54 protein-coding genes and 1 pseudogene (2 of these 55 cut by a window edge) are annotated in these 57671 nt (G+C 60.2%); 29 read left to right on the top strand and 26 right to left on the bottom strand.

All coding sequences use genetic code 11. The features are described from left to right. A protein-coding gene (locus tag J9870_RS12455; RefSeq protein WP_210644422.1) for an ABC transporter substrate-binding protein crosses the window boundary here: on the bottom strand, positions 1–461 show its start. It extends 541 nt beyond the left edge of the window; the window shows 461 of its 1002 coding nt (coding positions 1–461); its start codon is at positions 459–461; the stop codon falls past the left edge of the window. Further along, complete coding sequence (locus tag J9870_RS12450; protein ID WP_210644420.1) at positions 458–1297, bottom strand: ABC transporter ATP-binding protein; 840 nt, start codon at positions 1295–1297, stop codon at positions 458–460. The genes J9870_RS12455 and J9870_RS12450 overlap by 4 nt, the downstream gene beginning before the upstream one ends. Positions 1298–1431: 134 nt before the next feature. Between J9870_RS12450 and J9870_RS12445 the strand changes: the two genes are divergently transcribed. The 7 genes from J9870_RS12445 (at position 1432) to J9870_RS12415 (ending at position 9284) form a co-directional block, all read left to right on the top strand. Further along, a complete protein-coding gene (locus J9870_RS12445; protein WP_210644417.1) occupies positions 1432–2175 on the top strand; it encodes a GntR family transcriptional regulator in 744 nt (247 codons plus the stop codon). Positions 2176–2535: 360 nt separating this feature from the next. Further along, complete coding sequence (locus J9870_RS12440) at positions 2536–3294, top strand: transporter substrate-binding domain-containing protein (protein ID WP_210644415.1); 759 nt, start codon at positions 2536–2538, stop codon at positions 3292–3294. Position 3295: 1 nt separating this feature from the next. Beyond that, complete coding sequence (locus J9870_RS12435; protein WP_210644413.1) at positions 3296–4639, top strand: diguanylate cyclase; 1344 nt, start codon at positions 3296–3298, stop codon at positions 4637–4639. A 24-nt stretch (positions 4640–4663) separates the two neighbouring features. After that, positions 4664–5398, top strand: a complete 735-nt coding sequence (locus J9870_RS12430; RefSeq protein WP_210644412.1) for a transporter substrate-binding domain-containing protein — start codon at positions 4664–4666, stop codon at positions 5396–5398. 189 nt (positions 5399–5587) lie between these two features. Then, entirely contained in the window at positions 5588–7450 is a 1863-nt protein-coding gene (locus tag J9870_RS12425) for an ATP-binding protein (RefSeq protein ID WP_210644410.1), read from the top strand. A gap of 164 nt (positions 7451–7614) precedes the next feature. Beyond that, a complete protein-coding gene (locus J9870_RS12420; protein WP_210644408.1) occupies positions 7615–8835 on the top strand; it encodes a hypothetical protein in 1221 nt (406 codons plus the stop codon). A gap of 11 nt (positions 8836–8846) precedes the next feature. Beyond that, positions 8847–9284 carry a substrate-binding domain-containing protein gene (locus tag J9870_RS12415; protein WP_210644406.1) on the top strand — a complete coding sequence of 146 codons (438 nt, stop codon included), beginning with the start codon at positions 8847–8849 and terminating at the stop codon, positions 9282–9284. Between the two features lie 31 nt (positions 9285–9315). Here the strand turns inward: J9870_RS12415 and J9870_RS12410 are convergent, their stop codons facing one another. Beyond that, complete coding sequence (locus tag J9870_RS12410) at positions 9316–11670, bottom strand: EAL domain-containing protein (RefSeq protein ID WP_210644404.1); 2355 nt, start codon at positions 11668–11670, stop codon at positions 9316–9318. Positions 11671–11929: 259 nt separating this feature from the next. Next, entirely contained in the window at positions 11930–12886 is a 957-nt protein-coding gene (locus J9870_RS12405; protein WP_210644402.1) for a threonine dehydratase, read from the bottom strand. A 102-nt stretch (positions 12887–12988) separates the two neighbouring features. On the opposite strand from J9870_RS12405, the gene J9870_RS12400 reads away from it, so the two are divergent. Then, positions 12989–13789 carry an AraC family transcriptional regulator gene (locus J9870_RS12400; RefSeq protein WP_210644400.1) on the top strand — a complete coding sequence of 267 codons (801 nt, stop codon included), beginning with the start codon at positions 12989–12991 and terminating at the stop codon, positions 13787–13789. Positions 13790–14011: 222 nt separating this feature from the next. Here J9870_RS12400 and J9870_RS12395 read toward each other — a convergent pair whose 3' ends face one another. Next, entirely contained in the window at positions 14012–14923 is a 912-nt protein-coding gene (locus J9870_RS12395) for a hypothetical protein (protein WP_246883112.1), read from the bottom strand. Between the two features lie 235 nt (positions 14924–15158). Between J9870_RS12395 and J9870_RS12390 the strand changes: the two genes are divergently transcribed. The 4 genes from J9870_RS12390 to phnE are packed head-to-tail and all read left to right on the top strand — an operon-like array spanning position 15159 to position 18389. Then, positions 15159–16010 carry a putative selenate ABC transporter substrate-binding protein gene (locus tag J9870_RS12390; RefSeq protein WP_210644398.1) on the top strand — a complete coding sequence of 284 codons (852 nt, stop codon included), beginning with the start codon at positions 15159–15161 and terminating at the stop codon, positions 16008–16010. Then, positions 16007–16804, top strand: a complete 798-nt coding sequence (locus J9870_RS12385; protein ID WP_210644396.1) for an ATP-binding cassette domain-containing protein — start codon at positions 16007–16009, stop codon at positions 16802–16804. The genes J9870_RS12390 and J9870_RS12385 overlap by 4 nt, the downstream gene beginning before the upstream one ends. Then, positions 16798–17625 carry an ABC transporter permease gene (locus J9870_RS12380; protein WP_210644394.1) on the top strand — a complete coding sequence of 276 codons (828 nt, stop codon included), beginning with the start codon at positions 16798–16800 and terminating at the stop codon, positions 17623–17625. The genes J9870_RS12385 and J9870_RS12380 overlap by 7 nt, the downstream gene beginning before the upstream one ends. Continuing rightward, on the top strand, positions 17622–18389 hold the full coding sequence (phnE, locus tag J9870_RS12375; RefSeq protein WP_210644392.1) for a phosphonate ABC transporter, permease protein PhnE: 768 nt from the start codon (positions 17622–17624) through the stop codon (positions 18387–18389). Before J9870_RS12380 ends, phnE begins: the two co-directional genes overlap by 4 nt. Here the strand turns inward: phnE and J9870_RS12370 are convergent. Further along, positions 18327–19055 carry an NAD(P)-binding domain-containing protein gene (locus J9870_RS12370; protein ID WP_246883111.1) on the bottom strand — a complete coding sequence of 243 codons (729 nt, stop codon included), beginning with the start codon at positions 19053–19055 and terminating at the stop codon, positions 18327–18329. The two genes, phnE and J9870_RS12370, sit on opposite strands and share 63 nt — an antisense overlap. Next, complete coding sequence (locus tag J9870_RS12365) at positions 19052–19810, bottom strand: SDR family oxidoreductase (RefSeq protein WP_210644389.1); 759 nt, start codon at positions 19808–19810, stop codon at positions 19052–19054. The genes J9870_RS12370 and J9870_RS12365 overlap by 4 nt, the downstream gene beginning before the upstream one ends. Positions 19811–19960: 150 nt before the next feature. Here J9870_RS12365 and J9870_RS12360 point away from each other — a divergent pair, with 150 nt between their 5' ends. Further along, positions 19961–20566, top strand: a complete 606-nt coding sequence (locus tag J9870_RS12360; RefSeq protein WP_210644387.1) for a TetR/AcrR family transcriptional regulator — start codon at positions 19961–19963, stop codon at positions 20564–20566. 63 nt (positions 20567–20629) lie between these two features. Here J9870_RS12360 and J9870_RS12355 read toward each other — a convergent pair whose 3' ends face one another. Then, positions 20630–21553: a LysR family transcriptional regulator gene (locus J9870_RS12355; protein ID WP_210644386.1), complete on the bottom strand. Its 924-nt coding sequence runs from the start codon at positions 21551–21553 to the stop codon at positions 20630–20632. 112 nt (positions 21554–21665) lie between these two features. Here J9870_RS12355 and J9870_RS12350 point away from each other — a divergent pair, with 112 nt between their 5' ends. From J9870_RS12350 to J9870_RS12340, 3 genes are all read left to right on the top strand, one after another. Then, the gene (locus J9870_RS12350; RefSeq protein ID WP_210644383.1) at positions 21666–22661 is read left to right on the top strand and encodes an aldo/keto reductase; all 996 of its coding nucleotides are present in this window, start codon (positions 21666–21668) and stop codon (positions 22659–22661) included. A 288-nt stretch (positions 22662–22949) separates the two neighbouring features. Further along, complete coding sequence (locus J9870_RS12345; protein ID WP_210644381.1) at positions 22950–24977, top strand: methyl-accepting chemotaxis protein; 2028 nt, start codon at positions 22950–22952, stop codon at positions 24975–24977. Between the two features lie 209 nt (positions 24978–25186). Further along, entirely contained in the window at positions 25187–25699 is a 513-nt protein-coding gene (locus tag J9870_RS12340; RefSeq protein WP_210644379.1) for a hypothetical protein, read from the top strand. A 72-nt stretch (positions 25700–25771) separates the two neighbouring features. Here J9870_RS12340 and J9870_RS12335 read toward each other — a convergent pair whose 3' ends face one another. Then, positions 25772–26464, bottom strand: coding sequence for a type 1 glutamine amidotransferase domain-containing protein (locus J9870_RS12335; RefSeq protein WP_210644377.1), 693 nt, complete (start codon positions 26462–26464; stop codon positions 25772–25774). A 201-nt stretch (positions 26465–26665) separates the two neighbouring features. Here J9870_RS12335 and glcD point away from each other — a divergent pair, with 201 nt between their 5' ends. From glcD to glcF, 3 genes are read left to right on the top strand one after another with little or no spacing between them, the layout of a single operon-like run. Beyond that, positions 26666–28165, top strand: a complete 1500-nt coding sequence (gene glcD / locus J9870_RS12330) for a glycolate oxidase subunit GlcD (protein WP_210644375.1) — start codon at positions 26666–26668, stop codon at positions 28163–28165. Next, a complete protein-coding gene (gene glcE / locus J9870_RS12325) occupies positions 28165–29217 on the top strand; it encodes a glycolate oxidase subunit GlcE (RefSeq protein ID WP_210644373.1) in 1053 nt (350 codons plus the stop codon). Before glcD ends, glcE begins: the two co-directional genes overlap by 1 nt. 9 nt (positions 29218–29226) lie before the next feature. Continuing rightward, positions 29227–30444: a glycolate oxidase subunit GlcF gene (glcF, locus tag J9870_RS12320; RefSeq protein ID WP_210644371.1), complete on the top strand. Its 1218-nt coding sequence runs from the start codon at positions 29227–29229 to the stop codon at positions 30442–30444. 30 nt (positions 30445–30474) lie between these two features. On the opposite strand, the gene J9870_RS12315 is transcribed toward glcF, so the two are convergent. From J9870_RS12315 to J9870_RS12305, 3 genes are all read right to left on the bottom strand, one after another. Then, a complete protein-coding gene (locus tag J9870_RS12315) occupies positions 30475–31170 on the bottom strand; it encodes a tRNA (adenine(22)-N(1))-methyltransferase TrmK (RefSeq protein ID WP_246883110.1) in 696 nt (231 codons plus the stop codon). 51 nt (positions 31171–31221) lie between these two features. Beyond that, positions 31222–31383: a DUF2986 domain-containing protein gene (locus tag J9870_RS12310; protein WP_210644368.1), complete on the bottom strand. Its 162-nt coding sequence runs from the start codon at positions 31381–31383 to the stop codon at positions 31222–31224. A 67-nt stretch (positions 31384–31450) separates the two neighbouring features. Then, a complete protein-coding gene (locus J9870_RS12305; protein ID WP_335944290.1) occupies positions 31451–31516 on the bottom strand; it encodes a hypothetical protein in 66 nt (21 codons plus the stop codon). Between the two features lie 315 nt (positions 31517–31831). Between J9870_RS12305 and J9870_RS12300 the strand changes: the two genes are divergently transcribed. The 4 genes and pseudogenes from J9870_RS12300 (at position 31832) to J9870_RS12290 (ending at position 35347) form a co-directional block, all read left to right on the top strand. After that, positions 31832–32791 (top strand): response regulator, encoded by a 960-nt coding sequence (locus J9870_RS12300; protein WP_246883108.1) that lies wholly within the window; start codon positions 31832–31834, stop codon positions 32789–32791. Positions 32792–32794: 3 nt separating this feature from the next. Then, positions 32795–33754, top strand: coding sequence for a diguanylate cyclase (locus J9870_RS12295; protein ID WP_210644365.1), 960 nt, complete (start codon positions 32795–32797; stop codon positions 33752–33754). Between the two features lie 7 nt (positions 33755–33761). Then, positions 33762–33976: pseudogene (locus J9870_RS29495) on the top strand (cupin); the annotation flags it as partial. A 144-nt stretch (positions 33977–34120) separates the two neighbouring features. Then, entirely contained in the window at positions 34121–35347 is a 1227-nt protein-coding gene (locus J9870_RS12290) for a zinc-dependent alcohol dehydrogenase (protein WP_210644363.1), read from the top strand. Positions 35348–35433: 86 nt separating this feature from the next. Here J9870_RS12290 and treA read toward each other — a convergent pair whose 3' ends face one another. After that, positions 35434–37059, bottom strand: coding sequence for an alpha,alpha-trehalase TreA (gene treA / locus J9870_RS12285; protein ID WP_210644361.1), 1626 nt, complete (start codon positions 37057–37059; stop codon positions 35434–35436). A 613-nt stretch (positions 37060–37672) separates the two neighbouring features. On the opposite strand from treA, the gene J9870_RS12280 reads away from it, so the two are divergent. From J9870_RS12280 to J9870_RS12270, 3 genes are all read left to right on the top strand, one after another. Next, the gene (locus J9870_RS12280; RefSeq protein ID WP_210644359.1) at positions 37673–38683 is read left to right on the top strand and encodes a zinc-binding alcohol dehydrogenase family protein; all 1011 of its coding nucleotides are present in this window, start codon (positions 37673–37675) and stop codon (positions 38681–38683) included. 13 nt (positions 38684–38696) lie between these two features. Then, positions 38697–40223, top strand: a complete 1527-nt coding sequence (locus J9870_RS12275; protein WP_210644358.1) for an altronate dehydratase family protein — start codon at positions 38697–38699, stop codon at positions 40221–40223. Positions 40224–40307: 84 nt separating this feature from the next. After that, positions 40308–41021 carry a FadR/GntR family transcriptional regulator gene (locus J9870_RS12270; protein WP_210645227.1) on the top strand — a complete coding sequence of 238 codons (714 nt, stop codon included), beginning with the start codon at positions 40308–40310 and terminating at the stop codon, positions 41019–41021. 156 nt (positions 41022–41177) lie between these two features. Here the strand turns inward: J9870_RS12270 and uxuA are convergent, their stop codons facing one another. From uxuA to J9870_RS12240, 6 genes are all read right to left on the bottom strand, one after another. Beyond that, positions 41178–42353 (bottom strand): mannonate dehydratase, encoded by a 1176-nt coding sequence (gene uxuA / locus J9870_RS12265; protein ID WP_210644356.1) that lies wholly within the window; start codon positions 42351–42353, stop codon positions 41178–41180. A gap of 16 nt (positions 42354–42369) precedes the next feature. Continuing rightward, positions 42370–43824 (bottom strand): mannitol dehydrogenase family protein, encoded by a 1455-nt coding sequence (locus tag J9870_RS12260; RefSeq protein ID WP_210644354.1) that lies wholly within the window; start codon positions 43822–43824, stop codon positions 42370–42372. Positions 43825–43841: 17 nt separating this feature from the next. Further along, positions 43842–45134 carry an MFS transporter gene (locus J9870_RS12255; protein WP_210644352.1) on the bottom strand — a complete coding sequence of 431 codons (1293 nt, stop codon included), beginning with the start codon at positions 45132–45134 and terminating at the stop codon, positions 43842–43844. A 78-nt stretch (positions 45135–45212) separates the two neighbouring features. Then, entirely contained in the window at positions 45213–46244 is a 1032-nt protein-coding gene (locus J9870_RS12250; protein ID WP_210644350.1) for a Zn-dependent oxidoreductase, read from the bottom strand. Between the two features lie 54 nt (positions 46245–46298). After that, positions 46299–47510: a D-mannonate dehydratase ManD gene (gene manD, locus J9870_RS12245; protein ID WP_210644349.1), complete on the bottom strand. Its 1212-nt coding sequence runs from the start codon at positions 47508–47510 to the stop codon at positions 46299–46301. Between the two features lie 4 nt (positions 47511–47514). Further along, a complete protein-coding gene (locus tag J9870_RS12240; RefSeq protein ID WP_210644347.1) occupies positions 47515–48516 on the bottom strand; it encodes a sugar kinase in 1002 nt (333 codons plus the stop codon). A gap of 155 nt (positions 48517–48671) precedes the next feature. Between J9870_RS12240 and kdgR the strand changes: the two genes are divergently transcribed. Then, entirely contained in the window at positions 48672–49454 is a 783-nt protein-coding gene (kdgR, locus tag J9870_RS12235; protein ID WP_210644345.1) for a DNA-binding transcriptional regulator KdgR, read from the top strand. Here kdgR and J9870_RS12230 read toward each other — a convergent pair. Genes J9870_RS12230 through J9870_RS12200 form a run of 7 tightly spaced genes read right to left on the bottom strand, consistent with a single transcriptional unit; the run spans position 49430 to position 55035 of the window. Then, entirely contained in the window at positions 49430–50035 is a 606-nt protein-coding gene (locus J9870_RS12230; protein WP_210644343.1) for an acyl-homoserine-lactone synthase, read from the bottom strand. The two genes, kdgR and J9870_RS12230, sit on opposite strands and share 25 nt — an antisense overlap. Further along, positions 50029–50931: an alpha/beta fold hydrolase gene (locus tag J9870_RS12225; protein WP_210644341.1), complete on the bottom strand. Its 903-nt coding sequence runs from the start codon at positions 50929–50931 to the stop codon at positions 50029–50031. Before J9870_RS12225 ends, J9870_RS12230 begins: the two co-directional genes overlap by 7 nt. Further along, the gene (locus J9870_RS12220) at positions 50918–51823 is read right to left on the bottom strand and encodes a DMT family transporter (RefSeq protein ID WP_210644339.1); all 906 of its coding nucleotides are present in this window, start codon (positions 51821–51823) and stop codon (positions 50918–50920) included. Before J9870_RS12220 ends, J9870_RS12225 begins: the two co-directional genes overlap by 14 nt. 5 nt (positions 51824–51828) lie before the next feature. Next, positions 51829–52440, bottom strand: a complete 612-nt coding sequence (locus tag J9870_RS12215; protein ID WP_210644337.1) for a flavodoxin family protein — start codon at positions 52438–52440, stop codon at positions 51829–51831. Between the two features lie 3 nt (positions 52441–52443). Then, complete coding sequence (locus tag J9870_RS12210) at positions 52444–53127, bottom strand: iron-containing redox enzyme family protein (RefSeq protein WP_210644335.1); 684 nt, start codon at positions 53125–53127, stop codon at positions 52444–52446. A 1-nt stretch (position 53128) separates the two neighbouring features. Next, positions 53129–53674 carry an acetyltransferase gene (locus tag J9870_RS12205; protein ID WP_210644333.1) on the bottom strand — a complete coding sequence of 182 codons (546 nt, stop codon included), beginning with the start codon at positions 53672–53674 and terminating at the stop codon, positions 53129–53131. An 8-nt stretch (positions 53675–53682) separates the two neighbouring features. After that, positions 53683–55035 (bottom strand): phenylacetate--CoA ligase family protein, encoded by a 1353-nt coding sequence (locus J9870_RS12200; RefSeq protein WP_210644331.1) that lies wholly within the window; start codon positions 55033–55035, stop codon positions 53683–53685. Between the two features lie 654 nt (positions 55036–55689). Between J9870_RS12200 and J9870_RS12195 the strand changes: the two genes are divergently transcribed. Next, positions 55690–57159, top strand: coding sequence for an anthranilate synthase component I family protein (locus J9870_RS12195; RefSeq protein WP_210644329.1), 1470 nt, complete (start codon positions 55690–55692; stop codon positions 57157–57159). Then, positions 57156–57671, top strand: partial view of an aminodeoxychorismate/anthranilate synthase component II gene (locus tag J9870_RS12190; RefSeq protein WP_210644328.1) — the 5' portion only. Its footprint extends 69 nt past the window's final position; only the first 516 of its 585 coding nucleotides appear in the window; the start codon lies at positions 57156–57158; its stop codon lies off the right edge, out of view. The genes J9870_RS12195 and J9870_RS12190 overlap by 4 nt, the downstream gene beginning before the upstream one ends.

The raw sequence follows: 57671 nt of genomic DNA, 5'->3' as shown, positions 1-57671 counted from the left end.
CCGGCCTTTTCCTTCAGGACATAACCGCGCAACAGCACATCCATGCCACTGCCCTTCTTGACCCCGGCCAGCTTTTTCCCCTTGAGTTCATCCAGGCGTGTGATCGGGCTTTTGGCGTCGACAATCACCGCGGCCTGACCGTAATTGACCTTCGCCAGGATCCGGCTTTGCAGCCCCCGGGAAAACCATTGATATACCGGCGGGGTCCCGACATAGGCCACATCCAGTTCACCGGCGGCCAATGCCTGCTGGATCACCGGGCCATCGCCCAACGCCTTGAGGTCGACATTCAAGCCTTGCTCGCGGTAGTAACCCTGTTTGTCAGCGATCAACGCAGGCGCGTTGGCCATGGCGAAGACATACCCCACACGCAGGGGGTTCTCCTCGCCCGCCACGGCGAATGCGCTGCCTGCCAAGGCGGCGACTGACAATGAAAAGGCAAGCAGAGAACGTTTGATCATGCTGTCAGCTCGAGTTGTGGGGTGAGGTAAGCAGTGGCTTGGGACGCGTCCATGACCTGGGAAATGCGCTCCATCAGCTCATTGCGGTAATCGAGAAAGGCCGGTAGACGACGGGTTTTCAAGTTGGAGCGGGGACGCGGCAGGTGGATCTCCAGTTCGCTGTGGATACCGCCCGGGGCGATGTTGAGCACAATGACCCGATCCGCCAGGAACACCGCTTCATCAATGTCATGGGTAATGAACAACACCGTCTGGCCCAACTCGGCCCAGATACGCAACGTCTCTTCATTCATGCTGTTACGGCTGATGGCATCCAGCGCGGCGAACGGTTCGTCCATCAGCAGTACGCTGGGCTCCAGGGCCAGGGTCCTGGCCAGGGACACGCGTTGTTGCATACCACCGGAAAGCTGGTGCGGCAGCCGTTGCGCCGCGCTCTCCAGGCCGACCAGGCGCAGGTATTGCAGCGCCTGGGCGCGCTGCTGCGATTCGTTGACTTGCGCGCTCATGCGCAGACCGAAACGAACGTTCTCCAGGGCACTCAACCAGGGAAACAATTGCGGTGCCTGGAACACATAACCCAACTCCGAACGCTCCGGCCGTACCGCGGTCTGGTTGATGGTGATGCGGCCACTTTGCGGTTGCGCGAAACCGGACAACAAATTCAACAAGGTGGTTTTCCCGCAGCCCGATGGCCCAAGGATCGCGACGAACTCGCCGGGCTTGGCGCTCAGGCTGAACGAGGAAAAAACCCGGTGCCCGTTGGGGTAGCTGAAGCTGATGTCATCGACCGTCAGTGCATCGGCTTGCTGCTGGGGGTAGGGAACGGTTTTGAGCATGGCAAGTGTCGTCAGGTCGTTTACAATGGGATTGCCTGACATAATACGTATTAATACAAGTAGTCCCAATAACCTATTTTTATAACCTTAGAAGTGAAGGTGCCTTGCCCCACTCAAGGTCATGGAAGCTCACAGTGTCCACATCCATTCTTCGCGACAGCACCACTTCGCTCTACGAACAGATTGCCCATCAGTTGCTAGAGGAAATTCAACGCGGCGACTACGAACCCAGCGGCAAGCTGCCGTCTGAAGCGGAGTTGGGCAAACGCTTTGGGGTAAGTCGTGTCACCGTGCGCCTGGCGGTGGGCAAGCTCAGCGATGACGGCGTCGTAGAGCGCAAACAAGGCAAGGGCACTTTCGTGGCCGCCAAGCAGGTACGCCACGGCCTGGATGCGTTGCGCAGCTTTCACGAAGCGTTGTTGCTGCAAGGGCTGCAACCGAGCATGCAGGTGATCAGCCATACCCTGCAGCCCGTTCCAGATGCATTGCGTGGTTTATTTGCAGAAACGCAAGATTGCCTGCTGCTGGAGCGGCTTCATTTCGTCGATGGCGAGCCTATCGCGCTAGGGCGCAGCCATTTACCGGCCGAGCTGGCGAACGTGACTTGGGCAGATGTCGAACATCAACCGATCTACTCCATTCTCGAGTCGATCACGGGGATGGCGGTCACCCGAGCCGACCTTGCCATCCGCGCACAAGAGGCCGACAAAATCCTGGCCAGCGCGCTGCATGTCAAACGCGGCGCCGCGTTGCTGGTGATGGAGCGCACGTCCTATTTTGCCGACGGCCGCTGCTGCGACCGCACGACCTTTTTTATCCGGCCGGAACGCTATGCCTTCATCCTCAGCGGGGTTTTCAAATCCAACCCGGTCAGTTAATGCCTTCCCACTCTGGGAGGCTAAAGCTTTCACTTCCGGCTGCGATCCTGCTGTCCGGGAGTCTGTATTGGTTGTTCACTCAGCTGTTCTGACCTGCTCCGCTCACGGTTGTCAGGGACGACAGCACTGAGCCACGACAAGGTCCAAGATGCTTGACCAGCCTGAGCCCCTCCCCTATTCCGTTGCCAGAACCGAAATCCCGCTCCTTTCTCCCCGCGCGCCGCAAACTCGCAAAATCATCCGCACCTCAAAAGCCAGCATGCCCGGCAAAACTCAAGCAGGCGCCAGCCCAGCCGATAACCCTATGAGCGACGGCTCATGTCCGCGCTGGGCTCTGCAGGTTACATAGGGTAATGATCGATGGGTTTGCCACTTAATCGCCTACTAATGGGTGGTGTTCTGATGTTCCTTGCTGCAGGTGCCTGCGCGGCAGAGCCTGCCCTGCGCATCGTTACCGAGGAGCTGCCGCCCTACAACATGACGGAAAATGGGCAAGTCACAGGCATGAGCACCGAAGTGGTCCAAGCCGTACTCAAGGAAGTCGGCGTCGAGGCGTCCATCCAGCCCATGCCTTGGGCGCGCGCTTATGAGTTGGCGCTCAATGAAAGTAACGTATTGATTTATTCAATCGTTCGTACACCTGCACGCGAGTCGCTTTTCCAGTGGATAGGTACGATCGGCCCCACCAAATGGTTCATGTATTCGCTGGCTGACCGTCCGGTAAAACTCAACTCGCTGGCCGATGCCCATGGTCATCAGATCGCCACCGTCAATCAGGACGTGGGCGAACAATATCTGGTCTCAAAGGGTTTTCGCATCGGCGAAGAATTGCAGTCCAGCACCAAGTACGAGCACAACTATCGCAAGCTCAAGGTCGATCACGTGGAGCTCTGGATTTCCAATGAGCTCAACGCGCTGTACCTGACCCGTCAGAACGGCGAGGACCCGGAAAAAGTGCTGATCCAGTCACTGCCGCTTCCCGAGCTGAGCAGTGAGGACGGCTTGAACATGGCGTTCAGCCGCAAGACGCCGCCCCAAACGGTTGAGAAATTCCGAGCTGGCCTGGAGGCTATCCGGCGCAATGGTGTCTACGACGCCATCGTGCGTAAGTGGTTGTGACATGACCGGCCATTTCCGGGCGGCGCCCCCTCGACAATCCAAGGCCAGGGTCTTCAGCTCACTGGGCCGCCGCCTGGTGCTCGCCACGTTGTTGTTCTGCCTGTTCTTTACCTTGGCCATGGTCACCTTGCGCACCTGGATGGCTTGGGAGCACAACCTGACGGAGATGAATTCGGAGCTTGTCCTGATCGATCAAGTGTTCCAAAACACCTTGGCCCACGCCATTTGGGAAATGGACCGTGAATCGTTGGACAAACAGCTCAGCAGCGTTGCGACGGCCGCGCCGGTGGGGCGCGTGGTGCTCAATATCCTGCGGCCTGGTCAGTCGCCTGAAATCATCGAACTCAATCGATACACCGTTGGCTCATCAGGGGTGGCGCCGGTGCTGCATCGCCAGCTCGTCGCGCAACCCTACATCGGTGCCAATGAAAAGGTCGGCGAGCTGACCATCGAAGGCGACAATCATCTGCTTTGGGAGCGTCTCTGGGACGAAGCGCGCAGCATCGTCATTACCCAGGTCATCCAATCGTTGTTGCTGGCCGGCCTGGTCATGACCATGTTCAACCGCCTGGTGACCGTACACGTGGTGCAGATCGCCCGCCATCTGAGCGGACTCGCTCCGCAAACACTCAAGCAGCACCTCAAGCTGCAGCGCTCAGTGCACGGCCAAGACGAGCTGAGCCTGCTGGAATTTCAAGTCAATGCCCTTCAAGACAATCTCCACGCTCACCTGGAGCGCCAGCACTCGGATGAACTGGCGCTCGCAGCCAGCCGCGATCAACTGGCCGAGCTGGTCGAGGCGCGCACCGCCGAACTCAAGGCGGCCAACCAGTCGCTCGAAGCCCTCTCACGTCACGATGCCTTGACCGGCCTGGCCAACCGTCGCTATTTCGATGAACTCAAGGAAGTCGAGTTTCGCCGTGCGATTCGCCACAAGACCCCACTGGCGGTGCTGATGTGCGATGTCGACTCTTTCAAAAGCTACAACGACACCTACGGCCACATACAGGGGGACCTGTGCTTGAAACAGATCGCCGAAACCCTGAGCAGCGTTTTCGGGCGCTCTGGTGAACTGACCGCTCGCCTGGGGGGCGAGGAGTTCGTCGTGGTGCTGCCGAACATCGACGCAAAGCAGGCTTATGACGCTGCCCAGCGGCTGCGTGAGAGCCTGGCCGAACGTGAACTGCCCCACAGCGGCTCGGCAGTGTCGCCCTTCGTCACCCTGAGCATCGGCGTCGCCGAGCTGGACCCCGAGACCATGGATCACTTCGATCAACTGTTGCAACGCGCTGACCAGGCCCTGTACCGGGCCAAACACCAAGGGCGCGATCGCGTCGTTATCTAAACCTTCGCGCGTAATGAGGTCTTTATGCACTATCGCCTGATGCTCTGTTCATGTTTGCTCCTGGCCTTGGTCAGCGTCAAAAGCCACGCCGAGACCATTGAAGTCGTGACCGAAGACTCTTTGTACGCTTACGCCCGTGATGGCCAACTCGTCGGACCGGGCATTCGCATCGCCGAAGAAACCCTCAAGCGCGCAGAACTCACTGACTACCGAATGTCGCTGTATCCATGGGCACGGGCTTACGAAAAGGCCTTGCACGAACCCAATGTGCTGATTTTCCCACTGGATCGTACTCCGGCCCGCGAAGAGCTATTCAAGTGGGTGGGCGAAATACACCGGGTGACAACCAAGTTCTACAAAATGCGCGGAGGCGAGGCGATCGTCATCCACAACCTTGAAGAGGCCAAACAGTACGACGTAGGTGTGGTGCGTAATGACGCCAAGCAGGTTTTCCTGCAACAAAAAGGGTTTACCCGACTGGTCGTGTCGGTCGATAACCACGATAACTTTCAGAAACTGCTGAATCATCAGATCCAGCTGCTGCCCATGCCTGAGAACACTGCACGGCTGATGAGCAAGGATGCCCGTGTGGATTTCACCTCCCTGGAAGAAGTCTATTCACTCGATGAGCAGCCCCATAGGGTCAACTTGGCTTTCAGCCTAAGTACTTCGGACGAAGTCGTCGCCAGGGCCCGACAGGCCTTCGAACAGCTCAAGGCTTCGGGCGAAGTGGCGCGGATCATGAGTGAAAAGCGTTAGGCAAGGGGCGTCCCTGCAGTTCTTCGTCACCAAGACGAGCAAGGCAATGGCAAGCACGGTTTGTAGTCTATAGTTCTTCCAGATCCGGCCCTCTTTTGCTCGAGCAATCAGGAGCGACAACCTCCTCGAGCCATTACCGCGTCGAATATCCGCAAGCCTTCAGTATTGAAACGATGCAGGGAGCACATCATGCTGATCCAACAGCCGAATACATTGAGGTCGGCCCCTGGCATCGCCAATTCCCCCGGCGCCAATTCCGGTACCACGACCAACCTGCTTCGACGCAGCTTCGACCAGACCAAGGAAGCCTACATCCTATTCCCGCTGCTGGCCGTTCTTCTGTTACTGGCGATCTGGACAGCCACGCTGTACCTGATCGAGGTTGAACATACCCGCGCGCAACAGAGCGCAGCAACCGCAAGCCTGGAAATCGGCGCCACGTATGAAGCACAAATGCTGCGCGCCGTTCATGAAATCGATCAAACCCTCAAGCTTGTCAAATACACCTATGAAGCGGAAGGTCAGCGCAACCCCCTCCCCAGGCTCAAAGAGCGGGCATTGTTACCGCCGCCACTGGTGTTTGACGTCAGCGTGGTCAACTCTGCCGGAGGGCTCGTGGCGAGCACGCGGGGCCACGAGCAGGCCAATATTCCCGACCCGGATGAACTGCAGGCACTGCAGCGCAACGACTCATTGCTGATCAGTCGCCCTTGGAAAAGCCCCGGCACAGGCGAATGGCGATTGCGTTTCAGTCGCCGGCTGGATGCGCCGGATGGCGGGTTTTCCGGGATCGCCAGGGTTGAGGTCGATGCAGCCTATTTCGTCAGCAGCTATGACGTCTCGAAACTCGGCGACCAGGGCGTACTCGGGTTACTGGGCACCGACGGCATCTTCCGGGTACGACGCAGCGCAGAGACGGTATCGGCCGGCGATGCAGTCGATTACGCAGTGGTGGTGCCAGACACGGAGAATACCGAAGCGGTCCTCGCGGTCAATGGATGGGACGGGGTGCGGCGTTACACTAGCGCCCGCCAACTCTACGATTTACCGCTGGCGGTGATTGTCGGGTTGTCCGAGGAGGAGCAACTGGCCGCGGTGACTCGACAAGCGCACACCTATCTGTGGCGTGCGGCGGGCGGCAGTCTCTTGCTGGTGGTGTTGGTGGGGGTGCTCGCCCGGATGAGCTGGCAACTGGCGCAAAGTCGTTTACGCACCGCCGAAACCCAGGCTCAACTCGCTGCTGTAGCCCGCCAGGCCGGCATGGCAGAAATCGCCACCAACGTACTGCACAACGTGGGCAACGTTCTCAATAGCGTGAACATCTCGGCAGAACTCGTCACCCGCAAGCTGCGTACCAGCAAGGCCTTGGGGCTTGGCAAGGCGGTGCAATTGATGAACCAGCATGCCGATGACCTGGGTGAATTCATGTCGCACGACGAGAAAGGCAAGCTCCTGCCAGGCTATCTGAACCAACTGGTGGACGCGCTTGCGCTCGAGCAACAAAGCATGACCGATGAGCTCGAACAACTGAGCAAGAGCGTTGATCACATCAAGGAAATCGTCTCCGCCCAACAATCCTATGCAGGCGCTTCCAGCATCGCCGAGGCCGTACAAATAAAGGAACTGATCGAGGACGCCCTGCGTATGAATGCTGGAATAATCGCCGCTCGCCAGATAACCGTGGTCCGAGACTATGCAGAAACACCCTTGCTACAGCTGGACAAACACCGGGTGCTGCTAATCCTGGTCAACCTGATAAAAAATGCCAGCAGTGCGATGGATGACAGACCGGATCGATATCCTCAGATCACCCTTCACAGTGCAGTCCAGCAAGGAAAGACCTTGACTATCAAGGTGATCGACAACGGCGAAGGCATTGCGCCAGAGAACCTGACACGGATTTTTGCCCATGGCTTTACCACGCGCAAAGACGGCCATGGGTTTGGTCTGCACAGCTGCGTGCTGGCAGCCATGGAGATGGGGGGCTCGCTGGAGGCGCATAGCGATGGGCCGGGAAAAGGGGCGATCTTTACCCTCAAACTGGCGATCTAGGCTACGCTTCGATTCGTGGTATCGCGCAGTTTCAGCCAACGTTACAAGGAATAAACGCATGGCGATCCCTCCTCATACCCCACTGGCCAATACCGAACAGCTCCCTGTCGTGGGTTCGCGCCTGCCCTCAAGGGTGCCTTCTCCAGTGAGGTCGCATTAAGCCCATGCTGCCAAAACTGAACACCCTGAGCTTGGCAGCAATGACGCTGTATGCCGGCGCCGTCAGCGCCGCCGAAGCTGACACGTCAATGTTTTCGCTGAGCAGTTTCGGCACGGTGGGGATCGTCCACTCCAGCGAGAAAAAAGCCGACTTCACCTCCAGTATCTTCAAGCCCAACGGTGCAGGCCACTCGCGCAACTGGAGCGCCGACGTCGACAGCCTGATCGGCGCCCAACTGATCGCCACGTTCACACCCCAGCTCTCAGCCGTGGTGCAGGTCATCTCGGAACAGCGTTACGACAACAGCTACAGGCCCTTCGTCGAGTGGGCCAACATCAAATATCAGTTCACGCCAGACTTCAGTGCGCGCGTCGGTCGCACCGTATTACCGGCTTTTTTGCTCTCCGATACCCGAAAAGTGGGATACACGCTGCCCTGGGTACGTCCGCCGATGGAAGTCTACAGCCTGATCCCCATCACCAGCAGCGACGGTGTAGACCTCAGCTATAGATTCCATATCGATGAAATCACCAATACCGTGCAGGGTAACTACGGCCAGCACGACAGCCGACAGCCCGACGGCGCCGGCCAGGCCACGGCGAGGGATCTTTGGGGCATTACCAATACCACCGAGTTCGGCGCCCTGACCACGCGCTTCAGCTACAGTCAAACCGAACTGACCGTGGAGCAATTCAACTCATTTTTCGATGCCTTCAGGGCGTTCGGCGCAGAAGGTGATGCCATTGCCGATCGTTACGACTCCAACAGCACGCCCGCTAGTTTTTTTGGAATAGGCGCCAGCTATGATCCGGGTGATTGGTTCGTCATGAGCGAGTGGGGACGTCTCAGGAGTCATTCAGCAATAGGCCGGACAAGCGCCTGGTATGTCAGCGGTGGCTACCGAGTTGACGCGTTCACCCCCTTCATCACCTACGCTCGCTCCAGGGCGGAGTCCGATACTTCCGCAACGGGTTTGACGGCGTCCACTTTACCCGCCATCGGCCTCAACAATGCCCTCAACACCATCCTGGGATCGAACGAAGGCCAGCAAACGCTTTCCCTTGGCGTGCGCTGGGATTTCACCAAAAACATGGACGCAAAATTACAGTACGATCACACCCGCTTTAAGGGCAACTCTATCGGTCCGCTAATCAATACCCAGCCGGACTTCGAGTCGGGTGGCTCGTTCAGTGTGATCAGTCTAGCCGTCGATTTTGTCTTCTGATGGAGCAGGTCATGTGGTTTGTGAGGCTCTTCGGGTTCGCTGTTGCGGGGCTCGTCGTGTGCTTGGCCTGCACTCCCGTCAAGGCCGATGTGGTCGTGGTCGTGGCCACTTCCAACCCGGTGAAAGCACTCGCACGCAATCAGGTGGCGGATATATTCCTGGGCAAGACCAGCCGTTTTCCCAGCGGTGGACCGGCGGTTCCGATTGATCAGACTGAAAGTTCGGCGACCCGCGATGAGTTCTACTCAACGTTCACTGGCAAATCTGCGTCCCAGCTCAAAGCGCACTGGTCGAAAATAATCTTTACCGGTAGAGGGCAGCCTCCGCAGGCGGTTTCAAATGGCGCCGAAGTCAAGAAACGTATCGCGGAGAATCCCGACAGCATTGGCTATATCGAGGCAAACGAGGTGGATGGCAGCGTCAGGGCGCTACCGCTCGAGCCGCAATGAGTACTCGGAGCTCAAGCCGTCGAGGCCTTGGCTATCGCGCCTGTGCTTGCAGCAACACTTTGAACTGATCGGCGGGTACCGGCCGGTTAAAGTAAAAACCCTGGAATTCGTCACAGGCATTTTCCCGGAGAAAATCGGCCTGCTCCTTGGTTTCCACGCCTTGGGCAACCACCGTCAGGCTGAGGGTTCGACCCATCGCGATGATGGCCTCGGTCAGGGCTTTGTCTTCTGACACGCTGGTGACATCACAGATAAATGAGCGGTCGATCTTGATGGCGTCGAGCGGAAACTGCTTGAGCGCAGTGAGCGAAGAATAACCGATACCGAAATCATCGATGGCGATCCGGACTTTCAGGAGTTTAAGCCCGGTCAACACGCTCAACGCTCTTTTGACATCCTGCATGAGTAGGCTTTCGGCAATCTCCAGTTCCAGCAGACTCGCCTCCATACCGGTTTCAGCCAGTATCGCAGCGAGGTCGGTGAGTAGATTCTCATCGGCAAACTGACGTGCTGTCAGGTTCACGGCCACCCCCAAATGCGGCAGGCCCTGTTGCTGCCAGGCAACGTTTTGCAGGCAGGCAGTCTTGAGCACCCATTTGCCGATCGGCACGATCAAACCGGTCTCTTCGGCAATCGGAATGAACTGCATTGGCGCGACGATTCCCAGGTCGGGGTGATCCCAGCGCAAAAGCGCTTCCATGCCCGTGATCTGGCCGCTGCGAATATCTCGCTTGGCCTGATAGTGCAGCTCGAACTCCTGGCGCTCCAGGGCATGGCGCAAGCTCAGTTCCAGGGTCATTCGCTCCAGAGAGCCCGCGTTCAGCTTCTCGGAATAAAATTGGAAGTTGTTCTTGCCTTGTTGCTTGGCCTGATACATGGCGATATCGGCGTTTTTCTTGAGTGTCTGCTCGTCTAGGCCATCGCGCGGAAAGAGGCTGATGCCGACACTGGCGGTCACACGGAACTCATGGTCCTGGAGGTTAAAAGGCCGGGCAATGGTGGACAGGATTTTCTGCGCGGTGATCGCCACGTACGAGTCCTCGGACAGCTCTGGCAGCAATATCACAAATTCGTCGCCGCCTAATCGGGCGACGGTATCGCTGTGGCGCAGACAGGCCCTGAGTCGCCCCGCGACTTCTTGCAACAGTTTGTCGCCGGCATCGTGCCCCAGGGTGTCATTGATTTGTTTGAAACGGTCCAGATCAAGGAACAGAACCGCCAGTTGCCGATGATAACGGCTTGCCTCGCTGATGCTCTGGCTCAACATCTTGCTGAACAGACTGCGATTGGGCAGCGACGTCAGGCCGTCGTGATAAGCGAGATACTCGACACGTTCGGCGTAGGCTATTTTCGCTTCGGCGGCCCGCAAACGACTTTGCACCAGCTGCCAGCTCATCCGGCTCAACAAACTGACCAACAACGCCAGCAATAGACTGCCGCCCGCCGCTCGCCAAAGATAGGTATGCGCCTGCCGCGTCACCGCGGCCAGTTGTTCCTCCTCGGACAAGCCGACAATCACTGCCAGTGGATAGTCGTAGAGTTGGCGGGCGCTGGTGTAGCGCCGTACACCGTCCCATTCATTGGTCGAGAGTACCGTTTCAGTGTTTTCAGTATCCGGCACCACTGCCGCGTAATCGACCGCATCACCGGCCAGTACCGCCTCCCCGGTGCGCCGGGCCCTGAAGATGCCGTCAGTCCCCAGTAGCCCCAGGGTGCCCTGGTTGCCGAGCTTCGAGGCATCGTAGCTGCTGACGAAATAGGCCGCATCGACCTCAACCATCGCAACCCCGGAGAACGCGCCACCAGTCGAATTGAGGGGGCGACTGAAACGCAGCTTCCACTCCCCCGTCACCGGACTTTTCCAAGGACGACTGATCGACAATGCATTGTCGCGCCGCAACGTTTTCGGCTCATCCTGAGCGACCCTAGTCCCTGCCTCGCTCGGCTGCGTACTCGCAACGACCCGGCCGTCAGCATCAACCACGCTGACATCAAACAAAAACGGGGGCGGCAATAACGCCCGCGCCTTGAGTTTGGGCAGCGGGTTTGTCTCGCCCTCGGACTCGTAGGTGTATTTGACGAGTTTGAGCGTCTGATCGATCTCACGCACAGCCCGTAGAATCTGCGCTTCGTACGTGGCGCCGATTTCCAGGCTTGCCGTGGCGGCGTCTTGCTGCGCACGAACCTGTTCGACCTTGATCAGGTACAGGGTGCCCAACCAGATGCTCAGCAGCAGGAAAGCGGCCAGCAGCGGAAATAAAATGTAGATTTCCTTGGCTTGCTCAAACCCGCGCCGAAACAGGCTATTGGCGGTAGCGGAAACGGGGTTTGCAGCATTGGCAATATCAGGGGCCGATCCCAATATATTCGACCGTTGGACCGGCATGATGTGCTCCCTGCATCGTTTCACTGCTGACGGCTTGCGGGTATCCGATGCGGTTACGGCTCGCGGAGTCAATTGCTCCTGATCGGCCACACGAAAGGATTCCGGGTCTGCTGAAAACTATAGACTACAAACGGCGTCTGTCAGTGCGGGGGCTTACTCGAGGTCAACGAGATCTATAGGTCGAGCAAGATGCCGTCGTAATGCCTGACATCTTGAAGTCGATGCTGAAAATGAGCTGAGCACAAAGACATGCCCTTATTCACTCAATCACTTTCGCATACACCGATCTATCGACATTCCCACCCGACAGGATTACCCCCACCCTCTTCCCTGCCATCGCTTCACGTTCCTGCATGAGCGCAGCCAGAGCGGCCGCGCCCGCTCCTTCGGCAAGGTTATGGGTATCGGTGTAATAGACGCGCATGGCTTCGGTAATTTCCTGGTCGCTGACCGACACGATCCGTGTCGCGGCGGCCCCGTAGATGGCGAAGGCTTCGGGAATTGGCCTACGCACGGCAAGGCCGTCAGCAAAGGTGTTGGCCGAGGCGGTTTCGCACAGCTCTCTCGTTTCAAACGATAACTTTGCCGCCATCGCCTCAGTGGACACCACACCCACCACCTGGGTTTTCAGACCCAGGGCATCACGGGCGGCGATCACCGCACAAATCCCCGAGCCACAGCCAATCGGCACGTAGACAGTGTCCAGGTCCGGCGCGGCCTTGAACAATTCAAAGGCATAAGTGGCCACGCCTTTGACCAATTCAATATGGAACGGTGGCACCAGGTAGAAGCCATGCACTTGCGCCAGGCGCACAGCTTCCTCACGGGCCTCATCGAAGTCGCGGCCGTACTCAACCACCTCGCCGCCAAAGCCGCGCGTGGCGTTGTTCTTTTCGACGGAATTACCCTCCGGCACCACGATCAATGCCCGCAAACCCTGTGCCGTTGCCGACAGCGCCAGGCTCTGGCCATGGTTACCACGAGTGGCGGTGACCACGCCTTTGACGCCTGGGTGGGTGCGTTTGAGCCAGTGCATGAAGGTGATACCACCGCGCACTTTGAAAGCACCGGTCGGGGTGTGGTTTTCGTGCTTGACCCACACCGTACAACCCAGCCGTTCAGCCAGCAACGGCCAGGCGTATTGGGCGGTTGCCGGCATGACTTGGTAGACATGATGAGCAGCTTGTTCAAGATCGTCGCGAGTCAGTGTGTACATGGGTGACCTCCAGGTTTTGCCCAGTCTAGACACGGGCACCGGACGGCGGCTTTCAGAAAACTGACCTGACTTTTGCTCTCACTCTTCTCTACTATAGTGTTCATGATCCATCGAAACCGCCTGCCGCCATCGCGTCCATCCGAACCGGTCCGTCGTATCGAGGCAGGCCCATGGGCGATTGAATTGTTACCCGGCTGCGCCTACGCCGCCCGCTATGTCGCGACCCAGGCAGCGATTGGCTTTGCCTTTGACAGCCAGCGAGGCTTGCATGCCATTGGCAGCGACCGCGTGCAGCCCTTCGAGGCCATGCCCAATGGCCTGGCGTTCGTCCCGGCCGAGTGTGACGTGTTCTCCGAATCACCGGGGGGCGGTGAGTACCTGCGGGTCATGCGTACAGACGGTTTTCCATTGGTAGGCGATCGGGCCTTCAACAATCGCATCGATCAGCAGGCCATTGCCCTCGCCCGACGAATGCGCGGGGCACTGTTGCGGGCCTCTATCGAAGACGACTGGGAGGCCTGGGCACTCGGACTGGCTGAGCGGACGATGGACAACCTGGCGTTGACGCCCGCGCCCGCAGGTTCTATCACCGGTAATCGCATGCGCCTGCTCGATGAGTTCATTGACGCTGGCCTCGACGGCCCGCTGAGTGTGCCGGCGATGGCGGGATTGCTCGGCTTGTCCGAAGGCTATTTCATGCGCGCCTTCAAGCATGCGACGGGCAAAAGCCCCCATAGCTACCTGATCGATCGACGTCTGGCCAGAGCCCGTGCCTTGATGCGTGATTCGACAGCCGGATTGGCGCAGATCGCCCACACCTGTGGCTTTAATTCCCAGGCGCATATGGCGACCGTCTTCAAGCAACGCCTTGGCGTCAGTCCGGGGCAGTTGCGCAGAGGTTGATATCTGGCAGGGCCCGGTGATCGACTGGTTTATGCAAAATTGTTTGTTGAACCGTCCTGCCCCTTGAACAACCGTCGGCCTGTTTATTTTTTGATCATCTGTTGAAACGCTCCAGCCACCGGGCTGTAACGCGGTTATCCACAGACATACTCACGGTTTTTCTGGATAACTTGGGCGAGCGCGGCGACGCAAGTACTTGAGCACTCACTGTTTCCGGGTAGATTAAACCACCGTCGGAATGCGTCGCTCCGGCCGGGGCCCGACGCTGGCTTGGGCTCTGTCCACCAGCCATTGCACCCACCTGGCGTCCTGGTCATTGACCACGGCATAACGGTTCGGTGGGAAAAAAGTCCAGTGATGAGCGACTTCGACAAGGCGCTTGAGTTCATCGGCAAACACCCAATACGGCGTCTGTATCAGCGGCAGCGGCGCACCGTCGAAACGCCGCCCCAGCGGCAGGTTGGTGCCGGGGGCGAAGGCGATCGTCAGGTGCTGCCGGGGTTGCATCTGCTTGTCCAGCGGGGGCATTTTCCCGATCCGTGCGTAGGTGAAGTCGCCCGGATATCCCTCCTTGAGCACGAGCCAGTGGCCCGCGGCAGTCTGGGCCAAGAGCCATTGCGACACGCCGGAGTCCTGTACGCACTCAAGCTTACCGTTGGTCCATTGCATGAGGGTGTTGCAATCCGGGTCATAGTCGCAAGACCACAGGCTGGTGCCAGAGATCAGGGTATGGCGTTCTAGCTCGACCAGTCCTCGATCCGGCATGGACTGCCAGTAGCGTTTGGTCGGGTCGCGGGTATCGCGCACGTAGTTGCGCAGCGCCCAAGCCGCCATGAACAGCAGCGTCACGAGCGCAAGCCAGCCAAGGGAGTCACCGACGATCCGGTCGACATCCAAGCCCGGGGCAATTAGCGCTTGATAGAGCCACAGGCTCAGTAAGAACGCGAGGCTCGGCAGCACCGGCCCCAGGCACAACGGCGGAACCAGCACCTCGATCCAGTCAAAGCGGTGCATGAGGGCGCGCTCACGCGCCCAGGCTTGCTCCTCAGCGAGCATCGGCGCCTGTTCCCGTGGGCCAATCTCGGGATCAGGGGTCTTGAAGCGCATGAATTGTGTGTAGACGTCATCACTCATGGATCGAATAGGCTCTTGAAGTCATCGTTCATCGGATCGTTGATCATGCTTGGATCAAGAACTGCTTGCATCATAGGCGTGGGCTTGTAGGATCCCGCCGGTACGATTAACAGAGATTCAACGGCTCGGCCAAAAACGGTCGAGAGGGCTCCTTTCGTCTACCCTCACAAAGCGCCTGCCATCAACCCATGCCTGGCGCTCAAACATTCTTGCGTTAATGTACCGGAGATCTTCCATGTTCAAGCGTTCCCTGGCACTGGCCGCAGGCTTGACCCTGTCTTTTTGCACCCTGCTGACGCAGGCCGCCGACACGCTCAAGGTCAGCGCGATTCCCGATGAAGCCCCTACCGAGCTGCTGCGCAAGTTCAAGCCACTTGGCGCTTACCTGGAGCAGCAAACCGGCATGAAAGTCGAGTTCGTGCCCGTGAGCGACTACCCGGCCGTGGTCGAAGCACTGGCCACCGACCGGATCGACATGGCCTGGCTGGGTGGTTTCACCTTCGTGCAGGCACGCCTGAAGACCGGTAACGCCATCCCGTTGGTACAGCGCGAACAGGATGCCCAATTCACCAGCAAATTCATCACTGCCGACCCCGCAGTCAAGTCCCTGGCCGACCTCAAGGGCAAAACCTTCGCATTCGGCTCGGTGTCTTCGACTTCCGGCAGTTTGATGCCGCGTTATTTCATGCTCCAGGACGGCATCAAGCCGGAAACTTACTTCAGCCGGGTCGGCTACTCGGGCGCCCATGACGCCACCGTCGCCTGGGTCCAGGCCGGCAAGGTCGATGCCGGGGTGCTGAATGCCAGTGTCTGGGAAAAACTGGTCGCCGCCGGCAAGGTCGACACCTCCAAGGTCAAGGTGTTTGCCACCACACCGGCCTACTTCGACTACAACTGGACGGTGCGCGGCACCCTCGACCCCGCCCTGGCCGCCAAGATAAAGGCCGCCTTCCTGGCGCTCGATCCAGCGAACCCGAAAGACAAGGAAATCCTCGACCTGCAGGCCGCCAGCCGCTTCATCGAAACCAAGCCTGAGAACTACAAGGGCATCGAGGAAGCCGCACGCGCCGCCGAACTGCTCAAATGACATTGCACCTGACCCAGGTCAGCCTCGTCCATGGCAACGGTGTCCAGGCACTGCGTGACGTGGACCTGCACATCGGCGCCAACGAACAGGTCGCCATCATCGGCCCGTCCGGCGCGGGTAAGTCGAGCCTGCTCAACGTGTTGGGCACCGCTCTGCGTCCGGGCAGCGGTGAAATGCAGGTGCTCGACGAACGGGCCTGGCAGCTGTCGGCGCGCCAGCGTCAACGTCTGCGCGCGCGTATCGGCCTGATCCATCAAGCGCCCCCGCTGCCGCCGCGCCAGCGCGTGGTCACTGCGGTTCTGGCCGGCAAGCTGGGCCAGTGGGGGATGGGCAAGAGCCTGCTGAACCTGCTGCATCCACTGGATATCCCGGGAGCTCGTGCGGCATTGGCCAGGCTTGACCTGGGCGACAAGTTGTTCGCGCAATGCCAGCAACTGTCCGGCGGCCAGCTCCAACGCGTTGGCATCGCCCGCGTGCTGTATCAAGCGCCGGAGGTGCTGCTGGCCGACGAGCCGGTATCGGCCATGGACCCGGTGTTGGCCGAACACACGCTGTCGGTGCTCTGCCGCCATGCCCGGGAGCACAACGTCACCCTGGTCGCCAGCCTGCATGCGGTGGAGCTGGCCCTGGCGCATTTCTCGCGGATCATTGGCCTGCGCGATGGACAGATCCTGTTCGACTTGCCAACCGAAGCGGTCGACCGTGCGCTGCTCGACAAGCTCTACGCCAATGAACAATTGCAATCCACGCCGATCCCGACACCGCCCTTGAGCGTACAGATTCCCCGATGCTGACACGCGATACCCGAGACCCCGCCGCCCGTCCTCGCCTGCTGCTCGGTTTGCTGGCGCTGGCCCTGCTGTGGCCGGGCATTCGCTTCAGCGAATTGGACCTCGGCGTGCTGGTAGCCAGTGACAGTCAGAGCGAGATGGGCCGTTTTGTCTCGGCCTTTTGGCCGCCAGCCCATGGTGAGGAATTCATTGGGCTGTTGCTGCAAGCTACATTGCAAACGCTGGCCATCGCCACGGCCGGTATGGCCCTGGCGCTGCTGCTGGCCGTTCCCGCCAGCCTGCTGGCCAGCCGTGCCCTGTCGCTGTCTGCGGCCTCCCATGCCGGTCAACCGAGCCATTGGGGCCAACTGCTGCGTTGGCCTGTACGTGGCTTGTTGATCTTCCTGCGCAGCGTGCCGGAAATCGTCTGGGCCTTGCTCTTCGTGCGCGCCGTCGGCCTCGGCCCGACCGCCGGGGTGCTGGCCATCGCCATTACCTACAGCGGCATGTTGGGCAAGGTCTACGCGGAAATCTACGAGTCAGTCGACCAACGCCCAGCCCACGCGCTGCTGCAGGCAGGCGGCAGCCGGCTCGCGGCCTTCTGCTACGGGATCCTGCCCAATGTCGCGGCGGAACTGTTGTCCTACACGGTGTATCGCTGGGAGTGCGCGATTCGTGCTTCGGTGGTGATGGGTTTCGTCGGTGCCGGTGGCCTGGGCCAGCAAATGGACCTGTCGTTACGCATGTTCGCCGGAGGTGAAGTGGCCAGCCTGCTGCTGACGTTCCTCGTCCTGGTGCTGCTCGCCGATCAACTCAGCCGCCTGCTGCGCTGGAGGCTGGCATGAATCGCCTGTTCAACGCGCTCATTGTCCTGGGCATCGGCGCTGCGGTCGTCGCCTCGTTCGCCTATCTGGGCATCGACCTCGGGGAGCTGGGAGACAGTGGCAACCTGAGCCGGATGGGCGCCTACGCCCAGCGCTTTCTCAGCCCGGACCTGAGCCCGGGCCACCTGCGTGCAATTGGCCATGGGGCGGTGGAAACCCTTGCGATGTCCGCCATCGGCACGCTGCTGGCGGCAGTCTTGGGCTTGTTATTGGCATTGCCCGCAGCCGGGCGCTATGGCTGGCCGTTCCAGAGCGCCTCGCGCCTGGTGCTCAATGCCTTGCGCGCGGTTCCGGAACTGGTGTGGGCCGCGCTGATGGTCCTTGCCGCAGGACTCGGCCCCAATGCCGGCACCCTGGCGTTAGCCCTGCACACCACTGGCGTACTCGGTCGGCTGTTCGCCGAAGCCCTGGAAAATACCCCGGCGGAACCGGCCAACGCCATCCGCCTGCAGGGCGGCAATGCTGTCGTGGCATTCTGTTACGGCACACTGCCCAATCTGTTGCCCCAACTGCTGGCCTATACCCTGTACCGCTGGGAAAACAATATCCGCATGGCCAGCGTGCTCGGCTTCGTCGGTGCCGGAGGCCTGGGGCAAATGCTCTATGTCAGCCTCAGTCTGTTCCAGGAAGCCCAGGGCAGCACGGTGATCCTGGCGATGCTGTTACTGGTGTTCGCGGTCGATACGTTGAGTAGCTGGAGTCGTCAACGCTGGGTCAGGGCTTGATCGGTGCCGCGCAGCGGCGAGGTTGGCCATGAGCTCGGACCAGGTCTGGCGCTCCTGCTTCCATGCAGGTTGACCAGGACCGCTACGCCAGGACTCCCTGAGCGGACTAATGTCGACGGTGTCGAAACCGAACTGATCGTAAAGTCGCGTCACCAGTTCCACGGCCTCGGGAAAGTCGCTCGAAGTTGACAATGCCAGTCGGCCAGGGGCGCCAGCAGGTTTGCCCCAGGTAGTGATCCGTGGCGCTTGGATGTGAGTGAAAGCCTTGGCCACCTTGGATGTGGGGAGTTGCTCTTGGCGAAGCTGGTGTTCCGTCTTATCACCTGAATCGATGATCGGAATATGGCCGTCACGCCAAACCATGTAGTTATTGGTATCAAGCACCACCTTTCCCGCGAGCGCTTCCACAGGCATGTCATTGACAACCTTCAAGGGAACGGCCACGACGACGAAATCGCCTGCCGCAGCAGCGTCCGCGGCAGTTGCTGCGCGCGCTGACGGGCCTAGCTCTTCCACGAGGCGCTTCAACGTCTCGGGGCCTCGTGAGTTGGCAATGACGACGTGGTAACCGTTCGCGATCGCCGCACGCGCGATCTGGCTGCCGACCTCACCTGCGCCGATAATACCGATGGTGGTCATGACCGCTCTTTTGCTGGAGATCGTCAAATGCTCAGACCTCCAGCCACATCGATGGCACTGCCGGTGATATAGCCCCCATTCGGCCCCGCCAGAAAACAGACCGTGGCCGACACCTCTTCGAGCGTCGCAATCCGGCGGATCGGATGCAGGTCCAGGATCGCGTCGGGCACACCTTCGCCCAGCACCTCTGCCGCCATGTCGGTCGGCATGATGCCGGGCTGGACAACGTTGACGGTGATATTGCGTCCACCAAGATCCCGGGCAACGCCCCTGGCATATCCGGCAATCGCGGCCTTGGTTCCCGCATAATCAGCGGCACCGGCGAATGGGACATGACCGCCGAGAAGGGAGCCGATGAAGATGATCCGGCCACCTTCCGGCAGTACCGGCGCAGCTGCACGCGTGGTGGCCACCGCGCCCAGGACGTTGATTTGCCACTGGCGATCGAGATTGACTGTGTCGAGACTGGGATCGTCGACCAGTTTGCCCTGAACGGCGATCGCTGCATTATTGACGAGAATATCGAGCTTGCCGAAATGAGCGACCACCTTGTCGATTAATGGCTTGGCTGCAGCCATGTCGGCCTGGTCACTCTGGATAGCAAACGCTCGGATACCCTTGGCCTTCAAACTCTCGACGACAGCGTTGGCCTTCGCAGCCGATGCAACGTAGCTGATCGCAACATCCGCCCCCTGATCAGCGAGCGCTTGTGCTACGGCGGCGCCGAGCCCGCGTGAACCACCAGTGACGAGTGCAACCTTGCCTGTCAGTAATTTTTGCACGGAAGAACCCTCTTTCTGAATGTCTGAACATCCTCGTTACGAGGACACTAGAAACCATAACGACCGTTAACGTAACGAACAGTATGAATTTGGACAGCGGCCGTCAAGCGGTTTAATATCGCTCGTTATGAAAAAAGCCGAGGTGATTTAATGGGGCGTCAGCGCGAGTTCGACGTGGATAAGGCGCTGGACGCAGCGCTTTGCGTATTTTGGCGCAAAGGCTATGAGGGCGCGTCCTACACCGATCTGACACAAGCCACGGGGGTCGAGCGTCCGGCGCTCTACTCGGCGTTCGGCAACAAGGAGGCGCTGTTCCGCCGAGCACTTGAACGCTATTACGAGCACTATCTGGATTTTTTCCCCGCGGCGCTGGAACAACCCACCTCGCTGGAGGTAGCAGCACACATCCTTCGCGGAGCGGTCGAGCTGAGTACCCGTTACCCGGATCGCAAGGGGTGTCTCGGCATCCATGGCGCATTGGCTGGCTCGGACGATGCCGAACCCATCCGATGCACCCTGATCGAGGCACGCGCAACCGCAGAGACCTCGCTACGTGAGCGCTTCGAGCGGGCAAAGCAGGAAGGCGATCTGCCCGAGACGGCCAACTGTACGGCACTGGCCGCCTTTGTGATGGCGATGACACACGGCATGGCGGTTCAAGCAAAGGCCGGTTTCAGTCGCGATGTACTGGAGGCGGTTGTCGAGCAGGCGTTATCGACCTGGCCATCCAAAGCTCTGGATACCCTTGAAGCGTGAGCCAGACTGCGTCGATGTTGAGCTCCGCGGCTGCACGGCTCAAGTTCGGTCGGAACAACGCACCTACACCCTCTCCATCAACGCCCCCTGCACATCCGCCACCCCATGCAACCGCTCGATCACCCAGTCGATAAACACCCGCACCCGCGGCGACAACTGTCGATGCGGCGGGTACACCGCTGAAATCGGCCACAACGGCACAGCGTATTCACTCAGTACTTGCACCAGCCGTCCCTCGGCCAACTGCCGTTGAACGTGGTAACGCGGTACTTGAATCAAGCCAAATCCTGCCTCACAGGCCGTCACGTAGGCGTCGGCGTTGTTGACAGTCAGTTCGCCCGGCAGTTGCAACTCATGCAACTGCCCCGCCACCTCGAACTCGAAAGGAAAAAATCGCCCATTGCCCGACGCGAAGTTGATGGCTCGATGTTCTGGTAAGTCCTCCAACCGCTGGGGCGTGCCCGAACGAGCCAGGTAGTCGGGGCTGGCGCAGGTCAGTTGTTGCAGCCGCACAATGGGCCGTGCCACCAAGGCCTGGTCGACGACATTGCCAGCACGGATCGCACAATCCACGCCCTCGCGCTGCAGATGGACTTGCCGGTCGTGGAAACCGACGTCCAACTGCAGTCCCGGGTAGCGCCGATAGAAGTCCGGCAGGTGCGGCAGGATCCAGGTGCAGCCAAAGGCGATGGGCATGTCCACCTTCAAGGTGCCGCGCGGTTGGCTGCGCTGCACCGACAACGCGCTCTCGAGGTCGTCGAGGTCGTCGAGCAGTTGACCGCAGCGCTGGTAATAGGCCTCGCCATCGAGGGTCGCACGCACTTGCCGCGTGGTGCGTTGCAACAGCTGCACACCCAAGTGGGTTTCCAGCTGCTGTATCAACAGGCTGACAGTGGCCCGGGGCAGTCCCAGATCGTCGGCCGCCTTGCCAAAACCACCCAGTTCGACGATGCGCCTGAACACCTGCATTGCCTGTAATCGATCCATTTTCGGGCTCACTATTTAGATATCACGAATAGTTAAACCAAAAATCACGGGTTTATCCATAAAACAGCCTCATGGAAACTGAACGGGTCATTTACAGCCAGGAGCAATCATCATGATGACCCGCCAACTCGGCCATCACGGCCCACACGTTTCAGCCATCGGCCTGGGCTGCATGGGCATGTCGGACTTCTACACCACCGGGGTGGATGAGCGAGAGGCGATCGCCACGCTGCACCGCGCCGTGGAACTGGGCGTGACGCTGTTCGACACCGCTGACATGTATGGGCCGCACACCAACGAAGAACTGCTCGGACGCGCCTTGCACGGCAAGCGTGAAAGCATTTGCCTGGCCACCAAGTTCGGCCTGGTGCGCAGCAGCGACCCCCATGCCCGAGGCGTCAATGGCCGCCCCGAATACGTCAGGCAATCGGTCGAGGGTAGCCTCAAACGGCTCAATACCGACTACCTCGACCTCTACTATCAGCACCGCGTTGACCCGCTCGTTCCCATCGAAGAGACCATCGGGGCCATGGCCGAATTGGTCAAGGCAGGCAAGGTCCGTCACATTGGCATCTCAGAAGCCAGCGCCGAGACCATCCAAAGGGCCCATGCGGTCCATCCACTGGCTGCGGTTCAAAGCGAATACTCGCTGTGGTCCCGTGACCCTGAGCACAATGGCGTGCTCGACACCTGTCGGCGCCTGGGCATTGCCTTCGTCGCCTACAGCCCGCTGGGCCGCGGGTTTCTGACGGGTGAGCTGAAGAGCCCGGACGATTTTGCCGCCGATGATTATCGCCGCTTCAACCCACGCTTCCAGGCCGACAATTTCAGTCGAAACCTGGTGTTGGTGGAGCGGGTCAAGGCATTGGCTGCGAACAAGGGCATCAGTGCTTCGCAACTGGCCCTGGCGTGGGTATTGGCTCAGGGCAACGATGTCATCCCGATCCCGGGCACCAAGCAACGCAAATACCTGGAGAGCAATGTCGCGGCCGCAACGCTGGCATTGAGCGCCGATGAGCTGGCCCATCTGGATGAAATTTTTGCCGCCGAAGGGGTTGTAGCCGGCGATCGGTACAGTGCGCAGACGATGACTCTATTGAACGGCTGATCGAGTCGCCGGGTTTGCCCTGGGTATGTACGAAAGTCGCTAATCATTGGGCGCAGGCAACACAGACGAAAGGACACTGTGGGCGGCCGATGGAAATCGATAGTTTGAGACTGGGTTATACGCAAAGGATCCTGCGCAGGCGTTGCCGTACAGCCTGAACGCCGCCAGGCGCCTCTGCGTAGCCACTGCTGCCAAGTTCGCTCCAGCCTACCCAGCCGTGGCCGATACAGAGTAAGGCCTCTGCACGTATACCTTGTATGCGTCACGTCGCACTCAACGAGTCCAGCCATGAATCTACTGAATCTCTTCAAAAAGGCCCGAGCCCACACCCAAGGTGCTGTCAGCGTGGTTTGTAGCGCTGGCGAACTTGATCAGGCGCTGGCCAGCGTGCGCGTAGAACCGGTGTTGGTCACCGGATTTGTCTCCCCTCACCTGGACATCGACCAGATCGCCGCCAAGGTCAAAAAGCGCTTTGCCCACAGTGCTATCAGCCTGTGCACGACGTCTGGAGAGCTGTGCAATGGCACTAACACGCTGTACTGCCAGACCGGCGACACCTGGGACCGGGTGGTGCTGCAACTGTTTGATTCCAGTGTGATTGCCTCGGCCGAGGTGGTGATGGTGCCGCTGGAGTGCGAAGACATTCGCAGCGGGGGCAAACGCCTGGCCATGCGTGAGCGAATTGCCAAGCTGGTGAACAACATCAAACAGGCGCGGGTGAACACGCCCATTGACCACCGCGATACCTTGGCCTACGTGGTGTTCGATGGTCTTTCGGCGTCCGAGTCGTTCTTTATGGAGGCGCTCTACGAGTCCGGGCGTTTCCCTTGCCTGTTCGTCGGCGGCTCTGCCGGAGGCAAGACTGATTTCAAGAAAACCCTGATCAGTGACGGCCAGCGCAGTTACCAGAACCATGCGCAAATAGTCTTCCTGAAAACCGCCGCGGATGTGCGCTTCGGGGTATTCAAAAGCCAGAACTTCCAACCGGCCGGGTTGACTTTCAACGTGCTGACCGCATCGGTGGAAGACCGCACCATTGACCAGGTCATCGACAGCCGTGGCAACATCAAGAGCATGGTGCAAGCACTGTGCGACGCATTCGAGTGCACAGCCCAAGCGCTGGAAAAGAAACTGGCCGACTACTCGTTCGCCATCCGGGTGGGTGAAGAGCTGTTCGTGCGCTCCATTGCCCGCATTGACTATCAACAACAAATCATTCAGCTGTTCTGCGACGTTGCGCCCGGCGAAGAGTTGGTGATGGTCAAGCGCACGCCCCTTCGCGAAGCGACCCGCATCGACTACGAGAAATTCCTCAGAGGCAAAGGCGGTCGACCGGTAGCGGCCATTCTCAACGACTGCATCCTGCGCCGGCTCAACAACAGCAGCGACCTGGGCAGCATGGCCGGTATTTTCGGTGATGTGCCGTTGGCCGGCTTCTCGACTTTTGGTGAAATCCTGGGCCTTAACCTGAATCAGACGCTCACGGCGATCTTTTTCTTTCGAATCACTAAGGGCGCCAGTTTCAGCGATGAATACGTCGATAACTTCATCGCCCACTATGGCGAGTTCAAAGCCTTCTTCCTGCGTCGCCAGATCAAGAAGCTGGCGGGCCTGAACCACGTAGTGGTCAAGCAGATCATGGCGTTCAAGATGAATGACTTCAACAGCGCCTTGGACACCCGCGGCCTGGATAACACGATCCTGCCAGTGTTCGACGGCCTGACGGACCTGGGCCAGGTGTTGGCACAGGCCAGCCAGCAGCAAGCGGAGATGGCTACGCAAATCAAGCATTACTCGGGTGAACTGCACCTGTCGATGGATGACCTGACGGGCACGATAGATCGGCAAAACACCGTTGCCGAGCAGGCCGGCACGACCGTGGAGCAGTTGGCCACGCAAGCCGGTGAAGCGGTGGTCGGCGCGCGTGCGCTCGCCAGTTCAAGCCTGCGTATCCAGTCGATCGTGCAGGTGATTCAGCAAATCGCCGGGCAGACCAACCTGCTGGCGCTCAACGCTGCCATCGAAGCCGCGCGGGCGGGTGAAATGGGCAGAGGTTTCGCCGTGGTGGCTGACGAGGTGCGCAAGCTCGCCGAAATCACCCGCAAGAATGCCGCTGAAATCGGCGTGGATATTGACCTGCTGTCAAAGGAGATCCAAGGCGTCGCCCAACAGATCGAAGATCAGTCCACCGCCGTGGGCGCACTGCGCGAAATGCTCGATGTCCTGGAGGACTCAAGCCGCACCACTGAAGGGACGGCGCAACGCACAAAGACCATCGCCGACACCTTGACCGGGCTGACCCACACCAATGCCTGAGCACGTCGAGGCATAAAACCGGCGGCCACCTTCGAAGATGACATAAATCAAGGTTGTCCCGGGTATATCTACTCATCATTTGGGGGCGTTAGTAAGCGACTGTCATGCTGAAGTCCATGAGTTCCGACGAATGCGGCTGACTCCACTCTCCACAATCGTGTGAAACCTTTGATTTTGGTTCGGCTCCTCCCCCATACAGGTAGCTCGACATGAAAAATACCCCACTGGCCATGCTTTTGCTTCTTGCATCGCTTTCCCCCCTTTGGACGTCAGCAGCAGAGCAATCTGAAGTACCGTCGACGCAGCAACAAACCCCCAATGTTGCAGAGTTCGATAAACAGATGGCACAGGCGCAAGAGACCTTCCAGAAAATGCAGGAACAGATGGCGAAGATCCAGCAGACCCAGGATCCTCAGGAGCGGCAGAAACTCCTTCAGGAACATTGGAATACGATGCAGAGTGGCATGGCCATGATGCACGCAATGGGGGGGCCGGCAATGATGGGATGCTGCCAAGGCCCGGGCATGATGGGCAAAGGGAAGATGATGGGCGGCGGACACATGATGGGCTGGCAGGACTACTCGAAGTTGCCTGCGGAGCAAAGAAGTCAACACCAGTACATGATGGACAGGTTCACCGGCATGCAACAGATGATGATGGAGCAAATGATGCGGCATCAAAGCTACATGCAGGGGCAACCACCGGCCAAGCCAGGCGCATAGGGTATTGGCAGCGGATACAGTGACCCGCTGGCACTCATAGGCGGCCCAAGCCGGGCCGCCTCCTGCGACGGCTCAGGCCATCTGTTCCTGCCCCAGCCGCTTGAGCAACGCTTTGGCGGCCGCTTCGGATGAAGCCGGGTTCTGACCCGTGATCAAGTGCCCGTCTTCGACCACATGGCTCGCCCAGTCCGCCCCCTTGGAATACTCGCCGCCTTTAGCCTTGAGCATGTCCTCCACCAGAAACGGCACCACGTGTGTCAGCCCCACCGCCGCTTCCTCTGAGTTGGTGAACCCGGTCACTTTCTTGCCCTTCACCACAGGCTGGCCGTCCGGGGCTTGAACGTTCTTGAACACGCCAGGAGCGTGACAAACGGCGGCCACGGGCTTGTTAGCGGCATAAAAGGCTTCGAGCAGGGTCTTCGAATCCGTGTCCTCGGCCAGGTCCCAGAGCGGCCCATGACCGCCGGGGTAAAACACGGCATCGAAATCATAGGGGTCAATCTCGCCCAGCGGCACCGTGTTGGCCAGGGCCGCTTGGGCCTGCGTATCGGCGCGAAAACGGCGCGTGGCGTCTGTCTGGGCATCTTCCTCATCGCTTTTGGGGTCCAGTGGCGGCTGTCCGCCCTTGGGAGATGCAAGCGTGACTGTCGCCTTGGCGTCGGCAAACACGTAATAGGGCGAGGCGAACTCTTCCAGCCAGAAACCGGTTTTCTTGCCGGTGTCGCCCAACTGATCGTGGGATGTAAGGACCATTAGAATTTTCATGCGTGCCTTTCCTCCTGGTGCTAATGGACGGCGCGTGGTCGCCGCCCTGCTCTAGGTTCAGAGGGCGGGCGGGCGCAGACGTTCAGTGGGCCGTCGCGATACTTTCCCGACTGGCAGGACCCGATGAATATGCTTGGCTCAACCATCGAGCGCTACACTGTCAAATGCCCTTTCGTCTGGCACTAAGAACAATAGAAGCCTATGAATATTCTCTACGATGAGCGCGTCGATGGTGTATTACCCCGGGTCGACAAGTCCGCGCTGATTTCAGAACTGCGCGAGGCCCTCCCCGACCTTGAGCTGTTGCACAGCCCGGAGGACCTGAGGCCGTATGAATGCGACGGGCTTTCGGCCTACCGCGTCATGCCACTGTTGGTCGCCCTGCCCGAGCGCATCGAGCAGGTACAGGCGCTGTTGCGTATCTGCCATACCCGTCAGGTACCGGTCGTGGCCCGAGGTGCCGGCACCGGGCTGTCGGGCGGCGCCTTGCCGTTGGAACAGGGGCTTCTGTTGGTGATGGCGCGCTTCAATCGCATCCTGGAAGTCAACCCTCAAGGCCGCTATGCACGAGTCCAGCCTGGGGTGCGCAACCTGGCGATCTCCCAGGCTGCCGCGCCTTACGGGTTGTACTACGCACCCGATCCGTCTTCCCAGATCGCCTGTTCCATCGGTGGCAACGTGGCGGAGAACGCCGGCGGCGTGCATTGCCTGAAGTACGGCCTGACCGTGCATAACCTGCTCAAGGTCGACATCCTCACCGTCGAGGGCCAAAGCATGACGCTGGGCAGCGACGCCCTGGATACGCCTGGATTCGATTTGCTGGCCCTGTTCACGGGCTCGGAAGGGATGCTCGGCATCATCACCGAAGTGACGGTCAAACTGCTGCCCAAGCCCCAGGTGGCCCGCGTGCTGCTCGCCAGTTTCGACTCGGTGGAAAAGGCCGGTCGCGCCGTGGGCGACATCATTGCCGCCGGGATCATCCCCGGCGGATTGGAGATGATGGACAACCTGTCGATTCGAGCCACCGAGGACTTCATCCACGCCGGCTACCCGGTAGACGCTGCGGCCATCCTGCTGTGCGAACTGGACGGTGTGGAAGCCGATGTGCGGGACGATTGCGAACGGGTCGAGGCCGTCTTGAAGGCTGCCGGGGCCGTTCATGTGCGGGTGGCCTGCGACGAAGCCGAACGGGCGCGTTTCTGGGCCGGGCGCAAGAACGCGTTTCCCGCCGTGGGGCGCATCTCACCGGACTACTACTGCATGGACGGCACCATCCCACGACGCGAACTGCCGCGGGTGCTCAAAGGCATCAGCGACCTGTCCGACGAGCATGGCCTGCGCGTGGCCAACGTATTCCATGCCGGGGACGGCAACATGCACCCACTCATTCTGTTCGACGCCAACCAGCCCGGCGAGCTGGAGCGCGCCGAGACGCTGGGCGGCAAGATCCTGGAACTGTGCGTGCAAGTCGGTGGCAGCATCACCGGGGAGCATGGTGTCGGGCGCGAGAAGATCAACCAAATGTGCGCGCAGTTCAACAGCGACGAGTTGACCGTGTTCCACGCGGTAAAAAAGGCCTTTGACCCGCTGGGCCTGCTCAATCCCGGCAAGAACATCCCGACCCTGCAGCGCTGTGCGGAGTTCGGTTCGATGCACGTGCACCTCGGTAACCTGCCGTTCCCGGAACTGGAGCGCTTCTGATGCCCTACGATCATGACGCCAGCGCCACGCTGCTGGAACAGGTCAACCACGCCCTCGGCGAACGCACACCGCTGCGCATCCAAGGCGGCAACAGCAAAGCCATGCTGGGCCGACCAGCCTGCGGTGACGTATTGGATACCCGCCTGCATCGCGGCATCGTCAGCTACGACCCGACCGAACTGGTGCTCACCGCACGCGCCGGCACCCCCCTGGTGGAGCTCGAAGCAGCCCTCGACGCCGCCGGGCAATTCCTGCCATTCGAGCCCCCACACCTGGGCCCGCAGGCGACCCTGGGCGGCATGGTCGCCACCGGTTTGTCCGGGCCACGGCGCCCCTGGGCCGGCTCGGTGCGGGATTACGTGTTGGGCACCCGAGTCATCACCGGGCAAGGCAAGTTGCTGCGTTTTGGCGGCGAAGTCATGAAGAATGTCGCCGGCTATGACCTGTCGCGCCTCATGGCCGGCAGCTTCGGCTGCCTGGGGCTACTCACGGAGGTGTCCTTGAAGGTCCTGCCCAAGCCACGCCAGTGCCGCAGCGTGCGACTGGAAATGGATGTTCACCAGGCGTTGGGTGAACTGGCCGAATGGGGCCAGCAGCCAATCCCGATCAGCGCGGCCTGTCATGACGGCGCGGCACTGCACCTGCGCCTGGAAGGTGGCGAGGGCTCGGTGGCCTCGGCCATCGACCGTCTCGGTGGCGACACCCTCGACAACAGTTACTGGGCTGACCTGCGGGAACAGCGCCTGGGATTCTTTGCCACACCCGAACCGTTGTGGCGGCTTTCGCTGCCGAACAACATCGCTCCCCTGGATCTACCCGGTCGACAACTGTTGGACTGGGGGGGCGCCCAGCGGTGGCTGAAATCCACGGCTGCGCCTGAAATCATTCGCCAGGCTGCGTCCAACGTCGGTGGTCACGCAACCCTCTACGCCATCGACGAAACGCCCTTCCAGCCGTTGGCCGGACCGTTGCTGCGCTACCACCAGAACCTGAAGAAGCAGCTCGACCCCCAGGGCATCTTCAATCCGGGCCGTATATACGCCGACCTCTGAGGACGAGCCATGCAAACCCATCTGAGCGAACAAGCCAAAAGCCTCCCCCGCGCCGAGGAAGCCGAGCGTATCCTGCGCTCATGCGTGCATTGTGGATTCTGTACGGCCACCTGCCCCACTTACCAATTGCTGGGGGATGAACTGGATGGCCCCCGCGGGCGCATCTACCTGATCAAGCAGGTACTCGAAGGCCAGGCGGTCACCGCCAAGACCCAGTTGCACCTGGATCGCTGCCTGACCTGCCGCAGCTGCGAGACCACCTGTCCATCCGGCGTGCAATATCACAACCTGCTGGATATCGGTCGCGCTGTCGTCGAGCAGAAGGTACCGCGCCCGCTCACCGAACGCATGTTTCGCCAGGGCCTGCGCGCGGTACTGCCACGGCCAGCACTCTTCAAAGCGTTGACCCAGGTTGCGAAGGTTTTCCGTCCGCTGCTACCCCATGCCCTGCAAACCAAGCTGCCGCGCCAGCACCCTGCGGCCAAGCCACGTCCGCCAGTACGCCATGCGCGCCATGTACTGATGCTCGAAGGTTGCGTGCAGCCGACCCTGTCGCCCAACACCAACGCCGCTGCCGCACGCGTCCTGGATCGCCTGGGCATCTCGGTGGTATCGGCCCCAGAGGCCGGTTGTTGTGGGGCAATCGACTACCACCTCAATGCCCAGGAAAAAGGCCTCGAGCGGGCCAGGCGCAACATCGACGCCTGGTGGCCAGCCCTCGAGGCCGGGGCCGAAGCCATTGTCCAGACCGCCAGCGGTTGCGGCGCCTTCGTGCAAGAGTATGGCAAGTTGCTTAAGCATGACCCGGCCTACGCCGCCAAGGCCGAACGTGTCAGCACCTTGGCTCGCGACCTGGTGCAAGTGCTGCACGCCGAACCCCTGGAAACCCTCGGCTTGCATGGCGACCGGCGCCTGGCCTTCCACTGTCCCTGCACCCTGCAGCATGCCCAGAAGCTCGGCGGCGCCGTGGAAGGGGTACTCGGGCGCCTCGGGTTCAGCCTCACGACGGTGCCCGACAGTCATCTTTGTTGTGGCTCGGCAGGCACGTATTTGCTGACCCAACCCGAGCTGTCCCGGCAATTGCGCGACAACAAGCTCAACGCTTTGGAGAGCGGCAATCCGCAAGTGATCGTAACGGCCAACATCGGCTGCCAGACCCACCTCGACAGCGCCGGACGCACACCGGTGCGTCATTGGATCGAGCTGGTCGAAGAAGCACTGATCTAGACAACCCTGTAGCGCGACCGATGGGCCGGCTCAAGCCAGCAGTTCAGTGATCCACCGGGCCTGTCGCACGACCTCCTGCACCTTGTCCTCGGGCACGGTCTGTCGCGCCCGGGCGAAGTCGGCCAGGGTTCGCTGCTTCAGGCGCAGCATACGCTGCCACTTGGCCAGGAACGCCGGGCTGCGGGCCCGCATCTGCAGCGGGCCGAAGTACAGCTCCTCGGCGGTGTACGACACCGGGCCGTCAGGCTCGGCGACAATGATTTCGTAGTCGAAGCGATTTTCCCGCAGCACTTGCTCGCAAAGGATGCGGTAGCGATTTTCCATCAACCATTGGCGCAACGGTTGTTCGCCACCGTTGGGCTGCAGAATCAGGCGCTCCTGGCCGCTCAGGCACGCCTTGCCGCTGTCGAGGATGTCGCGAATCGTCTCGCCGCCCATGCCGCAGATGCTGATCGCCGTAATCCCGTCTCCCGGCTCGATCGCCGCCAGGCCGTTGGCCAAGCGCACGCTGATCTGCTCGTCCAGGCCATTTTCAGCCACGGTGCGTTGGGCCGAGCGAAACGGCGTCAATGCCACCTCACCCGCCACCGCCGCCGCGATGGCGCCACGGCGCATCAATGCCACCGGCAGGTAGGCGTGATCCGAGCCGATATCGGCCAGGCGGGCGCCTATGGGTACCTGCTCCGCCACGCGCTCCAGGCGCATGGACAACGTCTGCTGGTTCAACTACGACCTCTTTTTTTACTACGAACGTCCAGAACCTTAAAACTGCCTGGGTCAGTCCTCAGGCAGGATGATCGCATCTGGGCTGGCTTCAGCGGCCAGTTTCAATCGATCGGCTTTGCTGATGTACCTGGACTTGCTGGCCGGTGCCAATTTGGCACTGGCCTTTTTGGCATGAGCCTTGAGCAACTGATTTATTTTCTTACGACGATTCATGTTTTCTACTTCGATGGATGCTGAGTGGTTATGAGGATACCGGGATAGCGCTACTCCTCGGCAGGCTTCATATGAAAAATCGCATACGCAGGATTAACGTATCGGCGACGACACTGAAAGGGAGGTCGATCATTGCAAGCGATGCCAACGCGCCCATGACGCCCCATCCTGAAAGCGCGGGACTGTAGCACTGTTGGCAAGCGGCCTACAGAGGCGCGCCTCGATCTGTCGCGGTACAAGCACGCTGCGCCGCAATGCCAGGCGCGCAGCCTTGGCCGCCCCCCCACAAGCCGCCTATGTTGCTGGATGGCGCTCTCGGGAAAACCTGTGCATTAGGTGCTCTTTGCTACCCTATGTCATGATGCACGTAAGAGTTTCCCTGATATCCACCCCCCGATGAGAGCCTTCTGTGTCAGTGATTCCCCTAGTGGTGTGTGACGACTCCAACATGGCCCGTAAACAGGTATTACGCGCGCTGCCCGCAGACTGGCCGGTTTCGGTCACCGAGGCCACCAATGGCCGCCAGGCTATGGACGCCATACGCCAGGGGTTGGGACAGGTGGTGTTGCTCGACCTGACCATGCCGGAAATGGACGGTTATCAGGTATTGAGCGCATTGCGCGCCGAAGGCCTGAAGGCGCAAGTCATCGTGATCTCCGGTGACGTGCAGGAAGAAGCAGTGCGCCGCGTGCATGAGCTGGGTGCACTGGCATTCCTGAAAAAACCTTTCGACGAAAATGAGCTGCGCCAGACCCTCAGTCGATTGGGGCTATTGGCGAAACCCGGCCAGACGCCACTGCAGAATCGTTCGGTCACTCACACGGCCATCAGTTTCCATGATGTGTTCCGCGAGACAGTCAATGTCGCCATCGGTCAGGCCGCCGCCCTGATCGCCAAGGTATTGGGCGTTTTTGTGCAACTGCCCGTGCCCAATGTGAACATCCTCGAAGTCGGTGAGTTGCATATGGCGCTGAACGATGCCAGCAGCTCGCAGCAACTCACGGCTATCTGCCAGGGTTTCATTGGCAGTGGCATCGCGGGTGAAGCCCTGCTGATGTTTCACGACTCGGAAATCTCCGACATCGCGCAACTGATGCAACGTCAGAGCAGCGACTACTCCGACCTGGAAATGCTGCTGGACCTTTCCAGCGTCCTGATCGGCGCTTGCCTGACCAGCATTGCCGAACAGATCGATGTGGGATTCTCTCAGGGCCACCCGCAGATTCTTGGCCAACACGCGGCGATTGATGAGCTGATCCGGGTCAACCGCAAGCGCTGGAAAAAGACCCTGGCGGTGGAAATCAGCTACAGCCTGGAAGGGCACGATATTCGTTTCGACCTATTGCTGCTGTTCACGGAAGACTCCATCGAGCGGTTGACCCACAAACTCGCCTATTTGATGAACTGAGCCATGAACGATTCTATTGATCTGAACGAATTTCACTGGTTGCTTGCCGTCGTTCAGAGTATCGATGTCGGCGTGGTGGTGCTCGATCGCGACTACCGCGTGCAGGTCTGGAACACCTTCATGGAGAACCGCTCCGGGGTGCAGCCGAAGGATGCCCACAATCAACTTATTTTCAGCCTGTTCCCCGAAATCGATCGTCAGTGGTTCAGTCGCAAGGTGGAAAGCGTCGCCACCCTGGGCACTCCAGCGTTCACGGTGTGGGAGCAACGTCCGTATCTGGTACGGTTCGAGAACTATCAGCCGATCACCGGCAGCGAAGAGTTCATGTACCAGAACACCACCCTGCTCCCGCTGCGCTCGCCCGACAGCAAAATCAACCACATCTGCCTGGTGATCTATGACGTCACCGACGTCGCCACCAACCGGCATCAACTGCAAGCCGCCAATGCGCAACTGCAACAACTCTCCAGTACCGATCGACTGACGGGGTTGTACAACCGCGGTCATTGGGAGGAAAGCCTGCGGGCCGCCTATGCTCGACACCAGCGCTACGGCAACGCGGTGAGCCTGGTGATGCTCGACATCGATCACTTCAAGCGAGTCAACGACACTTACGGCCATCAGGCCGGCGACAAGGTCATCGAGCATGTCGCCAGGCTGCTGCGCGAACATGCGCGCGACTCCGATGTGGTCGGCCGGTATGGCGGTGAAGAGTTTGGCGTGGTGCTTTCGGATACCGACAGCACTGGTGCGCACACTTTCGCCGAACGCATGCGTCACTCCGTAGAGGCGCTGGAGGTGGTGTACAACGACCAGCGCATCCGTTTCACCATCAGCCTGGGAGTGGCCGACCTGAGCCAACCCTCGAACAGCCACGCCGACCTGATCGCCCGGGCGGACCAGGCGTTGTATACGTCGAAGAAGACCGGGCGTAACCGGGTGACAGTGTACGAGCAGGTTTAGCCTGCGGATGCTGCTCCCCGCCGGTACAGGCCACTGCAACTGCACGCCAGCGAGAATTTTCTGGTAGTCGGCGCCTACCCTCCCGGCCAACAAGCCGACATCTGCCGTGAAGCACCGAGCGAAGCCAAACTGGCGAATATCGCCACCCTGCCATTTCCCGAAAGGGATCCGGTGCAGGGGCGAGATGAGGCTATCGTTCGCTACTGGACAAGCCGGCGATAGCACCCAGGCAACGCTACCAGAACCCGTCCAAAAGTACCCTCGCAGCACAAAACGACCGCTAGTCCCATGGCCCGTCATCTCTGTGAACTTCCGTCTGGAATCGCCCCTTTGCCCTTTACCAACTATCGAGAGAGGCAGGACGTCATGAGAGCACTCACCTATCACGGTGCCCACAGTGTGAAAGTCGATACGGTCGCCGACCCCATCCTGGTGGACAGCGACGACATCATTCTGCGCGTTACCGCAACGGCGATTTGCGGTTCCGACCTGCACCTCTATCGCGGGAAAATCCCCGCCGTCGAGCACGGTGATATCTTCGGACATGAGTTCATGGGGATCGTCGAGGAAACGGGTTCAGCGGTGACTGCGGTGCAACCCGGCGACCGTGTGGTGATTCCGTTCGTGATCGCCTGCGGCAGCTGTTTTTTCTGCCAGATGGATCTGTTCGCCGCCTGTGAAACCACCAACACCGGGCCTGGCGCGATCCTGAACAAGAAGGCCATTGCACCGGGCGCGGCGCTTTTCGGTTTCAGCCACCTGTACGGCGGCATACCGGGTGGCCAAGCCGAGTACGTACGTGTTCCAAAGGCCAATACCGGGCCGTTCAAGGTGCCGGGGACCCTGTCGGACGAAAAGGTACTGTTCCTCTCGGACATCTTGCCGACCGCGTTTCAAGCGGTCACCAACACTGGGATCGGCGAGGGTTCGAGTATCGCGATCTACGGCGCCGGGCCCGTCGGCTTGTTGAGTGCCGCTTGCGCGCGGATGTTGGGCGCCGACCAGATCTTCATGGTCGATCATCATCCCTATCGCCTGGCCTACGCGCAGCAAACCTACGGCGTGATTCCGATCAACTTCGATGAAGACGACGACCCAGCGGACACGATCATTCGTCAGACCAGAGGCATGCGCGGCGTGGACGGTGTGGTCGATGCGGTGGGCTTCGAGGCCAAGGGCAGCACCACCGAAACGGTGCTGGCCACGCTCAAGCTCGAAGGCAGCAGCGGCAAGGCGCTGCGTCAATGTATCGCGGCAGTCAGGCGCGGCGGCGTGGTGAGCGTGCCGGGGGTGTACGCCGGCTTCATCCACGGCTTCCTGTTTGGCGATGCGTTCGACAAAGGCCTGACCTTCAAGATGGGCCAGACCCATGTGCAGCGTTATCTGCCTGAACTGCTTGGCCATATCGAGACCGGTCGCTTGTCCCCTGAGGTGATCATCAGCCACCGGATGTCGCTGGAGCAGGCCGCCGAGGGCTACAAGCTTTTCGACAAGAAGCAGGAGGATTGCAGGAAGGTCATTTTGACGCCGGGCAGCCCGCACGTGGTGTTGCCGGAGGGTGATGTGCCGAATGGTACGATGGCTCTGACTTGAGACTTGGCGGGTTCATGGTGGTGAGGGAAACTCAAGGGCTGCTGCGCAGCCCGGCGGGAGCAAGCTCCCTCGCCACGGTGTTCAGTCTACGGCCTGGTGGTGGGTGGGGTTGCGCCATACTTGCTCATCAGTTTCAGCGTCACGCCATTGGTCCAGCCAAAGCCGTCCTGCAACTCATATTCGCCGCCTCCCCCACCATTGCCCTGGGCAGATAAATCATATTTCTCCACCAGCTTGTTTTCCTTGCGGTAGAGGTTCTGAACCTGCTGCAAAAAACGGCTGCCGATCTGCTGCGCCAGCGCTGTTTGCTGGTAGCGGTCCAACCCCTCTACTGCCACCCATTGCAGCGGTGCCCAGCCGTTGGGCTCATCCCACTGCTGGCCATTGCTGACCTGGGTGGTGGCGATGCCGCCGGGACGCAACAGGCCTTCGCGTACCGCATCGGCGGTGCGATTGGCGTGCTCGGTGGAGGCCAGGCCGGTAAACAGCGGAAAAAGCGCAGCGGCGGTGAGCTGCTGGCGTTGTTGGTTTTTCTGCCAGTCGTAGTCCACGTAGAAGCCTGCCTCGGCATTCCACAAGTGCTTCTCGATAGCCCGCTGACGCCGCTCCGCGCGCTGCCCATAAGCCTGGACGCAGGGTGTGTTCTGAACGGTCTCACAGGCTTTGGTGATAGTCCGCTCCAGGTGATACATGAGGCTGTTCAGGTCAACGGGCACGATGGAGGTGGTGCGTATGGTCGTCAGATTCTGGCCATCGCCCAGCCAACGGGAACTGAAGTCCCAACCACTTTCGGCGCCGGCACGCAGATCACGCCAAACCTCCTCCTTGGGCCTGTCCGGCGCCTGCTCGACAGTCTTGACGTCTTGCAACCAGGACTCCTGGCGAGGCGTCGGGCTGGCGTCCCAATAACGATTGAGAACACTGCCATCGGCCAGTTTGACCACGTGCTTGGCGGCTGCCCCGGGTTTGAGCGTCTGGGCTCCTTCCATCCAGTAGGCATATTCTTTCTGCAATTGTGGCAAGTAGCGCCCGTAGGCCTGCTCACCTTCGATGTGCGCCTGCAGCTCCACCATGTAAGCGAAGAACGGCGGCTGCGATCGGCTCAGGTAGTAGGTGCGATTGCCATTGGGGATGTGGCCGTAGGTATCGATCATGTAGGCGAAATTGTCGGTCATCTGGCGAACCCGGGCCTTCTCACCGCTTTGCTCAAGCCCCAGCATAGTGAAGTAGGAATCCCAGTAATACATCTCGCGAAAGCGCCCGCCCGGCACCACATAGGGCTGCGGCAAGGGCAGCAAGCTGCTGTATTGCGGCACCTGCTTGTAACTTCGGCTCAACACCGGCCAGAGATTGTCGATGTGTTCTTCAATCGAAGCGCCAGGTTTCGACGCCGGGCTTTGCGCCTCGCCGGATTCGATGAAATTGTCCTGCACGAAAATTTTCAGATCGAAGCCATCACTGCCCCGACGAGCCAGGTAATCGGCGCGGATTTTCGCCGGATCACGCTTGGGCAGCGCGTCCACGAAGTGTTTCTGGTCAGTGAAAAGCTGCCCGCGCTGAACCGCTTCAAACAGTTCGGGATAGGCCTGGTCGGGCGGCAGATTGGCTCGCCCCTGGGCATCTTCGTAACTCCATGTCGCGGCCGGTTGGCTTGAGCAAGCCGCGCACAGCAACGCGGCGAAGGACAGGCTGGTGAAATCCATAGGTCGCATAAACAGCTCCATCATGTTGTCGGTCCTGACAAACGACTGACATGAAGGAATGGCCTGGGTTCATTAAACCCCCTCCGACTGGAAAGCTTCAGGATATGACGCACGCGCCTGCCGCTCACAAATGACGTCGGCATAACGTTCTAACTGCTCCCAGAAGGCTGCGCACGATGAACATCGATGCAAGCGGGAATGGAGAGCAATGCTCATGGCAAGCTCAGGGGGATGCTGGCCGGACTCCCATAGCGCCCGGCAAACCGGACAACCCTTTTTCTCCCATTGTGTGCTCATCCAAACTCCCCATAGCAATCCACCCGCCATTGCGCCCCGAAACGTTTTCCGGCCCACAGTTGCCTTTTTTCCCATCGGCCTGGCGATGTTAATAGAGAAGCGTGAGACACCTCCTTAAATTTCACTTTGGTCAGTCCAATTTATAAAATAACAAATTGGTCTTGCCAATATTTTCCCCGGCGTGTAGGTTTTGGGCGAAGATCGACCGAGTGGGTTACGACCCGCCTATAACAAAAAAAGAGCTCCGGGCGCGGCACCCGGCTGCTCGCAACCCTCCTGCGCGTGCAGGCACCCGTTGTCTGCGCGCCAGTCAAGGAGCATCGACATGTTGACCGTCATCTGTAACGAACCTGGCTCGTTAACCGCCATCGAGCGCGAAAAACCGCTCAGGAAACCAGGAGAGATCCTCATCCGGGTCAAGCGCGTCGGGGTCTGCGGCACTGACCTGCATATCTTCACCGGCAACCAGCCCTACCTCGAATATCCGCGTGTCATGGGCCACGAGTTTTCCGGACTGGTAGAAGAGACGGACAGCGCCAGCGACCTCGCCATCGGTGATGTTGTCTACGTGATGCCCTACCTTTCCTGCGGAACCTGCATCGCCTGCCGCCAGGGCAAGACCAACTGCTGCACCCGCATTCAAGTGCTGGGTGTGCATTGCGACGGGGCTTTCACTGAGTACCTGAGCGTTCCCCACCAATTCGTGCACAAGGCCGTGGGGGTTTCCCTTGATCAGGCGGCGATGATCGAATTCCTGTCCATCGGCGCTCATGCTGTACGGCGCTCAAATGTCCAGGCGGGTAAACGCGCGCTGGTGGTCGGCACCGGGCCGATCGGCATGGCGGCGGCGATCTTCGCCAGCCTGCGCGGGGCGCAGGTCACTGTCCTGGATACCCGTGAGGATCGTCTGTCGTTCTGTCGGCAACATCTCAATATCCATGCCGCCGTGCAAATCGGCGAAGGCGACAAGCAGGCCCTGGCGGAACTGACTGAGGGTGATTTTTTCGACGTGGTGTTCGATGCCACCGGTAATGCCCGGGCCATGGAGCGCGGGTTCGAGTTCATCGCCCACGGCGGCACCTATGTGATGATTTCAGTGGTGCGGGACTCCATCACCTTCTCCGACCCCGAATTTCACAAGCGTGAAGCCACGTTGATGGGGAGCCGCAACGCCACCCAGGAAGACTTCCGCCACGTGGAAGAATGCTTGCGCAACGGATTGATCCCGGACGCCGCCCTGAACACCCATCGACTGACACTCAGCGACGTCGCCCATTCGTTCAGCACCTTGCTCGACCCCAAGCAGGGTGTCGTCAAAGCAATCATCGAGTGCTAGAGGAGGACGTACCATGAACCTGCCGTCTTCTCTGCTTGTGTTGACCCCTGGTGACGATGTCGCTGTGGCCCGTGGCGATATTGCCACGGGCCAACAGTTGAACGCCGACGGCATCGCGCTGGTCGCCCGACAGCCGATTCCGTCCGGGCACAAGATCGCCCTGCGCAGGGTGCTGGCTGGCCAACGGGTGCTCAAATATGGCCAGACCATCGGCCAGGCGACCCAGGGCATCGAGCCCGGCGATCATGTCCACGTGCACAACCTGGACATGCCCACGACCAGTGCCGAACAGAGCGTGCAGAACGTTTATATACCTACCGTGCTCAGCGGTGAGCCGGCGACGTTCGAGGGTTTCGTGCGCGATGATGGGCGCGTTGGTACCCGCAACTACATCGGGGTTATTTCCAGCGTCAACTGCTCGGCAACCGTGTGCAAACACATCGCCAACGCCTTCTCTGCCGAGCGCCTGAAAGACTTCCCCAACGTTGATGGCGTCGTGGCGATTACCCACGGCAGTGGCTGCGGCATGGGGGCCAAAGGCGAAGGCATCGATATTCTCAAACGCACCTTACGCGGGTATGCCGATCATCCCAATTTCGCCGGAATCGTGTTGATCGGCCTGGGTTGCGAAGTCAACCAGCTCGTCCCGCTGATGGAAGAGCTCGGCGATCGCCCAGCGCCGCTCAAGGCCAGCCTGATCATCCAGGACGCCGGCGGTACTCGTGAAACCGTGCAACGGGGCATCGCCCATATCGAACAGATGCTGCCAATCATCAACGACCTCCAGCGCACCGTCGTTGCGGCCAGCCACCTGAGTGTCGGCTTGCAATGTGGCGGTTCGGATGGTTATTCAGGCATCAGCGCCAATCCAGCACTCGGCGCCGCTGTAGACCTGCTGGTGCGAAATGGCGGCACCGCCATTCTTTCGGAAACACCGGAAATTTATGGCGCCGAACACCTGCTGACGGCCCGCGCGGCATCCGCTGACATCTCGGCAAAATTGATGCAGCGGATCCATTGGTGGGAAGCCTACGTGCGCCACAACGACGGTGACATGAACAACAACCCCTCGCCTGGCAACAAGGCCGGCGGCATCACCACCATCCTGGAGAAATCCCTCGGTGCGGTGGCGAAAGCAGGCGCCAGTGGGTTGATGGGTGTCTACCAATACGCTGAAACGGTGGATGCCCGAGGCCTGGTGTTCATGGACACGCCCGGCTACGACCCGGTGTCTGCGACCGGCCAGGTGGCGGGAGGCGCGAACCTAATCTGCTTCACCACGGGCCGCGGTTCGACCTACGGGTGCAAGCCCACACCATCCTTGAAAATCGCCACCAACACCCGCCTGTTCCAACGCATGGAGCTGGACATGGATTTCAACGCCGGAGGCATTGTCGATGGCCTGGAGTCGGTGGCCGAGGCCGGTGAACGGTTGTTCCAATTGATGCTCGATACCGCTTCCGGACGCCGCACCTGCAGTGAGGAAAATGGCTTGGGCGACAATGAGTTTGTGCCTTGGCAGATTGGCGCGGTGATGTGATTGCCGCACCATCGCTCCCACATGAATGAACAGCATCAAGCGCCTATGGTAGCCTTCGCAGACTATCCGATGGACACCGTTGCCATGGTCTCACCGATCAACGCCGCCGAGCGAAAGCCGTACCAGAAAATCGCTGACCAACTGCGAAACTACATCGTCCAAGGGGACTTCAAGGCAGGCTCCAGGCTTCCTCCCGAGCGCGATTTGACCCAACTGCTGGGGGTTTCCCGGCCTTCGCTGCGCGAGGCGCTCATCGCCCTGGAAATCGAGGGCGAAATTGAAATCAAGATGGGCTCGGGCGTGTACGTGCGCACCCGACCCATGGACGGGAAAAACCAGAGCGAAACCTTGGGCGAAAGCCCCTCGGAACTGATGCAGGCGCGCGCCCTGATCGAAGGTGAGTCGGTGATCCTGGCCTGTTTGCATGGCAAAAAAAGCGACTACCGCTATCTGCAGGAATGTATCGACGCCATGCGCGCCAGCATCGCCAACGGCCAGCCCCCTCTGGAGGACGACCGCAGGTTTCATCAGCGCCTGGCCAAAATGAGCGGTAACTCTGCCCTGGTCCGGATCATCACCGCGCTGTTTGATGAACGACACAACCCTATTTCGGCGCACCTGAGCAAGCATTCCGAGAACGCATTGACCTGGGAAGCCGCCGTCATCGAGCATGAGGCGATCCTGCGCGCCGTCGCCAGCAAAGATGTGCTCGGTGCTCAGACCTCCATGCGCCAGCACTTGAGCCGCTCGGAGAACCGTTGGCTGCAAGCGCTGGGGCCGGAAGAACTGAGCGACTAGCCCTGCAGTTTATGAGCCTGTGGCGAGGGCGTTGCTCGCGATGGAGGCGGCAAAGTCAACATCCCTGCAAACCGAACCGCCGCTATCGCGAGCAAGCTCGCTCCCACAGGGGATTTGGGGTGAACATGAATCTCCCACAGGGGCCGTGTGTCCTGGCTAGCTCAGCTGTTGCCGCACGGCCAATTCCACACCGCGGATTTCCGCCAGGCCCTTGAGGCGACCGATCAGCGAGTAGCCGGGGTTGCTTTTGCGGTGCTGATCGTCGAGCAATTGATGCCCATGATCCGGACGCAGCGGCAAGCGCGGGCCGCCTTCGCGCTCACGCCTGCGCTCTTCGGCCACCAAGGCACTGATGACCCCGACCATGTCGACGTCGCCATCCAGGTGATGGGCTTCGTGGAAGCTGCGCGGATCCGCTTCCCGGCGGGTTGAGCGCAGGTGGGTGAAGTAGATGAACGGCGCAAACTGCTTGGCCATCGCCACCAGGTCGTTGTCTTCGCGCACGCCATAGGAGCCGGTGCAGAACGTCAGGCCATTGGCCGGGCTCGGGGCGGCGTCCAGCAACCATTGGGCGTCTTCGGCGGTGGACAGAATGCGTGGCAGGCCGAGCAGCGCCCGGGGTGGATCGTCCGGGTGGATCGCCATGCGCACACCCACTTCCTCTGCCACCGGGATCACCGCGCGCAAGAAATACCCCAGGTGTTCACGCAACTTGGCCTCGTCGATATCGGCGTAGGTGCGCAGCAAGGCCCGGAAGTTTTCCAGGCTGTAGTGCTCCTCGGCACCGGGCAGGCCGGCGATCAAGGTGTTGACCAAGGTCTCGCTCTGGGCCGGCGTCAGTTGCTCGAAGTAGGCCTTGGCCTGCTGGATGTCCTCGGCGCTGTATTCAGCCTGCGCCCCCGGACGCTGGAGGATGAACAAGTCAAAGGCAGCAAATGCGGTTTGATCGAAACGCAGCGCCCAGCCACCATCCGCCAGCGCATAGGTCAGGTCAGTACGCGTCCAGTCCAATACCGGCATGAAGTTGTAGCACACGATATCGATGCCGCAGCTCGCCAGGTTGCGCACACTTTGCTGGTAGTTGGCGATGTACTCGTCACGCCGCCCGCAGCCACGCTTGATGTCCTCGTGCACCGGAATGCTTTCCACCACCGACCAGCTCAAACCAGCCGCTTCGATCATCGCTTTACGCGCCGCGATGGCGTCCACCGGCCACACCTGGCCGTTGGGGATTTCATGCAACGCGGTGACGATACCGGTCGCACCGGTTTGGCGAACGTCCGCCAGGGAGATCGGGTCTTTGGGGCCAAACCAACGCCATGTCTGTTCCATGTTGTTCTCCTTTTTGTTAGTTGGGTGCGGCAAAGGTCTGCAAAAAGCTGCCGATACCGTCGCGAATCAGGGCGCCATAAGCACGTTGCACAGCCTCACGAAACGCCGGACGCTCCGACAACGCGGCCGGGAAGACTTCGTCCAAATCGAGAAAGGCCTCCACCAACGATGCGCCGTCGAAGCGCCCCGCCAGATCGGCAAAAGTCGCACTCAAAGGGTCGTCAACCACGTGCATCGGATGACCCGGCAACGGTTGCGTGCAGTAGTGAATCCATGCCGCGATGCCCAGCGCGGTACAGTCGATACCTCGCCCTTGATCGAGCAAGTGCCGGGCACCGAGCAACCAGCGTTGCGGCAGTTTCTGCGAACCGTCCATGGCGATCTGGCGCAGGCGATGTTGCAGGCTGTCATTGGCAAAGCGCGCCTTCAGATCGCGGGCATACAGCGAAAGATCGATGCCCGCCGGCATGTCCAGGGTGGGCGCCGCTTCCTCAGCCATGTAACGCTCGAAGAGCCGTGCCAGATTCGCGTCACTGACGGCGTCGAACACCGACTCATGGCCAGCCAGCAACCCCACATAGGCCAGCAACGAGTGACTGCCATTGAGCATGCGCAGTTTCATCGTCTCGAACGGGCGCACGTCCTCCACCATTTGTACGCCCTCGACTTCCCAATCCGGGCGACCGAGGGGAAAGTGATCCTCGATCACCCACTGGCTGAAGCTTTCACAGACCACTGCCGCCGCATCGTGACAATCCATCTGCTCCAGCCGCCGAAAGGACTCGCCGTCCATCGCGGGCACAATGCGGTCGACCATGCAGCTGGGAAACGCCACCTGTTGGTCGACCCACTGCGCCAGCGCCTCATCCTGCCTCGCCGCCAACGCGCTGACCGCCTGGCGGGTGCGTTGACCGTTATCGGGCATGTTGTCACAGCACAACACGGTGAATGCCGGGATGCCGGCGGCGCGGCGACGGCGCAGGGCCTCAAGGACAATACCGGGGGCCGAGCGCGGCGCTTGTGGATGAGCGATGTCATGGGCAATCAGCGGATCTTCGCTGCGCAGTTGCCCCGAGGACGGGCTCAGGCAATAGCCTTTTTCGGTGACGGTGAGGGTGACGATCTTCGTCTGCGGCGCAGCCATGCGCTGCAACAGCAGTTCCAGGTCGTGGCCGCCCTCGCCCACATACAAGGCCTGACGCAAGACCGCGATCTCGCGCAACGTTACCTGCTCGCGGTCGCGGTACTCGGCCACATGGTAGCGACCATCCTGCTCGCGCAATTGATCGACCAAGGTGCGATTGGAGCGCAGGTTGGCGCTGCACAGCCCCCAGTCACTTTCACCATGACGATTGAGATGGCGCTGCAGGTAGACCGCCTGGTGGGCGCGATGGAACGCGCCCAAGCCCAAATGGACGATACCGATCTGCGCTGCAGCGCCGGTGGAGGGCACTCGCTTCACAACAGGCATCAATACACTCCTTCTGTTCAGGGATGGCTCAGGGCCGAAACCGGTTGTGAGCCTTGTGCAGGCGAGTCACCGGTATTGGCCAGCGCCAGGGGTTTTACATAGCGCGCCACACATAGGGCACCGATCACAGTCAACAACCCCGCCAGCAGGAACGCACTGGTGAACGAACCGGTGAACTGCACCAGGAAGCCGGTCAAGGTCGGGCCGACAATGCCCGAGGTGTTCGCCAGAAAGTGCATGAAGCCACTGACGCCACCCACTCGCGCCGCCGGTACGGTGTCCTGGATGATCGCCCAGTAAATGGCGCCGGTGAGGTAAAGGAAGAACACCGCCAAAGCGACGAGGATGACCGCCGGATACAGGGTCTTGACCATCCCGGCACAAGCGATACAGGCGGCGCAGGCCAACAGGCACGTCACCAGCACCACTTTGCGCGAGAACATCATCTTTCCGGTTTTCTTGAACACGAAGTCGGAAATGAAACCGCCCAAGGCCAGGCCGAGGAAACCCAAAACCCAGGGAATGACCGTGGCGATACTCATGTCCTTGACGTTCAGCCCGTGGGCCATGGTCAGGTAGCTGGGGAACCAGGTCAGGAAGAAAAACAACGTGTAGTTATAGGAAAAGAACGCCAAGGATGTGAACAGCACCGTCGGTTGCTTGAGGTAGTACCGCAGCGGGAACACCGGTTGTGCCGCCAGCTCGCTTTGCCCCTCGGCCCGAAGAATCTCCTCGGCGCCCTCGCCTTCTGGCCTTTCCTTGACGAACTTGAACCACACCGCCGCCCAGACCAGGCCGATCACCATGATGATAATGAACGACATTTTCCAGCCGTAGGTGACGGCGATAAAACCCACCACAGGACCGGAAATTGCCCCACCCAACGGTGTGCCGGACATCGACGTGCCAATCGCCCGCGCCCTGCGCTTGGGGGTGTACCAGTTGTTCACCATCTTACTGGTGGTGACGCTCAACGGTCCTTCACCCATGCCGAACAGAATCCGGATGAGCACCAGCGAGGCGAAGCCCACCGTCAGCACGGTCAGGCCGCTGAACAACGACCACAAGACCATGGCCAGCAGCAGCGTGGTCTTGGCGCCGTATCGATCAGCGGCCCAGCCACCGATGAAATTGAAGGCGGCATAGCCGACGAAAAAACTGCTGAAGATCATGCCCATTTCACCCGTACTCAGACCGTAGTCCTTCTGGATAAAAGGGGCTGCCACAGACAACGCCGAGCGGTCGAGGTAGTTGATGACCCCCGCCAGGAACAGCATGATGATGATTAAGCTACGTCCTTGACCAAACATGGTGGAACCTCCCGCTTGTTGTGTTTATTCGGTGAGGATGCCCATAACAGGCACGATGAAATCGGTGGTACAGACGGCTCAGTGCTGGGCGTTCGTCAGCTCCACCAGTACTTTTCGGGTTTGCTCGGGGTGTTTTTCGATCAGGTCGATTGCACCGGGCATCTCGTCGAAAGTGACGCGATGGCTGATCAGGTCCTGGACCTGCAGCTTGCCGCTGGCGATCAGTTCGATCACCTTGGGGAACTTGCGGTTGTTGAGCCGCGAGCCCACCAGGGTCAGTTCCTTCTTGATCATCTCCAACTGCACCAGATCACTGGGCGTGGCATTGAAACCCAGCAAGCCGATGCGTCCGGCCGGCGAGGCCAGGCGCACCATCTGCGGCATCAGCGCCGGGATGCAGGCGGCATCGACAATCAACGGCACGCCTTCACCCTGGGTGAGTTCCCGCATTGTGCTTTCGACATCGACTTGCTGACCGTTGAGGGTCCGGCTCGCACCCAGCGCCCGGGCCGTCTCCAGGCGACTGTCGATGACATCGGTCACGGTGATGTCGGTCAGCCCTAGCGCCCGGGCCATCTGTACCAGGGTCAGGCCGATAACACCGGCCCCATAGATCAGCACGCTGTCGCCCGGATGGGGCTGCATGCGATCGAGCACATTCAGGGCAATGGAGTAAGGCTCCACCAGGGCTCCGTGGCTGAGGGACATTGAGTCGGGCAAGCGGTGGGCATTCTGCGCAGGGACACAGACCTGCTCACTGAAACCACCGTCGCGATGCACGCCGATCACTTGCAGCCGCGTGCAGACATTCGGTCGGCCAATGCGGCAGGGATAACAGGTGCCGCAACTGATCACCGGATCGACGCACACCCGGTCGCCCACCTGCAGGTGTTCGACGCCTTCGCCGACTTGCCGGATCACCCCGGAAAACTCATGGCCGGTGACTCGGGGGAAACGCACAAATGCGTTCTGCCCATGAATGATGTGCATGTCCGAGCCACAGATGCCGGCGTAAGCCACATCGACCTGGACCTCGCCATAGGCGACCTGGGGTCGGTCGACCTGGGCCAGCCCGAACTCGAAGGGTGCTCTAACCTGGAACGCTTTCATCGGGTCACTCCTGACGGGGACGTGCGCCCCGCCGCTTGATGTGTTGGAAACGCTTCACCAATGCCAGAGCGTGCCGTCTTCTAGACGGTTGACCGGCAGGCTGGCTCGCTTGTAGGGGTACTGGCGGGCGAGGTCTTCATCAATGTCGACGCCATGCCCCGGCGCATCGCCGGGCGTGAAATGGCCGTCCTCGAAGCGATAGGCATGGGGAAAGACCTCATCGATGCGCTCTTCATGAGGCATGTGTTCCTGGATGCCGAAATTGGGCACCCAGGTATCGAAGTGCAGGGCCGCGCCCATGCACACCGGTGACAAGTCGGTGGCGCCGTGAAAACCGGTACGCACCTGGAACAACGCGGCAAAATCGGCAATGCGCCGCACATGGGTGATGCCGCCGGCATGCACCAGCGTCGTGCGGATGTAGTCAATCAACTGCTCCTGGATCAACTCGCGGCAGTCATGGATGGAGTTGAACACCTCGCCAACGGCCAACGGTGTGGTGGTGTGCTGGCGGATCAGGCGAAAGCTCTGCTGGTTTTCGGCCGGCGTACAGTCTTCGAGCCAGAACAGGTTGTATGGCTCCACGGCCTTGCCCAGGCGCCCCGCTTCGATGGGGGTCAGGCGATGGTGCACGTCATGGAGGATATGCAAGTCGTCGCCAAAGCGCTCGCGTACGGCGGCAAACAGCTTGGGGACGTGGTTGAGGTATTTGGCAGTGTCCCAGACGTGTTCGGCGGGCAGGTCACTGTCGGCCGGCTCATAGCGTTCACCGCTGCGCTTTGCGACGCCGTAGGTGGTGGCGATACCCGGTATGCCGCATTGCACGCGCACGGCTTTGTAGCCCAACTCGACATGGCGAGCGACTTCTTCCAGGCAGCCTTCGATGTCCTTGCCAGTGGCGTGCCCGTAGACCATCACCCGCTCACGGCTCTTGCCACCGAGCAATTGATACAGCGGCATGTTCGCCGCCTTGGCCTTGATGTCCCAAAGTGCGACATCGACGGCGGCGATGGCGGTCATGGTTACCGGGCCACGACGCCAATACGCGCCGCGATAGAGGTACTGCCAGATGTCCTCGATGCGGTGGGCATCGCGGCCGATCAACGCGGGAAGGACGTGTTCTTCCAGGTACGCGACCACCGCCAGTTCGCGGCCATTGAGCGTCGCATCGCCAATGCCGTAAATGCCCTCATCGGTGACAATCTTCAGGGTGACCAGGTTGCGACCCGGACAGGTAACGATGACGCGCGCTTCAAGAATTTTCATAAGGTCAAACCTGTGCAACAGAAGGAAATGAGAGCGTTCCCATATTCGGCATGGCCGCTAGGGGAATCAGTGCACCTCGGTACTGGACAACCTGGGCAGCCAGGCAATGGCCCCAGCGAGCGGCCTGCTCCGGATCGCCGCCCTGCAGGCGACAGGCCAGGTAAGCGGCGCTGAACGAATCGCCAGCGGCGGTGGTATCGATGACATGGGCAACGTGCTGGGCAGGCACGTCGAAACGGCCAGCCGGGCATTGGATCAAGCAGGAATCGGCACCGCGCTTGAGGGCTACTTCGCCGATTCCCTTCTGCGCATAAGCACTGAACAAGGCATCGGTATCGCGGTAGCCGAACAGGATGGCGTCATCTTCCCAGGTGACCAAGGCCAGGTCGGTCAGGCGCAATAGTTCACGGTAGGCCTGCCGAGCCGCGTCAGGATCAGGCCAAAGATGGGGGCGGTAGTTGTTGTCGAAGACGATGCGCGTGCCGCCTTGCCTGGCCAGATGCAAGGCCTGCATCAGGCGCTCACGGCCTTCGCCGCTGAGGATCGCCAGGCTGATACCGCTCAGATAGATGTAGTCGTACTCGGCCAGCGCAGCCAACATGGCGTCGGCCTCAGGCCCGTCGAACATCCGCCGCGCCGCCGCTTCCCCGCGCCAGTAGAGGAAACGTCGCTCGCCGTGTGGATCGGTCTGGATGAAATACAGCCCCGGCAGCGCATCTTCGATCACCCGTACATGGATGTCCGTGACTCCCTCGTTTCGCCAGGATCGGCGCATGGCCACGCTGAACCCATCGCCCCCCACGGCTGTCACGTAGTCCACGGCCACTGCGTCACGGCCGCTCGATCGCGCCAGGTACACCGCCGTATTGAGCGTATCGCCGCCGAAGGTCTGGGTGATCGCGGCGCCCGGTTCACCGCGCATCTCGATCATGCACTCCCCCACCAACGCCACCTTCAGCGGGCGGGCAGAGCGGGTCTGCGGGCCATGGTCAAGCGTTACATCCATAATCAACGCGCCTTTTTTATGTTTTTAAAACGGCGTTTCATTTTCTTTCAAGGCCCGAGTCTAATCAGATTTCCCGGCTCGTCAAGCAAAAATGAAACAGCGTTTTGTTCTGCTTGCGTATATCCTTGGGTTTTACTTTTCACGTTGGAGCCTTCATGGACCACAGCGTCATCCCAAACAACGAGCTGGTATCGGCGGTGGGCCGGACCATGGCCGTTCTCGAGGCCCTGGCCGAGCATCCGGAAGAAAGCGGTGTCTCGGAAATCGCCACCAAACTGGACATGTCCAAGGCCACGGTTTATCGCTTTTTGCAGTCGCTCAAGGCGCGGGGGTATGTGGTGCAGGATGCCGAGGATCGCTATCGTCTCAGCGTCCGGTTATTTGAACTGGGCGCCCAGGCCCTGCCCCACCTGGATATCGTCCGGGAGGCGGAGCCAGGCATGCGGCGGATCAACGAGCTGACGGGCGAGACGGTTCACCTGGGGATTCTTGACGAAGGCAGCATCGTCTACGTGCACAAGATCGACTCCAAGTACAACCTGCGCATGTACTCGCGTATCGGTCGGCGAGCGCCGCTGTATTGCACCGGCATCGGCAAGGTGCTGATGGCCTGGCTTGAAGAAGATGAGTTGCTCGCGCACCTCAAGGAAGAAAGCTTCGAGCGCCGCACGGCCAACACACTGACCAGCGTCCAAGCCTATCTGGAAGAATTGGAAACCGTTCGCCGACAAGGCTATGCCGAAGACCATGAAGAATTCGAAGACAACATGCGCTGCCTGGCGGCGCCGATTCGCGACCGTTTCGGTCACGTGATCGGCGGCATGAGCGTTTCATTCCCGTGTTTTCGCTTCCGGGAAGAGTTGAAGCAGGACTACGTCAAGCAACTGATGGAAGCTACGCAACAGATTTCAGCTCAGTTGGGCTGGCACTCGCGTTGAGTCTTCTCTGCAACTGTACGGTGACGATAACCCGCTACATTGATCCAGAAAGGCACCACGGGAAACTCATTGACCATCTGCGGCCCCGCAATCCTGTGAGTGCTGACCCCCATGCGCCTGAGCAGGCGCTCGTTTCCCGGCGCACTGAATGCGATCAACCGCCGTGCGCCGAGGGTCTGCGCGACGCCGATAACCTTGCTCATCAGCCATGTGGTGTCGTGCCAGGCCCGCATGACCTGGGCGCGTCGCGACAGTGGACGTCGGCTGGCGAACCGCGACAACTCCCAGACGGAACTTGAGGACGGTAACGGCGTGTCGCCCATCAACTGGGGAAACACCTCCCCCAACAGAAAGGGACGATCGGTAGGAATCAACCGCGCGCATCCGACGATTTCCTGCCTACTGTCGCGGGCCAGGACATACACCGTATCCGGCCGATCAAAGTCATCCACCTCAAAGCCCTCGGCGCAGGGCAATGCCCAGCCGAGGCCCTTGACGAACACTTCATACCGATAGCGCGCCAGTGCCTTGAACAAGGCCGGGGACATCTCGCTGCGGGTGCTGGCAATCACTTCTAGCATGGTCGATCCCCCCCGGCACGGGAGGTTGATAGGAACCCTGTGATGGCCGCGACCACCTCGGCACCCCGTTCAAGGTAGGGCACATGCCCGCAGTCCTCGATGACCTGACCACGGGCATCGGGCAGTTGTTGGAGCAGGTTCTCCAGGGCGACGGGCAGGAACACTTGGTCATGTCGCCCCCAGATCACCAGCGTCTTCGAAGCGATCTGCGGAAGCCGTTCGAGAAGGACGTCCAGGCCTTCGCGGCGAAAATCCTCGATGGCCCGCTGCACGGCAGCAAACCTCGATTTACCGCTGGCTGCCATGGCCTGCGCCAGGCGTCCTCGCACCTGGGGAGGCCGCTTGAACACCAGGCTCCAGAAGCGCTTCATCTCCTCGACCGTACGGTAGCCGAAGACGGTTCCTTGCCCTTGCAGGCTGGCTTGTAATGCCGGCCCTAACACCGTCGGACCGAGGCCAGCCGGTGCCAGCAAGACCAGATGACTGACACGCTGCGGGTACTTCGCGGCATACAGCCCGGCCACGCAACCGCCTAAAGAGCTGCCGACCAGCACGAAGGGCCCCTCGCCTACCGTTTCCAACAAGCCCTCCAGCGCTGGCAGCAAGGCCTGCGGTCCGAAGCCTGCACGCGACTCGTACAAGGATTGACCATGCCCTGGTAAATCGACGAAAACACAAGGGTAATGGCGCGCCATGCCCAGCATCGCGGGCCCCCACTGGTCCTTGCTGGCGCCCAAGCCATGAAGGATGACCAGTGTCGGCCCCTTCTGAGGCGCAGTGCCTTGCAGGTAGGCCAAGCGCCCTTGCCCACTGGTGTGCCAGCGCAGCCTCAAACCGAACCGCCAGCGCTGGACCAGGCGCAAGCTGCCAAGCAACAGTCGATCAACGCTGTTCATCCGCCACTCCTTGCCCTTTGCTAGCGCCCTTGAGAAAGAGTTTTGCGGGCAGCCGTAGTTGGCAGAGCGCCACGCCGGACAACGTCAACACGGCCCCGATCAGCAGGCGCTGGCTAATGCCTTCGGCGAGCATGATCTGGCTGACGGCGATCGCAAACATTGGCACCAGAAGCAAATACGGACTCAGCTGCTGCATCGAGTTGCGTCCAAGCAACCAGAACCACAGACCGAACCCCAGCAGACCACCACTGAGCGCTGTGTACAGCACTGCCCACCACGCCTGAGCGCTGGCCGTATGGATGCTTGCCCATTGTCCGCCTTCCTGGATGAAGGACCACAGCAACAGTTGCGGTGCGGCGATGACAGCGGTCCAGGCACTCAAGGCCAGCGGGTCCAGCGGCCCAAGACGCTTGGTCAACACCGATCCGACAGCGAATGCCAAGGCCGCGAGCGCCACCAGGAGCATGCCGACGAAGGTCCCGCTCGCCGACGGTTTGACCAGCAGTACCAGGACGCCGGCGAACGCCAGCACAATGCCCGCCAGTACGCGCATTTTCAGGACTTCACCCAATAACGCGAACGCCAGAATCAGGGTAAACGGGGCCGTCAACTGATAGATGATTGCCGAGGTAGAGGCGTCTACCCGGGCGATACCGCAATACAGCAAACCAAAATGCAAAGTGCCGGTGATCGTGGCGATCACGGCCACGGCCCCGAACTGCTCACGCTTGACCCGCTTGAGCAAGGGCAGGAGAAACAGCGCCATGATCGCGTAGCGCATGGCGACCATGAGGATAGGCGGCAGCTCGGCGCCCCCCATCTTCACGGCGGTAACCTGGGCGCCCCAGAGCAACGCGACCAGCAGCGCCAGCAATGAATCTTTCAATGGCATGACAGTTATCCCTTCTGAAATTGAATGGGCCGCAGGATTCTTTCCGGCTTGCTTGTGGCAACCTCCGTTGGATGAAGTCGACGGTAGTGCTCACAGAGCCGGTCCAGCGTCTCGCACAAGGCCTGTTCCGCTTCTGGATCGTGGGCCAGCTGTGTCTGGAAGCACGGCGGGAATCCCGAGCCGACGAGAATCATCTTGTTGAGCAGTACGTTCAGCGCGACCTGGGAGAAAACAGCCGTGTGCCCATAGCGCCGACCGACCACCGCAATCGCCGCGAGCTTGTCGCGCAGGGGACGTTGGCGTGGACGCAGGAAGCCATAGCCGACTCGCTCCAGAAACGCCTGGAAACGACTGTTGGTGCCGTAGGCGTGCATGACGGGGAGATAGAGCACCGCATCGGCGCGATCCAGCCGCGCCACCAACTGCCCGACGTCGTCCTGCAACTCGCAGTCCTGGTCTGAGCAGGCGTTGTCGGCATCGCAATAATCGATCCGGTAGTCCTTGAGCCAGATGGCATCGACCTCGACCTCCTCGCCCAAGTGGCGGCGCACCAGCGCCACCACCCGTGCACTGACACCACAAGGTCGGCTAGAGCCAACAATGATGGTCAGATTCATGATTCAGGAGGCCTCTCGCAGCCCTTCTTCGCCAGCCAGATAGGCTCGCAACGCTTCCTCCATCAACTGCCCGGTCAGCCACAACGTGACGCGTGCCACTTCCTTGATCTGGCGACGATCTTGCTCGGTCTTCACCGCACGCTGCATGGCCGTGCGCACTTCTTCGGCGTGCTTCTCATCGATGGTCGAATGGGCGACGAAGAACGTCATCTGTTCGTCCTTCAAGCCCAGGTCAGTGCGGAACCGGTCCAGGATCGGCTGGATGTGCTCGTAGACGTCTTCGGCCCAATAGCTGTAGCCCAGCCGTGCGATCGGCCCCTTGCGGATAGCCACATCATTGAGAAAGGCGATCAGCGCCTGGGTTGGCGCCAGGGGTGCCGGCATGTCCTGCGGCAGCAGCCCGACCGACTCGAGGTCGCGCAGCACCATGCGCTCGTGGCCCAGCTCTTCCAGGGCGTGCTTGTAGACGAAGCGCAGCAACGTCGTTTCTTCCGGGTCGGCACTGTAGGCGCAAGCCGCCTGGTTGACCGAGTTGTAGCGGGTGTAGTGGTACACCTGCAACATGAGCTGCTGGTAGAGGGCTGGCGGTGTAGGGTTGTCCAGACTGAATTTCCAGTAGGCGCCCCGCTTGATCTGGGCCCAGCCCGCATCGACGATAGCGTCGAGTTCCTTGAAGAATGCTTGCATTTCAATTGGCTCCTTTAACATTGTGGTAAACACTTTCGAGTTCCAGGTACACGAGGCTGTAGCGCCGCTCGACCTGTTCCCCGGTCCAGGTCACGTCTTCCTCCAGCACGCGCCCGCCCAGGCCGACATACAGCGCAGCCAGTTGGCCGCGACACAGTGCCGAGATGAATCGCAGGTGGGTGTTGGCTTTCAGCCAGATCGCCGCCTGCAGGAGAAACATGCGCAGGTGCCGCCCGCCGCGGTAGCGCTCGTCCAGCACCAGCCGATTGGCATCGAAGGCGTCCGTCGACTGCTGGAAATAGGCGTGCACATTGACGGCCCGCTCGACGAAACTCAGGCCATGGCCCAGCGGTGTGACGCGCAGCGTCCCAACCACTTCGTCGTTGTCCAGATAAACCAGGTGGTAGGACATGGCGTCGCGCAGCTGCTCCCTTCGATCGAAGTCATCCTCCTTCGCCGGGTTGGTCCCCAGGTAGCGACTGCGCAGTTGCCTGACGGACTCGAACAGATCACTGGCGCTGTCGATCACGCGAACAGACAAGCTCATCGGTGACCTCACTGGCCTTCGCGTTGATCGACGATGCGGGCTTCTTTCCAGCTGAACCAACTGCCAAGGTTCACGTGTTCGGCAAGATCGCCCACCACCATGACCGTGGCTTCGACGCCCAGCCGTTCGCGCAGGCGCTCCTTGATCAGCAGCACCAGGCGTGCGCGATCGCCATCGAAGAAGCGCGACATCTCCAGCTTGGCGATGACGGTATCGCGCTCATTGGCGCGGCTGAGGACGATCTGATAGCCAAGGCACTGTTCCACGCCTTCAAGCAGCGCCTGCTCGATCTGCGCGGCCGAAAAAGCACGATCGTTCAGTTGCACGGCATCCTTCACTCGACCGACGACCTTGACGGTCTGGCGCATCGATTGGGGATAGCCCGGACGCGACTGGATCGAGACCAGGTCGCCCGTGCGGTAGCGGATCAACGGCTTGCTACCGGGAATCAGCATGGTTACGCACAACTCACCATCGCCGGTACCGCCCAGGCTCTCGCCGGTTTTGGGATCAAGCACTTCGATGATGTAGTTGAGACGATGAGGTACCAGTTGGTCGTTGGCGTTGCACGCCGCGATGATCATCGCTTCCTGGGAGCCATACAGACTGTTGTAGGCTTGCGCACCCCACAGGCTGTAGAGGTTGTTCTTCAACGCCGGAGTGCACAGCTCTCCACTCATCATGAAAGCTCGCAGGGCGAAGTCCTCGCGCGGGTTGAAGCCCTGGCGCTCGGCTTCCTTGGCCATGGCCAGCAACAGCCCCGGTGCGGAAGCGAGTACCCCGATCCGCAGGTCCTTGAGCAGTTGCAGCGCCTTGGGCCAGCCGATCACCGGCGAGTGCGGCCAAATCTTGGCATTGCACACGTCGAGCTGAGTGCAGACATCGCCCAGGGTGTCGCCGAAGGAGTGGACCTCGGTGGGCCCCATGATGCCGACTACGGTCTTCTCACCTGGAAAGTGCTTTTCGATCACCGCCTGATAGGCCATCGCCAGTTGACGATTGCTCGCGTAGCTTTCCTTGCGGTCCCGCGGGCATGGCGTGGCAGGCCCAGTGGTGCCTGTGGTCTCGTAATAGAAGATGCTGTCTTCCAACGGGCCGGACAGAATATCGAACCCGGCTTCGCGCAAGTCATCCTTGGTCGTGAATGGCAAGGTGACGAGGTCATCCAAGGTCAGCGAACGCTCGTCGACCTGGGCGAGGTGCCTGGCATAGAACGGCGAAGAACGCTTCACGTGGCCGATCACTTCCCGCAACTGTTCTTGGTGCCATGCAGCCAGCGCGGTGTCGCTCAGGACATCGGTCCAATAGGCATGATGAATCGGATCGTACCGCTTCTTGAATGTGTCTAAATGCTCTTTCATTTCAGCCGCTCAGGTTTGATGGGTTACTGGAACTCAACGGCCGCTACGTTAGTGACAGAAGTTACAAATACCCAGCTGCGCTATTCCGCAGTTGTGCGCGCACGAGTTTCTTGTTAAGGGCACGCGCGATTACATATGCGCGGGATAGATCAGCTGATCATTGACACTAAGAAAGAATGAAAGATTAATATCCGCCCAACTGTTGACAGCCCTGGGGCGCACTGGTAATTTCGCCGCACTGCCGATCATTCCCGCAGTGCCTAGCCAAGACTGGGATGTCTAAAATGTACTATCACCTTTCTGCTATCAGTTCCTCCCACAGCTATCCCGACAGCTGTTCCCGGGCCATTCTGGCCATCTTCAAAAGCAATATCTGGCGTCGCTAATTCAGCGAAGACCGGAGCCTGTCTGCTGCTTGCCAGCAACGTCCTGATCTTTTACCCATGAAATCGAAGGCGCTCGCGCCTTGTGTCCTGCACATTGCCTGGCCGCAATCCGTTGCAAGCCTTGTATTGCGCGCGACATAAAAAGCGTTCGCCCCGACTATTCAGGATATCCGTCAGCACCCATTTAAAGTGTTCGCGCACTTTATATTCCCGTGGCGCTCTCTTAATGGAGTGCCTGAATCGTTGCACCTAAAAAATGGTATTAACCATGAATAAACATTTAATTGACGTCAATGTTCTTCGCCGCGAAGAACGTCGATCTACAGATGCACTTGGCATATATGCAAATGCCTTGGAACAACTGGGTCGCGAGTCTGTCTTCATTCTTGAATCACTGTCCGGTCCAAGCCGTGATCGCAAGGCGACAATCATTGGGCTCGAGCCCCTTTTCGAAGTGTGTATCGATGAGGGCCAGGCACAGCTGCGCGGCTGTCCTGCGCTTTGTGAACATTTGTCCGCCTGCCTGCGCGAAGCAGACGTGCAGATAGACCACGCGTACAAGATCCATCTGCCGGACAGCGAGGCCGCATGGAACCTGCTCCGGGCGATCCAGGCTACGTTCCAGCCCGCGCCCAATGCCCCTTCCAGCCTGGCGTTCTTCGGTTATTTCTCCTACGACTGCGTGCGCCTGATCGAGCGGCTTCCCGATCTGGCCGAACAGACCTACGACTATCCGCTCATCGCTCTGTCGGTCTATCAGACACTGGTTTATTTCCACAGCAACGGCATTGTCGAGACCCTGATCAACAACCACCCGCTATGGGCACCCCGGACGGTGGAGGATTACCCCTTCCTGACCACGCCTGTGGCGGGCGAGGCAGCGGAGCTGCCACCGTATCCTGAGACATTCGAGGAAGCCCGCACGGTCACTCCGGAACAATTTTTCGAACGTGTCGAAGTGGCCATGGAGCACATCCGCGCTGGCGACGTCTATCAGATCCAGCTTGGCCATGAGATTCGGATTCGCTCGCAGGTTTCGCCATTCGATGTGTACCAGAACCTGCGTCTTCGCAACCCCTCTCCTTACATGTACCTGGCCCATGTGGGCGGTATCGACCTGATCGGGGCCAGTCCTGAGCTATTCGTCAGGATCAAGGACGACTTGATAGAGATGCGCCCGATTGCCGGCACCGTCGGCAAGAAACCTGGCGTCGATCCGACTCAGCTGGTCCTGGAGCTGACCCGTTCAGAGAAAGAACGCGCCGAGCACCTGATGCTCATCGATCTGTGTCGCAATGATATCGGTCGCGTCTGCCAGGCCGGCTCGCTGGAAGTCGACGAGTTCATGCTGGTGGAGGAGTACTCGCACCTCTATCACATGGTGTCGAACGTTCGCGGCCTGCTGCGCCCAGGCCTGGATGCCTACGACGTGATCAAGGCTTCGTTCCCCGCCGGGACCATGTCCGGCGCACCCAAGGTCAGGGCAATGGAGTTGATCGAGGGGATGGAGAGCAATCGCCGGGGTATCTACGCCGGCGCCCTGGGCCTGGTGGGTTTCGATGGCAGCGTCAATACCGCCCTGTGCATTCGCTCGACGGTCTTCGACGAGGGTACCTACCACTTGCGCGCATCCGCCGGGGTGGTCGCCGATTCCGTTCCCGAGCTGGAGTGGAAAGAGACGTTGTACAAGATGGGTTCTGTATACCGGGCAGTGACCGGCAAGGAGATCGCACTGTGAAAGTCTTCCTGATCGACGCCTACGACAGCTTCGTCTTTATCATCAGCCAATACCTGGAACAACTGGGGTTGGAAACCCGCGTCGAACGTCACGACGTGCCCGACCTGATCCAGCGTATCGAAGCTTTCTCGCCGGATTTCTGTGTACTGGGCCCCGGCCCTGGGCATCCGGCCGACGTTGGCTACATCGAAGTGATCCGGCACTTTCAGGGGCGTTTGCCGCTGCTGGGCGTTTGCCTGGGTCATCAGGCCATCGGCCTGGCCTTCGGTGCCCAGGTTTGCCGGGCCCCGCACGTGATGCACGGCAAGGTGAGCAAGATCGAGAACGATGGCAAGGGTGTCTATGACCATACGCAAGCCCGCGCCATACAGGCTACCCGTTATCACTCGTTGATGATCAGCGACCAGCAGTTACCCGATTGCCTGGAGATTACCTCAAGGTCCACCGATGACGGCTATGTGATGGGCGTGCGGCATCAGCACCTACCGGTGGAGGGGGTGCAGTTTCACCCT

The organism is Pseudomonas sp. Tri1, assembly GCF_017968885.1.
Lineage (GTDB): Bacteria > Pseudomonadota > Gammaproteobacteria > Pseudomonadales > Pseudomonadaceae > Aquipseudomonas.
Note: the sequence above shows the minus strand (reverse complement) of the source record. Positions and strands in the feature narration are given on the sequence as shown.

Coding starts and splice junctions, on each gene's coding strand:
- J9870_RS12360 (WP_210644387.1), top strand. CDS start 19,961: ATGGGGCGTCAGCGCGAGTTCGACGTGGATAAGGCGCTGGACGCAGCG.
- J9870_RS12205 (WP_210644333.1), bottom strand. CDS start 53,674: ATGAGCTTGTCTGTTCGCGTGATCGACAGCGCCAGTGATCTGTTCGAG.
- J9870_RS12415 (WP_210644406.1), top strand. CDS start 8,847: ATGTGGTTTGTGAGGCTCTTCGGGTTCGCTGTTGCGGGGCTCGTCGTG.
- J9870_RS12255 (WP_210644352.1), bottom strand. CDS start 45,134: ATGTTTGGTCAAGGACGTAGCTTAATCATCATCATGCTGTTCCTGGCG.
- J9870_RS12300 (WP_246883108.1), top strand. CDS start 31,832: ATGGCCCGTAAACAGGTATTACGCGCGCTGCCCGCAGACTGGCCGGTT.
- J9870_RS12440 (WP_210644415.1), top strand. CDS start 2,536: ATGGGTTTGCCACTTAATCGCCTACTAATGGGTGGTGTTCTGATGTTC.
- J9870_RS12240 (WP_210644347.1), bottom strand. CDS start 48,516: ATGGATGTAACGCTTGACCATGGCCCGCAGACCCGCTCTGCCCGCCCG.
- J9870_RS12335 (WP_210644377.1), bottom strand. CDS start 26,464: ATGAAAATTCTAATGGTCCTTACATCCCACGATCAGTTGGGCGACACC.
- J9870_RS12405 (WP_210644402.1), bottom strand. CDS start 12,886: ATGTACACACTGACTCGCGACGATCTTGAACAAGCTGCTCATCATGTC.
- J9870_RS12295 (WP_210644365.1), top strand. CDS start 32,795: ATGAACGATTCTATTGATCTGAACGAATTTCACTGGTTGCTTGCCGTC.
- glcF (WP_210644371.1), top strand. CDS start 29,227: ATGCAAACCCATCTGAGCGAACAAGCCAAAAGCCTCCCCCGCGCCGAG.
- J9870_RS12280 (WP_210644359.1), top strand. CDS start 37,673: ATGTTGACCGTCATCTGTAACGAACCTGGCTCGTTAACCGCCATCGAG.
- J9870_RS12400 (WP_210644400.1), top strand. CDS start 12,989: ATGATCCATCGAAACCGCCTGCCGCCATCGCGTCCATCCGAACCGGTC.
- treA (WP_210644361.1), bottom strand. CDS start 37,059: ATGCGACCTATGGATTTCACCAGCCTGTCCTTCGCCGCGTTGCTGTGC.
- kdgR (WP_210644345.1), top strand. CDS start 48,672: ATGGACCACAGCGTCATCCCAAACAACGAGCTGGTATCGGCGGTGGGC.
- J9870_RS12340 (WP_210644379.1), top strand. CDS start 25,187: ATGAAAAATACCCCACTGGCCATGCTTTTGCTTCTTGCATCGCTTTCC.
- J9870_RS12355 (WP_210644386.1), bottom strand. CDS start 21,553: ATGGATCGATTACAGGCAATGCAGGTGTTCAGGCGCATCGTCGAACTG.
- J9870_RS12260 (WP_210644354.1), bottom strand. CDS start 43,824: ATGCCTGTTGTGAAGCGAGTGCCCTCCACCGGCGCTGCAGCGCAGATC.
- J9870_RS12220 (WP_210644339.1), bottom strand. CDS start 51,823: ATGCCATTGAAAGATTCATTGCTGGCGCTGCTGGTCGCGTTGCTCTGG.
- J9870_RS12410 (WP_210644404.1), bottom strand. CDS start 11,670: ATGCCGGTCCAACGGTCGAATATATTGGGATCGGCCCCTGATATTGCC.
- J9870_RS12385 (WP_210644396.1), top strand. CDS start 16,007: ATGACATTGCACCTGACCCAGGTCAGCCTCGTCCATGGCAACGGTGTC.
- J9870_RS12290 (WP_210644363.1), top strand. CDS start 34,121: ATGAGAGCACTCACCTATCACGGTGCCCACAGTGTGAAAGTCGATACG.
- J9870_RS12310 (WP_210644368.1), bottom strand. CDS start 31,383: ATGAATCGTCGTAAGAAAATAAATCAGTTGCTCAAGGCTCATGCCAAA.
- J9870_RS12195 (WP_210644329.1), top strand. CDS start 55,690: ATGAATAAACATTTAATTGACGTCAATGTTCTTCGCCGCGAAGAACGT.
- J9870_RS12215 (WP_210644337.1), bottom strand. CDS start 52,440: ATGAATCTGACCATCATTGTTGGCTCTAGCCGACCTTGTGGTGTCAGT.
- J9870_RS12230 (WP_210644343.1), bottom strand. CDS start 50,035: ATGCTAGAAGTGATTGCCAGCACCCGCAGCGAGATGTCCCCGGCCTTG.
- glcD (WP_210644375.1), top strand. CDS start 26,666: ATGAATATTCTCTACGATGAGCGCGTCGATGGTGTATTACCCCGGGTC.
- J9870_RS12420 (WP_210644408.1), top strand. CDS start 7,615: ATGCTGCCAAAACTGAACACCCTGAGCTTGGCAGCAATGACGCTGTAT.
- J9870_RS12430 (WP_210644412.1), top strand. CDS start 4,664: ATGCACTATCGCCTGATGCTCTGTTCATGTTTGCTCCTGGCCTTGGTC.
- manD (WP_210644349.1), bottom strand. CDS start 47,510: ATGAAAATTCTTGAAGCGCGCGTCATCGTTACCTGTCCGGGTCGCAAC.
- glcE (WP_210644373.1), top strand. CDS start 28,165: ATGCCCTACGATCATGACGCCAGCGCCACGCTGCTGGAACAGGTCAAC.
- uxuA (WP_210644356.1), bottom strand. CDS start 42,353: ATGGAACAGACATGGCGTTGGTTTGGCCCCAAAGACCCGATCTCCCTG.
- J9870_RS12450 (WP_210644420.1), bottom strand. CDS start 1,297: ATGCTCAAAACCGTTCCCTACCCCCAGCAGCAAGCCGATGCACTGACG.
- J9870_RS12275 (WP_210644358.1), top strand. CDS start 38,697: ATGAACCTGCCGTCTTCTCTGCTTGTGTTGACCCCTGGTGACGATGTC.
- J9870_RS12250 (WP_210644350.1), bottom strand. CDS start 46,244: ATGAAAGCGTTCCAGGTTAGAGCACCCTTCGAGTTCGGGCTGGCCCAG.
- J9870_RS12425 (WP_210644410.1), top strand. CDS start 5,588: ATGCTGATCCAACAGCCGAATACATTGAGGTCGGCCCCTGGCATCGCC.
- J9870_RS12200 (WP_210644331.1), bottom strand. CDS start 55,035: ATGAAAGAGCATTTAGACACATTCAAGAAGCGGTACGATCCGATTCAT.
- J9870_RS12350 (WP_210644383.1), top strand. CDS start 21,666: ATGATGACCCGCCAACTCGGCCATCACGGCCCACACGTTTCAGCCATC.
- J9870_RS12225 (WP_210644341.1), bottom strand. CDS start 50,931: ATGAACAGCGTTGATCGACTGTTGCTTGGCAGCTTGCGCCTGGTCCAG.
- J9870_RS12270 (WP_210645227.1), top strand. CDS start 40,308: ATGGTCTCACCGATCAACGCCGCCGAGCGAAAGCCGTACCAGAAAATC.
- J9870_RS12390 (WP_210644398.1), top strand. CDS start 15,159: ATGTTCAAGCGTTCCCTGGCACTGGCCGCAGGCTTGACCCTGTCTTTT.
- J9870_RS12345 (WP_210644381.1), top strand. CDS start 22,950: ATGAATCTACTGAATCTCTTCAAAAAGGCCCGAGCCCACACCCAAGGT.
- J9870_RS12435 (WP_210644413.1), top strand. CDS start 3,296: ATGACCGGCCATTTCCGGGCGGCGCCCCCTCGACAATCCAAGGCCAGG.
- J9870_RS12210 (WP_210644335.1), bottom strand. CDS start 53,127: ATGCAAGCATTCTTCAAGGAACTCGACGCTATCGTCGATGCGGGCTGG.
- J9870_RS12380 (WP_210644394.1), top strand. CDS start 16,798: ATGCTGACACGCGATACCCGAGACCCCGCCGCCCGTCCTCGCCTGCTG.
- phnE (WP_210644392.1), top strand. CDS start 17,622: ATGAATCGCCTGTTCAACGCGCTCATTGTCCTGGGCATCGGCGCTGCG.
- J9870_RS12395 (WP_246883112.1), bottom strand. CDS start 14,923: ATGAGTGATGACGTCTACACACAATTCATGCGCTTCAAGACCCCTGAT.